At 40.9% G+C, this 50764-nt stretch carries 49 protein-coding genes; 18 read left to right on the top strand and 31 right to left on the bottom strand.

Annotated features, from left to right (window positions below; translation table 11 throughout):
- Nucleotides 1–115: 115 nt before the first annotated feature.
- The 8 genes from CVS81_RS09130 to mltG form a co-directional block, all read right to left on the bottom strand.
- Complete coding sequence (locus CVS81_RS09130; RefSeq protein ID WP_107965767.1) at nucleotides 116–538, bottom strand: heat-shock protein; 423 nt, start codon at nucleotides 536–538, stop codon at nucleotides 116–118.
- A gap of 39 nt (nucleotides 539–577) precedes the next feature.
- Nucleotides 578–1129, bottom strand: coding sequence for a 2-oxoacid:acceptor oxidoreductase family protein (locus CVS81_RS09125; protein WP_021091297.1), 552 nt, complete (start codon nucleotides 1127–1129; stop codon nucleotides 578–580).
- Entirely contained in the window at nucleotides 1126–1971 is an 846-nt protein-coding gene (locus tag CVS81_RS09120; RefSeq protein WP_107965766.1) for a 2-oxoglutarate ferredoxin oxidoreductase subunit beta, read from the bottom strand. The genes CVS81_RS09125 and CVS81_RS09120 overlap by 4 nt, the downstream gene beginning before the upstream one ends.
- On the bottom strand, nucleotides 1961–3091 hold the full coding sequence (locus CVS81_RS09115; RefSeq protein WP_107965765.1) for a 2-oxoglutarate synthase subunit alpha: 1131 nt from the start codon (nucleotides 3089–3091) through the stop codon (nucleotides 1961–1963). Before CVS81_RS09115 ends, CVS81_RS09120 begins: the two co-directional genes overlap by 11 nt.
- Complete coding sequence (locus CVS81_RS09110) at nucleotides 3088–3399, bottom strand: 4Fe-4S dicluster domain-containing protein (protein ID WP_107965764.1); 312 nt, start codon at nucleotides 3397–3399, stop codon at nucleotides 3088–3090. Before CVS81_RS09110 ends, CVS81_RS09115 begins: the two co-directional genes overlap by 4 nt.
- An 8-nt stretch (nucleotides 3400–3407) precedes the next feature.
- Entirely contained in the window at nucleotides 3408–4301 is an 894-nt protein-coding gene (locus tag CVS81_RS09105) for a lactate/malate family dehydrogenase (protein ID WP_107965763.1), read from the bottom strand.
- A gap of 3 nt (nucleotides 4302–4304) precedes the next feature.
- Nucleotides 4305–6479 (bottom strand): NADP-dependent isocitrate dehydrogenase, encoded by a 2175-nt coding sequence (locus CVS81_RS09100; protein ID WP_107965762.1) that lies wholly within the window; start codon nucleotides 6477–6479, stop codon nucleotides 4305–4307.
- A 63-nt stretch (nucleotides 6480–6542) separates the two neighbouring features.
- A complete protein-coding gene (mltG, locus tag CVS81_RS09095) occupies nucleotides 6543–7487 on the bottom strand; it encodes an endolytic transglycosylase MltG (protein WP_103602545.1) in 945 nt (314 codons plus the stop codon).
- 73 nt (nucleotides 7488–7560) lie between these two features.
- Between mltG and CVS81_RS09090 the strand changes: the two genes are divergently transcribed.
- Nucleotides 7561–10026, top strand: coding sequence for an AsmA-like C-terminal domain-containing protein (locus CVS81_RS09090; protein WP_107965772.1), 2466 nt, complete (start codon nucleotides 7561–7563; stop codon nucleotides 10024–10026).
- A gap of 211 nt (nucleotides 10027–10237) precedes the next feature.
- Here CVS81_RS09090 and CVS81_RS10065 read toward each other — a convergent pair whose 3' ends face one another.
- The 16 genes from CVS81_RS10065 to flgH form a co-directional block, all read right to left on the bottom strand.
- The gene (locus tag CVS81_RS10065) at nucleotides 10238–10501 is read right to left on the bottom strand and encodes a hypothetical protein (RefSeq protein ID WP_234399553.1); all 264 of its coding nucleotides are present in this window, start codon (nucleotides 10499–10501) and stop codon (nucleotides 10238–10240) included.
- A gap of 195 nt (nucleotides 10502–10696) precedes the next feature.
- Nucleotides 10697–11038, bottom strand: a complete 342-nt coding sequence (gene hypA / locus CVS81_RS09080) for a hydrogenase maturation nickel metallochaperone HypA (protein WP_021085088.1) — start codon at nucleotides 11036–11038, stop codon at nucleotides 10697–10699.
- Nucleotides 11038–12030, bottom strand: a complete 993-nt coding sequence (hypE, locus tag CVS81_RS09075; protein WP_103595992.1) for a hydrogenase expression/formation protein HypE — start codon at nucleotides 12028–12030, stop codon at nucleotides 11038–11040. The genes hypA and hypE overlap by 1 nt, the downstream gene beginning before the upstream one ends.
- Nucleotides 12031–12038: 8 nt before the next feature.
- Entirely contained in the window at nucleotides 12039–13127 is a 1089-nt protein-coding gene (hypD, locus tag CVS81_RS09070; protein WP_107965761.1) for a hydrogenase formation protein HypD, read from the bottom strand.
- Nucleotides 13127–13366, bottom strand: a complete 240-nt coding sequence (locus tag CVS81_RS09065) for a HypC/HybG/HupF family hydrogenase formation chaperone (protein ID WP_009293878.1) — start codon at nucleotides 13364–13366, stop codon at nucleotides 13127–13129. Before CVS81_RS09065 ends, hypD begins: the two co-directional genes overlap by 1 nt.
- Nucleotides 13366–14178, bottom strand: a complete 813-nt coding sequence (gene hypB / locus CVS81_RS09060; protein ID WP_021093192.1) for a hydrogenase nickel incorporation protein HypB — start codon at nucleotides 14176–14178, stop codon at nucleotides 13366–13368. The genes CVS81_RS09065 and hypB overlap by 1 nt, the downstream gene beginning before the upstream one ends.
- 124 nt (nucleotides 14179–14302) lie before the next feature.
- Entirely contained in the window at nucleotides 14303–14926 is a 624-nt protein-coding gene (locus CVS81_RS09055) for a GDYXXLXY domain-containing protein (protein ID WP_107965760.1), read from the bottom strand.
- On the bottom strand, nucleotides 14923–16188 hold the full coding sequence (locus tag CVS81_RS09050; protein WP_107965759.1) for a DUF2157 domain-containing protein: 1266 nt from the start codon (nucleotides 16186–16188) through the stop codon (nucleotides 14923–14925). The genes CVS81_RS09055 and CVS81_RS09050 overlap by 4 nt, the downstream gene beginning before the upstream one ends.
- Nucleotides 16189–16548: 360 nt before the next feature.
- Entirely contained in the window at nucleotides 16549–16962 is a 414-nt protein-coding gene (gene nikR, locus CVS81_RS09045; protein ID WP_012001817.1) for a nickel-responsive transcriptional regulator NikR, read from the bottom strand.
- 45 nt (nucleotides 16963–17007) lie between these two features.
- Nucleotides 17008–19233 carry a carbamoyltransferase HypF gene (gene hypF, locus CVS81_RS09040; RefSeq protein WP_107965758.1) on the bottom strand — a complete coding sequence of 742 codons (2226 nt, stop codon included), beginning with the start codon at nucleotides 19231–19233 and terminating at the stop codon, nucleotides 17008–17010.
- The gene (locus CVS81_RS09035) at nucleotides 19217–20689 is read right to left on the bottom strand and encodes a hypothetical protein (protein WP_107965757.1); all 1473 of its coding nucleotides are present in this window, start codon (nucleotides 20687–20689) and stop codon (nucleotides 19217–19219) included. Before CVS81_RS09035 ends, hypF begins: the two co-directional genes overlap by 17 nt.
- Nucleotides 20686–21228: a HyaD/HybD family hydrogenase maturation endopeptidase gene (locus CVS81_RS09030; RefSeq protein ID WP_107965756.1), complete on the bottom strand. Its 543-nt coding sequence runs from the start codon at nucleotides 21226–21228 to the stop codon at nucleotides 20686–20688. The genes CVS81_RS09035 and CVS81_RS09030 overlap by 4 nt, the downstream gene beginning before the upstream one ends.
- Nucleotides 21228–21908: a Ni/Fe-hydrogenase, b-type cytochrome subunit gene (gene cybH, locus CVS81_RS09025; RefSeq protein ID WP_021089089.1), complete on the bottom strand. Its 681-nt coding sequence runs from the start codon at nucleotides 21906–21908 to the stop codon at nucleotides 21228–21230. The genes CVS81_RS09030 and cybH overlap by 1 nt, the downstream gene beginning before the upstream one ends.
- 9 nt (nucleotides 21909–21917) lie before the next feature.
- Entirely contained in the window at nucleotides 21918–23636 is a 1719-nt protein-coding gene (locus CVS81_RS09020) for a nickel-dependent hydrogenase large subunit (RefSeq protein ID WP_103634172.1), read from the bottom strand.
- 9 nt (nucleotides 23637–23645) lie between these two features.
- Nucleotides 23646–24791, bottom strand: coding sequence for a hydrogenase small subunit (locus CVS81_RS09015; RefSeq protein WP_107965755.1), 1146 nt, complete (start codon nucleotides 24789–24791; stop codon nucleotides 23646–23648).
- A 345-nt stretch (nucleotides 24792–25136) separates the two neighbouring features.
- Complete coding sequence (gene flgH / locus CVS81_RS09010) at nucleotides 25137–25844, bottom strand: flagellar basal body L-ring protein FlgH (protein ID WP_002940928.1); 708 nt, start codon at nucleotides 25842–25844, stop codon at nucleotides 25137–25139.
- Between the two features lie 66 nt (nucleotides 25845–25910).
- On the opposite strand from flgH, the gene pta reads away from it, so the two are divergent.
- The 4 genes from pta to CVS81_RS09800 all read left to right on the top strand — a co-directional run bounded on the left by pta (nucleotide 25911) and on the right by CVS81_RS09800 (nucleotide 30116).
- A complete protein-coding gene (pta, locus tag CVS81_RS09005; protein WP_107965754.1) occupies nucleotides 25911–27278 on the top strand; it encodes a phosphate acetyltransferase in 1368 nt (455 codons plus the stop codon).
- 1 nt (nucleotide 27279) lies between these two features.
- On the top strand, nucleotides 27280–28473 hold the full coding sequence (locus tag CVS81_RS09000) for an acetate kinase (protein WP_107965753.1): 1194 nt from the start codon (nucleotides 27280–27282) through the stop codon (nucleotides 28471–28473).
- Between the two features lie 2 nt (nucleotides 28474–28475).
- Nucleotides 28476–29540: a tyrosine-type recombinase/integrase gene (locus CVS81_RS08995; protein ID WP_107965752.1), complete on the top strand. Its 1065-nt coding sequence runs from the start codon at nucleotides 28476–28478 to the stop codon at nucleotides 29538–29540.
- 345 nt (nucleotides 29541–29885) lie between these two features.
- Entirely contained in the window at nucleotides 29886–30116 is a 231-nt protein-coding gene (locus tag CVS81_RS09800; RefSeq protein ID WP_159070979.1) for a hypothetical protein, read from the top strand.
- Between the two features lie 176 nt (nucleotides 30117–30292).
- Here the strand turns inward: CVS81_RS09800 and CVS81_RS08985 are convergent, their stop codons facing one another.
- From CVS81_RS08985 to CVS81_RS08955, 7 genes are all read right to left on the bottom strand, one after another.
- The gene (locus CVS81_RS08985; RefSeq protein WP_107965750.1) at nucleotides 30293–30745 is read right to left on the bottom strand and encodes a hypothetical protein; all 453 of its coding nucleotides are present in this window, start codon (nucleotides 30743–30745) and stop codon (nucleotides 30293–30295) included.
- Nucleotides 30742–32166, bottom strand: coding sequence for a Mur ligase family protein (locus tag CVS81_RS08980; protein ID WP_107965749.1), 1425 nt, complete (start codon nucleotides 32164–32166; stop codon nucleotides 30742–30744). Before CVS81_RS08980 ends, CVS81_RS08985 begins: the two co-directional genes overlap by 4 nt.
- Nucleotides 32163–32948, bottom strand: coding sequence for an alpha/beta fold hydrolase (locus CVS81_RS08975; RefSeq protein ID WP_107965771.1), 786 nt, complete (start codon nucleotides 32946–32948; stop codon nucleotides 32163–32165). The genes CVS81_RS08980 and CVS81_RS08975 overlap by 4 nt, the downstream gene beginning before the upstream one ends.
- Nucleotides 32938–33168, bottom strand: coding sequence for a type II toxin-antitoxin system Phd/YefM family antitoxin (locus CVS81_RS08970; RefSeq protein WP_002942153.1), 231 nt, complete (start codon nucleotides 33166–33168; stop codon nucleotides 32938–32940). Before CVS81_RS08970 ends, CVS81_RS08975 begins: the two co-directional genes overlap by 11 nt.
- Before the next feature lie 64 nt (nucleotides 33169–33232).
- Entirely contained in the window at nucleotides 33233–34273 is a 1041-nt protein-coding gene (locus CVS81_RS08965; protein ID WP_107965748.1) for a D-alanine--D-alanine ligase, read from the bottom strand.
- 11 nt (nucleotides 34274–34284) lie between these two features.
- Nucleotides 34285–34839 carry a Holliday junction branch migration protein RuvA gene (ruvA, locus tag CVS81_RS08960; RefSeq protein WP_103612063.1) on the bottom strand — a complete coding sequence of 185 codons (555 nt, stop codon included), beginning with the start codon at nucleotides 34837–34839 and terminating at the stop codon, nucleotides 34285–34287.
- A complete protein-coding gene (locus CVS81_RS08955) occupies nucleotides 34839–36770 on the bottom strand; it encodes a flagellar assembly protein A (protein ID WP_107945135.1) in 1932 nt (643 codons plus the stop codon). The genes ruvA and CVS81_RS08955 overlap by 1 nt, the downstream gene beginning before the upstream one ends.
- Nucleotides 36771–36891: 121 nt before the next feature.
- Here CVS81_RS08955 and murJ point away from each other — a divergent pair, with 121 nt between their 5' ends.
- The 13 genes from murJ to CVS81_RS08890 all read left to right on the top strand — a co-directional run bounded on the left by murJ (nucleotide 36892) and on the right by CVS81_RS08890 (nucleotide 50602).
- Entirely contained in the window at nucleotides 36892–38292 is a 1401-nt protein-coding gene (gene murJ, locus CVS81_RS08950; protein WP_107965747.1) for a murein biosynthesis integral membrane protein MurJ, read from the top strand.
- On the top strand, nucleotides 38279–39673 hold the full coding sequence (cysS, locus tag CVS81_RS08945) for a cysteine--tRNA ligase (protein WP_107965746.1): 1395 nt from the start codon (nucleotides 38279–38281) through the stop codon (nucleotides 39671–39673). Before murJ ends, cysS begins: the two co-directional genes overlap by 14 nt.
- Complete coding sequence (locus tag CVS81_RS08940; RefSeq protein ID WP_107965745.1) at nucleotides 39666–41390, top strand: ABC transporter ATP-binding protein; 1725 nt, start codon at nucleotides 39666–39668, stop codon at nucleotides 41388–41390. Before cysS ends, CVS81_RS08940 begins: the two co-directional genes overlap by 8 nt.
- 53 nt (nucleotides 41391–41443) lie before the next feature.
- Nucleotides 41444–42517 carry a quinone-dependent dihydroorotate dehydrogenase gene (locus CVS81_RS08935; protein ID WP_103565681.1) on the top strand — a complete coding sequence of 358 codons (1074 nt, stop codon included), beginning with the start codon at nucleotides 41444–41446 and terminating at the stop codon, nucleotides 42515–42517.
- Nucleotides 42518–42528: 11 nt separating this feature from the next.
- Entirely contained in the window at nucleotides 42529–43770 is a 1242-nt protein-coding gene (locus tag CVS81_RS08930) for a M16 family metallopeptidase (RefSeq protein WP_107965744.1), read from the top strand.
- 26 nt (nucleotides 43771–43796) lie between these two features.
- Nucleotides 43797–44666: a 4-hydroxy-tetrahydrodipicolinate synthase gene (dapA, locus tag CVS81_RS08925; protein WP_196779711.1), complete on the top strand. Its 870-nt coding sequence runs from the start codon at nucleotides 43797–43799 to the stop codon at nucleotides 44664–44666.
- The gene (locus CVS81_RS08920) at nucleotides 44666–45454 is read left to right on the top strand and encodes an enoyl-ACP reductase (RefSeq protein ID WP_107965743.1); all 789 of its coding nucleotides are present in this window, start codon (nucleotides 44666–44668) and stop codon (nucleotides 45452–45454) included. The genes dapA and CVS81_RS08920 overlap by 1 nt, the downstream gene beginning before the upstream one ends.
- A 31-nt stretch (nucleotides 45455–45485) precedes the next feature.
- Nucleotides 45486–46031, top strand: a complete 546-nt coding sequence (pgsA, locus tag CVS81_RS08915) for a CDP-diacylglycerol--glycerol-3-phosphate 3-phosphatidyltransferase (RefSeq protein ID WP_107965770.1) — start codon at nucleotides 45486–45488, stop codon at nucleotides 46029–46031.
- 2 nt (nucleotides 46032–46033) lie between these two features.
- On the top strand, nucleotides 46034–46930 hold the full coding sequence (locus tag CVS81_RS08910; RefSeq protein WP_107965742.1) for a hypothetical protein: 897 nt from the start codon (nucleotides 46034–46036) through the stop codon (nucleotides 46928–46930).
- A gap of 75 nt (nucleotides 46931–47005) precedes the next feature.
- Nucleotides 47006–48115 (top strand): RIP metalloprotease RseP, encoded by a 1110-nt coding sequence (gene rseP / locus CVS81_RS08905; protein ID WP_107965741.1) that lies wholly within the window; start codon nucleotides 47006–47008, stop codon nucleotides 48113–48115.
- The gene (locus CVS81_RS08900) at nucleotides 48115–48750 is read left to right on the top strand and encodes a YggS family pyridoxal phosphate-dependent enzyme (RefSeq protein ID WP_107965769.1); all 636 of its coding nucleotides are present in this window, start codon (nucleotides 48115–48117) and stop codon (nucleotides 48748–48750) included. Before rseP ends, CVS81_RS08900 begins: the two co-directional genes overlap by 1 nt.
- A gap of 110 nt (nucleotides 48751–48860) precedes the next feature.
- Complete coding sequence (locus CVS81_RS08895; RefSeq protein WP_087583297.1) at nucleotides 48861–49403, top strand: tetratricopeptide repeat protein; 543 nt, start codon at nucleotides 48861–48863, stop codon at nucleotides 49401–49403.
- 98 nt (nucleotides 49404–49501) lie between these two features.
- Nucleotides 49502–50602, top strand: a complete 1101-nt coding sequence (locus CVS81_RS08890; RefSeq protein ID WP_234399551.1) for a Cj0814 family flagellar-dependent secreted protein — start codon at nucleotides 49502–49504, stop codon at nucleotides 50600–50602.
- Nucleotides 50603–50764 lie beyond the last annotated feature (162 nt).

Below are 50764 nucleotides of genomic sequence, written 5' to 3'. Positions count from 1 at the left end.
ACGTATTTTTGAGGATATTACTTAAATATAAATAAATAATTAAAACTAATAAATTTAAATGGGTTAAAAATCGTATGATTATCAAAAATTATATAAATTTGTAAATTTTTAATAGTTAGAAAATAAAATAATAGATAGCTCCATAATGTCTAACCAAGACAATGAAGCTTAAATTTATATCAAATATCTCAATGTCATCAAGTGATGGATACCAGATATCGCTAAAAAATTTAAAAAGATCATCAAAGCGCAAAATATCAATGTTCTCAAATTTATTAAAATTTATGCAAATTTCATTTGGTGTGGTTATGCCAAGCTCGTTAAAAGCGGTCTTGAGATCAAAATTTTCTTCGTCCGCATTAAAGCCATCAAGCTTGCTAAATTTATCTATCTTAAAAAACTCATCTATATCATCTAGGCTAAATTTATGAAGTAAACTCTCTCTTATCTTTAAGCACTCATCAAGCGACAAGCTCCTAACGATCGGCATCTCAAAGCCATATTCTTTGCGGAAATTTTCTAGTTTTATCTGATCCATTTTGGGAGGTTTTGGCTAAATTTAAATTTAGCCAAAAATTTATTTCAAAAGCTCTTTTGCGTATTTTAGGCCTAGCTCGTAAGCTTTTGCGTTTGCTTCTTTGACCTTAGCTGGCACGCTTGCTAGCATCTCTTCACGCACTAAATTTTCGTCCATACATTTACTCATCGCCACAGCCACACCAAGAGCCACGACGCTTTGAGTAATGACATTACCGACCTCGTCTTTTGCGATAGAAATGATAGGAATTTCATAAATTTTCCAGCGCTTTTTGTCTTCATCACTTACTTTTACCAAATTTGGCTCAACAACGATCGCTCCGCCCTCTTTCACGCCGCTTTTAAAGGCGTTGTAGCTTATCTGCGCGGTAGCAAGCATAAAGTCTATCTCGCCCTCGTTTGCGTAAGGATATAAAATTTCTTTCTCATCAAGTATGATATCGACCTTCGTTGGACCGCCACGCACCTGAGATGTGTAGGTAGATGCCTTGACGCCGTATCCGCCTGCTTTTATCTTAGCAGCTGAGAGGATCTCGCCAGCTAGTATGACGCCCTGTCCGCCAACGCCGACAAATCTTAGTTGTGACTTCATGCTAGCTCCTCAAAATTTATCGCTTCATTGCTCATTGCAGCCCTTCTTACCTTGTTGTAAGCCTTGGTGTATTCGATCTTTTCTTCATCTTTGTGCAGCACGCCAAGTGGGAAAATGCCCTTTTTCTCCTCGTCACTTAGCATGTCAAATTTGACCTTGCTCGTCGTGCGGCCCTTTATCCACTCTAAATTTTTCACCGCCTCGCCCATTTTGTTTTTGCGACCTAAATTTATGTGGCAGTTTGAAAATACATCAAAAAAGCTGTATCCATCGTGGCTAAAGCCCTCTACAAAGAGCTTTGTAAGCTTCTCCGGCTCGATGACGCTTCCACGCGCAACAAAGCTAGCACCTGCGGCAGTTGCGAGCTTACAGGCATCAAAGCTAGGATCGATGTTGCCGTATTGCGCTGTGACCGTCCACATGCCCTTTGGCGTGGTTGGGCTGGTTTGCGAGTTGGTTAGCGCGTAGATGAAGTTGTTGATTAAGATGTGATTTAGCCCGATATTTCGGCGGCATCCGTGTATCGTGTGGTTGCCTCCGATCGCTAGTCCGTCGCCGTCGCCAGTTACCACGATGACGTGCTTGTCTGGGTTTGCCATCTTTACGCCAGTCGCGTAAGCTACGGCTCTGCCGTGAGTTGTGTGTATGGTGTTGCAGTCAAGATATCCGCTAAAACGGCCAGAGCAGCCTATGCCTGAGACCACGCAAACATCGTTCATATCCCAGCCCATGGTATCGATAGCGCGGATGAGCGCCTTTAGTATGACGCCGTCGCCACAGCCCCAGCACCAAAGAGTAGGCATTTTATCTGTTCGTAAATATTTATCGTAATTAAAAGCCATAAATTTCTCCTATCTTCGCCTCGATCTCGCTTGGGCTTATTGGTCTGCCGTTTGCTTTTAGCAGTTTTGCAAAGTCATCTCTTAAGATGATCTTTGAAATTTCACCACTATACTGGCCTAAATTTAGCTCGCAGACTAAAATTTTCTTAAATTTATCTGATATCTCTTTTAGCTTTTTAGCTGGAGCTGGAAAAAGTGTGAGTGGCTTAAATAGCCCTACTTTTAGCCCTTTTTCACGTAAATTTAATATCGCTTGTTTGGCTGAGAGAGCCACGCTACCAAAGGCGATGATGCAAATTTCAGCGTCATTTAGCATAAACTCTTCAAATTTCTCGCACTCATCAGTGTGTAAATTTATCTTATTAAACAGCCTATTCATCGAGTATTCAACGATCTTGCCATCTTCTGTTGGAAAGCCAGTTGCGCCGTGATGAAGCCCAGTTATATGGTAGTGATAGCCTTTAAAGAAAGGATTTAGCGTGGCTGACGCGTCTGGTGCCGCCTCGTATGGTTTATACTCTTTTGGCTCGCCACTAAATTCTTTTCTTTTATAAATTTCTAGCTCGCTAATCTCAGGCAAACTAACTCTTGCTTGCATGTGGCCTATCGTCTCATCAAGTAGCAGCATAACTGGCGTCATAAACCTAGCTGCAAGATTAAAGGCGCGCACGGTTTGCGTATAGCACTCCTCTAGGCTACTAGGCGCTAACACTATCATATTTACATCGCCATGAGTTGGGTTTTTAGCCTGCAAGATATCGCCTTGTGCGACGCGGGTAGGCAGACCAGTTGAAGGGCCACCGCGCATGACATTTACGATGACAAGCGGTATCTCAGCGATAAAGCCAAGGCCTATTTGCTCAGCCTTTAGTGAAATTCCAGGACCAGAACTTGCAGTCATCGCTTTAGCACCGCTCGCACTTGCACCAAGAGCTACTGAAATTCCAGCTATCTCATCTTCCATCTGTATAAATGTGCCGCCATGTTTTGGCAAAAGCACGCTTAACTCGTGGGCGATCTCGCTGCTTGGAGTGATAGGATATCCGCCAAAGAAGTTACAGCCACACTCGACCGCAGCCCTTGCTACTAGGGCATTTCCAGTTGATACTACCTCTCTCATGCGCTCTCTCCAAGTTTTGCAAATTTATTTGCCTTTACGGCTGCAGCTCGCTCTTTGCTTTCAGACGTTAGCTTTGCAAATTTAAAGCCTTTATCAGCCACATAAATGGCAAAATCAGGACAGTGAAGCTCACAGTCACGACATCCTATGCATGAGTCAGCATAGACCACCTCTATCATCTTGCCAAGCACCGCCTTTGGTTCAAGCCTCATACCTAGCACGCCTGCTGGGCAGTAGCTCACGCAGACATCACAGGCCTTACACCTGCTCTCATCGACCCAAACTGGGACATTTTCTTTTACGATCATATATCTTCCTACTCTAAGTTTTCTTTTAAAAATTTGATATTTTTTCTAATTTCAGCTTCACTTTTGTTTAGTTGCTCTTGCTCGTCTTCGTCTAAATTTAGCTCTAAAATTTCTTTTAAGCCATCACGTCCGAGCCTTACTAACCTGCCGCAACTTAGCTCATCGTCTATTAGCACGCTAGCGCTTATTATCTCATCGCTCTTACCAACGATCATCTCGCACATCTTCACAGCTGCGGCCGCTGGTGCGTAGTAAGCTGAAGTGCCAAGAAGCTTAACTATCTTTGCGCCACCTGTGCTTGTCTCTTTTTTAAGGGTTTCTAGCTCGGTATCGCTTAAATTTAGGTTGATATTTTCTTGAGCGACGATCATCTCGTCATTGTGAGCGCCGACGATCTTTGCTCTTAGCTTGCTAGCGTCTTTGTCTTTTAAAAGCGCTAGCTCATATCTGCACCTTGCGCTATCTAGCTCGCCAGCCATGCCGATCACTTTGTTTTTGCTAAAACCGCTAAATTTATGAGCCGTCCAGACCATCACATCAAGCGGATTTGTGACGACTATTATCACTGCGTTTTTGGCAAATTCAGCTATCTTTTGCGCTGTTTGCTTTACGACAACGGCGTTTTTAAGTAGCAGATCTTCTCTAGTTTGACCCTCTTTTCTTGGGCTTCCAGCTGTGACTATGACGATGTCACTGCCTTCAATGAGCACAAAATCATCGCCACCACAAACGCTTGTTTTTGCGTTAAAGACGCAGCTTGACTGCGCTAGATCGATCGCTTTTGCGCGCGCCACGTCGCCAAATATATCTACAAGCGCGATCTCATCGCAAAGCTCTCTCATACAAAGCGCATATGCTATGCTAGCACCGACGTTTCCAGCCCCAACTACACTTATTTTCATCTCTTATCCTATTATTTGATTTAAAATTTCACTTGGTCTCATGACCTCATTAGCTCTTGCTTCATCTAGCAGGTAGTATCCGCCAAATTCCACGCTTGAACCATCTTTTTCTCTGATCTGCTTTAGAATTTCGCTCTCGTTTTTTTCTAGCTCGTCTGCTAAATTTTTAAAAATTTTGCTTAAAATTCCACCGCTTTTTGCCATTTCTCTCGCCCAAAATAGCGCTAGATAAAAGTGCGACTCTCTGGTATCAAGAGTGGCATTTGGCGTTTTATTTTCGTCTAAATAGCTAGCAACAGCCCTATTTAGCGCGTCACTTAGCTCTTTTGCCTCTTTTTTTTGCCTAAAAAACGCTAGATGTTCAAGCGAAGCACTAAGCGCTAAAAACTCGCCCAGGCTGTCCCAAAGCAGGTGATTTCTCTCTTTTAGCTCTTTTACAAGCGTCGGAGCCGTCCCGCCAGCACCAGTCTCAAACATCGCTCCACCAGTAAGTAGTGGCACTACTGAGAGCATTTTTGAGCTGCCGCCTAGCTCAAATATCGGGAAAAGATCAGTTAGGTAGTCTCTTAAAACATTGCCAGTGACGCCTATGACGTTTTTGCCAGCTCTTATTGCTTCAAGCGATCTTTTAGTTGCTTGCTCGTAGTTTAAAATTTCAAATTTCACGCCAGCACTAGCAAATTTATCTCTAAATTTGTCAAATTTAGCTATCAAATTTCTATCGTGAGCACGGCTGCTATCTAGCCAAAATATAAGCTCATCTTTTGAAATTTCGCCTCTTTTTAAAGCAAGCTCAAACCACGCATTTATCGCATCTTCTTTTGCCTGCGTCATTCTAAAGATATCGCCCTTTTTGACGCTAAATTTAAAGACACTCTCGCCAGCTTCATCAAAAACAACAAATTCTCCGTCCTCTTTTGCGATAAAGGTCTTATCGTGACTGCCGTACTCCTCGGCCTTTTTAGCCATTAGCCCCACGTTTGCCACGCTGCCAATATTGCTCACATCAAGCGCGCCATGCTCCTTAAAGTCTGCCACGCAGGCCTCATAAACCCTAGCATAAGTCCTATCTGGGATCATACAAAGTGAGAAATTTAGCTCGCCGTCCTTATCTTTTACCTTGCCAGAGTTTCTAATGAGCGCAGGCACGGAGGCGTCGATGATGACGTCATTTGGCACGTCAAAGTTGCTAGCACTTTCATTTAGTGCCCAAATTTTTGCTTTTTTGCTCAAAATTTCATCAAATTTAGCCAAAATTTCATCTTTATTTTTAAGAGTTGAAATTTTAGAAAACATATCTTTTAAGCCATTTTTTGCCTCAACGCCGTGAGCCTTAAACTCTTCACCAAATAGCTCAAAAACCTCTTTAAAGTAGCTCTTTATCGCGTGTGCAAAGATGACTGGGTCGCTAACCTTCATCATCGTACATTTTAGATGCAAGCTAAGGGTCAAATTTTCTTTTAGCGCGCTCTCAAAACAGCTTTCATAAAATTTATCCAGCTCATCTGCGCTTAAATATGTAGCATCAACTATCTCGCCACTTTGGACGGCAAGCTCTTTTAAAAGCTCTTTTTTGCCATCTAAACTTATAAAATTTATATAAAATTTCTCATCTTTTTCTGCGATGATTGAGCGCTCATTTTCGTAAAAATCGCCCTTTTGCATGTAGCAAATTTTAGTTTTATTTGCCTTGTCCCAGTCGCCGTTGCTATGTGGGTGCTTTTTGGCAAATTCTTTAACCGGAGGCAAAACTCTTCTGTCTGAGTTTCCTTGTCTTAACACTGGATTAACAGCGCTACCAAGCACTTTTGCATATTTTTTAGCGACCTCTTCGTCGTAGTCTGTGATGATCTCGTCTGGATAAAATGGCACGTTTATGCCCTTGCTTCTAAGCTCATGGGTAGCCGCTTTTAGCTGAACGAGCGTGGCTGAGATGTTTGGCAGTTTTATGATATTTGCCTCTTTGTGCGCGGTTAGCTCACCCAAAAGCTCTAGCTCATCGGCCTTGTTTAGTCCAAGCTCTTTGCTAAAAAGAGATAAAATTCGCCCTGCTAGGCTTATGTCAGCCCTAGTTATACTAATGCCAGCGCGGGATAAAAAGCTCTTAACGATAGGAAAGAGAGAGTAGCTTGCAAATAGCGGTGCTTCGTCAGTTTTAGTCCAGATAATGTCACTCATTTTAGCCCTTTTGATTTTTTGAAATTTATCACGTTTTTTATTAAAGCTAGTTGTATTTTAGCCCTATTTTGCGATATTTTGATTGTGCTCGCTTAAGGTTTTTGAAAAAATGTGTTTTTTCGCCTTTTTATCAAGCACAAAGTATAAATAATCGCTCTTTGCAGGGTTTATCGCCGCTTTTATCGCACTTATAGAGACGCAGCAGACTGGACTTGGCGGTATGCCGTCGTTTAGATAGGTGTTAAACTCGCTCATGTCGCTTCTTATGCGCTCAGCCGTGATCACATCGTGCGAGTAGATGCCATAATTTAGCGTGCCATCCATCTGCAGTCTCATGCCCTTATCTAGGCGGTTATAGATGACTGAGGCGACAAGTGGCATCTCAGCGTCGTTTGCGGCCTCTTTTTGGATGATAGAGGCGATGGTTAAAATTTTAAACCACTTTTTCTCGTTGTATTCGCCAAAAATTTTTCTGCTGATCTCGCTTTGCGCCTTTTTGGATGAATTTACGAGGTAATATGCTAGATGCCTCTCGCTGATGCCAACTGGAATTTTATAAGTATTTGGCATCAAAAAGCCATCACTTACTGGCGCAAGGGCGTTATACTCGCTATTTAGCTTAGCTCCGTCAAGTCCAAGCTGGGCTGCTATCTGGTTTAAAAAAACGATAGTAGTTTCGCCAGGGATGAGAGTGATCTCGGTCATCGCTGCCTTTGCCTTGGCTAATTTTTTTAAAAAATCAATCCTTGAAATTTTATCTTTGCCTATCTCGATCCAGCCAGACTGAGGCGAGCCGATGAAGCGCATGGCATACTTGTCGATCGCGCTTAAGTTAAAGTTGCGATTAGCTAAATAAGATATAATCTCGCCTACACTCCCTTTTGGCACAAAGACGACTTTGCTCGTGTTTATGGGGCGTGCCAAATAGACAAATATGCTTAGGACAACTATGAGTACGATATCAAAGAAAATATCTAGGTATGGCTTTTTTATAAAATTTTTTATCATTTTAATTCTTTCGATTGTTTTGCTTTTAAAATACGGCATAAAAATTAACGATTTCGAGTTTTACGGCGTAAAATTGGAGCAATTATATATAAAGTTAGATAAAAAAATAATTGTAAGGGCAAAGCAGATCAAGCTACCTAAATTTAAACAAAACACAGAGCAAAAAGCTAGCGACAAGCAACTTTTAAACCTTAGTCAAGGTGTTGATTATCTTGAGACCTTTTTTCAAGAAATTTCGCTTGAGAGCGTGCAAATCGGCGATGATTTTAAGATCAAAATTTTATTTTTAGATGATATATTTTTCGTTGATAGCCCTTATCTAAACATCGATATCAAATTTCAAAACGAGCAGCAAGATGGCGTCGATCGCTTTATAGTAAAAAATTTGAGCCTTAAAGATTTTAACGTAAGCATCAGCGGCGAAGGCAGTGCAAATTTTGACAAGGATGACTATAAATTTGATGGAAATTTCACCTCGCACGAGCTAAATGGCAAGCTTAGCTTTGCCTTAAAAGATACGCTTTTAACCTACAAAGCCTACGACGTAAACGCTGGTAGTATCAAGGACTTCATAGACGAGCTTGATAGGCGCATAGAGCTAAACAGCGAGGTAAAAAGCTGGATATATGGCTACATCGTGGCAAACGACTATCATCTAAATGAGATAAACGGAAAGGTCGATATTGCCAAAAATGACTTTTATCTAAACGAGCTAAATGCGACTGCCTATGCTAAAAATTTACTTGTTAAATTTGAAAAAGGCTTGCCAGCAGTAAATGTCGCTGAGGCAAATATCACGCTTAATAACTCAAAGCTTAAATTTGACCTTACAGCGCCTGTTTATAAGGGCAAAAAGCTTGATGGCTCAAACGTCGCGATAAACAACATTTTTGATGAAAAGAGCGCAAATTTGGAGCTTTTTATAAAGACAAATTCCATTTATGATGAGGCTATAAATGATATATTAAGAGCCTATAAGATCATCGTGCCAGTTAGGCAGCTAAGCGGCAAAATGGACGCTAGCTTAAAAATTTTGATAAAGCTTGATGAAAAGAGCTTAGAAAATTTTGATGAAAAAAGCGTCATCGCAAATGGCGATTTTAAGATAAGTGACGCGGTTTTAGATATCGCTGGGAGTAAATTTAACGCTAAAAGTGCCCTTGTAAAGCTTGTAAATACTTCTGTGCTAAACATCGATGCAAGCGGCTTTGGGCTTGATTTTTTCAGAGCAAATGCAAAAGCAGATATAAATTTACAAAAAAGCACCGGCGAGATAAAAGGCGTCATAGAAAGTTTTGATCTAAAAGAAAAAAATGATGAAATTTTAGCCTTTAAAAATGAGCCATTTACTGCACTTCTTGACTTTAGTAAGCCAAGTGAGACCACGCTTAGCATTGAGCCTTTTAGGCTAAATTTAAGCTTTGGTGATGAGAGCATGATAGCTACGAAAAATAGCAACTTCATCATGCAAAACTCCCCAGTTTTAAAGCAAAATGGCGTGCTTGGCTTTGAAGATGTGAGCATAAAGAGCAAGGACTTTACTAATCTTGAAATTTTGGCAAAAGGGCTTAAATTTGACATGCCGTTTTTGGATAAAAATGGCTCAAAATATGATAGTGACGACTTTTTGATCACGGTCTCAAAGGCTGGCGTAAAAGTGCAAAGTGCGAGCAAAAAACTCTCTTTAAATATCGCCGAAAAAGGCATAGAAGCCAAGAGCAACGACCTAAATTTGCTTGTGCTTGATGACAACAGCACAAAAGAGCAAAGCACGCCACTTGAGCTCTTTGCAAAAAATGGCGACATCATCTTGCAAGATCTAAACAAAACCTTGCCATTTACTAGCTTTAGTGCCGAGAAAAATGGTAAAAGCACCTCGCTAAATGGACTAGCAAAACAAGGCAGAGTTGGATATTTTAGCGATGAGAAAAGCATAAATTTAGACGCAACTGATATAAGTGGCGAGTTTATAAATGGTCTTTTAGGCACCAAGAGCTTTGAGGGCGGTAAATTTCGCCTAAAAATGCTTGGAGAAAACTCTAAAAATTTCAAGGCTGAGGTGAGATTTTTTGGCACGTATCTAAAAGACTACATCTTTTATCAAAGACTCTTAAGCTTTTTAAACTCGGTGCCGTCGCTTCTTAGCTTTAAAACACCTGACTTTAACGACAAAGGTTTTACTGTTAAAAACGGCAAAATTTTACTAACTAGAAAGGGCGACTTGATCGAGTTTTTAGCCATTGAGATGATAGGCACGAGCGCAGATATCGGCGGACGCGGCACTATCGATCTAAAGAGTAAAAAGATAAACATCGACCTTGAGCTAAAGATACTAAAAGACGCAAGCGGCATCATCGACAAGATCCCGCTTATCAACCAAATCATCCTTGGCAAAGACCGCTCGCTCTCAACCGTCATCGCCATACGAGGCACGACTGAAAAGCCAGAGTACTCGACGCAGATCTTGCAAGACGCCCTGCTCTCGCCACTAAAGATAATCAGAAACGTCCTGCAAGCTCCGTTTTTGATATTTGAGTAAAGTGTTACGTAAAAATATTGTTTAGTCTGACTTTTACAAAATTTAGGGCGGAGTTTGTCCGCCAATTATTTAGATATCTTGCTGGTTTTTTGTCAAAAAAAACATTTCATTGACAAAACCATCCAACATTTGCGGTTCGATGCCTACTAAAGTTTTACCAACACAAGTTGAAATTCTCGGCGTTTGATCGTCATTTAGCTTATAAAGATTTTCAAAATGAAAATGCTCGGTTTCGAATTTTAACAGCAAGGTCATATAAAATCTTTACTTTTTGATAGTTTAAAAGTTTATTTTTGCGGTTAAATTTAGAATACTTTTTAAAATCAAGCTTATCAAGATTGACGATATCATTGTGGATTTTGGCTTCATCGATGATTTTCGCCCAAAATCCAAAAGTTTGCTTTGAGACAAAGAGATCATCTAGCTCAAAGTAGCCGCCAAAAGAGCTTAAAATATCTACCTTGTTATTATCCACTAAAGCCTTAAAAGCCAAATTTCTAGCGGCAATTTCTAAAATATCAAGCTTTGCAGCCAGCCTGCATTAACAAAAATTCTTTTTATGCTCTTGCTCGTTTTTATAGCTCTTTAGGCGTTTGATTGAGAAAAATTTAAAACTATCCATAAAAATCAATAAATTCATAAAATTTTATGCATTATAATACGTAAAATTTTACTTCATCTCAAGGCGCATAAGATACATATCCTCGCCGTCAGTAACCTTTAAATTTTGACTTTTACACTTTGGACAAGTAAAGTCATTTTCGCTAAGCTCCCCGCCAAATCCACAATCCAAACACTCTACGACAATGCCTTGTAAATTTATGACAAGCTCGGCGTTTTCGCAGATCGTGCCAGCCTTATAAACGTCAAATGCACTCTCCAGATAGTGTGGCTCCACTCCGCTTAAACGGCCAACTTTTATCTCGATCTTGCTTATCTCTTTGGCATTTTCTTTGGCGGCATTTTTCTCGCAAAGGCTGACTAAATTTTGAACGATACTAAGCTCGTGCATTAGCAGATCCTTGGTAGCAGCTCGCCCTTTGGCGGCTCGAGAAATCTTCTTGATTTATAGGCGTTTTCGATGATGACACGCTCGTTTTTGGCCTCCATTACCTCGCCTATTATCATCGCATTTTGATCAAATTCTCTTAAAATTTTAAGCGCATCCTCAGCCTGGCTCTCATCGACAGCCATCACAAAAGTGCCCTCATTTGCAAGCTCATAAGGCTCAAATCCAAATAGCTCACAAACGCCCATCACTTCGTCTGCGACCTTGATGTTTTCTTCAAAAACTAAGATGTCAAATTTGCTAAATTTAGCCCACTCGTTTAGCACCGCACTTAGTCCGCCCCTTGTCGCATCACGCATAGTTTGTGGTTTTATGCCAGCACTAAACAGCTTTAAGACAACCTCTTTTAGGCTCTTGCAGTCACTTTTTAGATCAAGCCCAAGCTCAAATTCCTCTCTTGCAGCAAGCACCACACCGCCGTGTCTGCCAACATCTCCAGAGATGAGAATTTTTGCTCCTGCTTTTAAATTTTTAAGCTCCACACCTTCGCAAACTATCTCGCCGATGCCTGCTGTGTTTATGAAAATTTTATCGCATTTGCCCTTTGGCACGACCTTCGTATCGCCACAAACTACGCTCACGCCGCTATCTTTACAAGTTTTTGCAAGCGAGCCAAGCACCTTTTCAAGCTCTTCTATACTTAGCCCCTCTTCAATGATGAGCGAGCAACTTAGGTATTTTGCGCTTGCTCCAACCATCGCAAGGTCGTTTATCGTGCCGCAAGCCGCGATCTTGCCGATGTCGCCACCGTTAAAAAAAATGGGAGTTACCACAAAGCTATCGGAGCTAAATGCGATCTTGCCGTTTAAATTTAGTATCGCTGAGTCGTTGCTCTGCCTTAAAATTTCGTTATCAAAAATTTTAAATATCGTCTCGTTTATAAGCGAGTTCATCTCCTCGCCGCCGCCGCCGTGGCTTAGCATTATCTTTTTCATTAAATTCCTTAACCAACTCTTGCGTATTTAAAATATGCCGCACAAGCGCCCTCACTTGAGACCATGCACGATCCTATCGGATTTTGCGGGTTGCAGACCTTGCCAAAGACCTTGCACTCTGTCGGCTTTGCTAGCCCTCTTAAAATTTGCCCGCAAATGCAAGCTTTGCTCTCTCCGGCGCTCTCTACGCTGCAGTCAAACTGCACTCTGGCATCAAGATAGGCAAACTCTTCTTTTAGCTTCATGCCGCTTTGCGCTATCTCTCCAAGGCCTCTCCAGACAAAGTCGCACGGCTCAAAATACTTAGCTATGAGCTCTTTTGCCTTGACGTTGCCCTCTTCTTTAACCGCTCTTGCATACTCGTTATAGACTTCATAAGTGCCTGCGTTTTGCTGACGGACTAAATTTAGCACACTTGCCATGATGTCAAGCGGCTCAAAACCGCTAATGGCTATCGGTCTTTTAAACTCGCTCGCTAGCTCTTTGTAAATTTTACTTCCAGTGATGACACTTACATGGCTTGGGCCTAAAAATGCGTCTATCCTCACGTTTTCATCGCTCATTATGGCTCTGACTGGAGCTGGGACGGTCACGTGATTTATGTGAAAGTATAAATTTTTAATGCCCTCTTGCACCACTTTTTCAACCAAATTTGCACTCATCGGAGTCGTCGTCTCAAAGCCAATGGCAAAAAATATGACCTTTTTGTCTGGATTTTGCTTAGCGATATTTAGCGCATCAAGTGGCGTGTAAAGCGCCCTTATGTCGTGCCCCTCGCCGCGAAGCTTTTGCAGGCTTGTCTTTGAGCCAGGCACTCTTAGCATGTCAGCTAGCGTGCAAAAGATCACATTATCCATGCTGGCTAGCTTACAAGCCTCATCTATGCGGCTTTTTGGCATCACGCAGACTGGACAGCCTGGGCCGTGGACGAAATTTATATGCTCTCCAACTAAGCTTGGCAGTGCAAATTTCATAATGCTATGCGTGTGACCGCCGCAAATTTCCATGATATTTAGCGGTTTTACGCTCTCTTTTTGTATGAGTTTTGAAAGGGCTAGGATTAAATTTTTATCGCGAAAGTCATTGATAAGATCCATCAAATTTTCCCCGCGTCCATATCCTCGGCGATCTTTTGATAGACCTCCAAGCTCTCAAGCGCAAACTGCGTATCGATCTTTTGCATAGCGTATCCAACGTGGATTAGCACGTATTCGCCAACTTTTACCTCTTCAGAGATGAGATCTAGGCTTACCTTTCTAGTAACGCCCAGAGTCTCAACTGTGGCGACGTTGTTTTCGTCTATTTCTATTACTTTTGAAGGGATCGAAAGACACATTATCTTAGCTCTTTTTTAAATTCCAAATAACTTATCCATTTATCGATGCCCTCGCCTGTTTTGCTATCTACGACAAAGATATCAACCTTTGGATTTAGCTTTCTAGCGTCGTTTTTCACTCGCTCGATATCAAAGTCAAAGTGCGGCGCAAGCGAAGCTTTAGTGATCAAAAGCACGTCAGCAGCCCTAAACATCACTGGATATTTGCTCACCTTGTCATCGCCCTCTGGCACTGAAAGAAGTACAGCGTTAAAGTGCGAGCCAACGTCGTAGCTTGCAGGGCAGACTAAATTTCCAACATTTTCTATAAAGACTAGATCAAGCTCATTTAGTGGCAGATGATGAAGCCCCTCATGCACCATAAAAGCGTCTAAATGGCAGGTCTGACCTGTGCTTATCTGATGAGCTTTTGCGCCAGCTTTTACTATGCGGTCAGCGTCTTGGTTAGTCTCAAGATCACCTTCAACTACGCCTATTTTAAATTTACCAGCCTTTATCGTAGCCTCCAAAAGTGTAGTCTTGCCAGCGCCTGGGCTACTCATCAAATTTACACAAAGTATCTTTTTCTCATCAAGATGCGCTCTGTTGTGAGCTGCCTCTTTGTCGTTTTCAGAAAGAATTTTCTCTATCACGTCTATGGTTTTGCTCTCGTTTAGCACAGGGTGCGCGTGAGCCTCGTGGCTATGCTCGTGTGCGTCATGAGCGTGATCTGTATGCCCGTCGTGAGTGTGTGGGTGTGAGTGAGTAGTACCATCAGCGTGAGTGTGAGTATGGGCGTGATTTCCCATTGAACAACCGCAGTCTTTACACATTTTCTTATCCTTTTTTATTAATTTTCAGAGATTTTAACGCTTAAATTTAAAAATAAAATTAAAATTTAAGGGCATTTTATACAAATGAGATAAATTAACCCGTTTTTTAATCATCCCTTTAAATTTACCTTTGATCTTGCAAGCGAACTGGCTCTTCAAAGCTCTCGTTATCATCTGTGTAGCCATTTTCATCAAAATTTTCATCACTGCTTCTTTTTTTGCCATTTGGCGTGATGATGATATCTTTTAGCCTTGCTCTGCCATCATCCATCACCATCAAAACAGCAACAGCATCCACATCTTGATCCATCATCTCTCGCTCGGTTTGCTTTGCCTTTTTAGTTGGCATATAAAACTCTTCGATGCCATATTTTACAAATGAATATCCATCAAATTTGCCAGCTAAGAAAAGAGCGCCTTTTGGCTTAGTAAAGCTAAATTTATCAAAAGCGTAAGTGGCATTAGCATCTTGCTTTAAAATGGCGTAAATTTCATCATTTTTTGAGAAATTTCTATCATATATATCTATCTCAACGCCAGTTTTTTCATCAAATTTATACTGCTGCAAATTTGAAAAATCATAGCTCAAGCTCACGTAGTTTCCGCGAAAGAGATCCCTTGGATCGTAGAGATTTACCCTCACTTTTATCTCTTTTCCAAGATAAAGTGGCATGAGCGCGTATGCAAGCATCGCAATTATTAGTAAAATTTGAAAGATTATGGCTAGTATTAGTGATCTTATCTTCATTTTGTACGTCCTTTTTTAGCGGCAACTGCGAGTACGACGAAGGCAAAGACGATAAATAGCGCCGTAGCCCCCAAATAATCGCCTATTAGCTCAAAGTATCTAACCACCGCAACTAAGAATATCATGCATAGTCCAAGCGTTAGCTCGCCATTTTTGATAAGCACGGCAGCGACGATGATGTTTGCTAGCGAGAAGAAGATATTTGCATATCCCACACCCAGACTAAAGACAAATGGCAACGCAAAAAGTATTAAGCCAAGAAGCAGGCCGCTTTTGTTTTTCTCTTTGAAAAATAGTGCAATGCTAGCGATGCTAAATACGGCAAAAACCTTGCCAAAACTGCTATAAAAAAATGCTTTTGCAAACCAAAATTTATCTTCTTCCAGCTCGTAGATATCGCCATTTGCATAAGCTATCAAGCAAACGATCAAGATAATGATGCCAAGATACTTGCCAAAGCCTTTTACAAGGTGCGCTAGCCTATCTCTAAAGCCAGCTAACGTGCTAAAGAGCGCGACAAGTAAAAGCGCGTATGAGAGCGATAAAGTAGCAGCCATCGGCGCTCTAAACATAAGATCATCATAGCCATAAAATTCATCAAACCCACTGATCTTAGCGCAAAGCGAAACGATGTAGAAAAATATATCCGCTAAAAGCACAATCGCAAGAAATGCCGAGTCACTTTTATAAAGCATGTAGGCGCCAAGGGCTATAAAGACGATAAATTCATAAGCAAACTCGCCACCCATGCCCTTTAAAACAAACCAGATCGTCGCAAAAACAAGGCTTTGAGCCACTAGCAAAGCCTTTTTACTAGCAAAAGAGAGCGCCATCGCTCCAACGCTCCAGAGCAAAACTCCACCGCTTGGCTCGTCGCTAATATTATAAATTTGAGCGATAAGCGCTATGGCTGCTCCGTAGCAGAAATTTCCCAAAAAGAGCGTAGCCGTGCCAAGCTTATCTTTGCCCTTTTTGAGATAATAAACTCCGCCAAAATTTAAAAGAGCAAGCACTCCAAAGATGATGACAAGGCGCCCCATCCTTGGTATCTCCTCCCAGTAGGCTCCAACTAGGGTAAAAAATGCCAGCGCGAAAAAGAGATAGGCAACCAACTTTAAAATAAAGCTAGTCTTCTCGCTATGAGCGTTTAGATCTATATCATATAAATTTGCTATCTTTAAAGCGGTGGCCTTATCGACCACATCCTCTTTTTGCCAGCGATCTAGCTCTTTGGCTAGAAAATTTCTATTGTAAAAATTCATCTTTCATTCTCTTTAAATGACATTTTTTTGTGGCTAATGATAGCATACAAGTGCCAAAAATGCTAGAACAAAAATAAAGCAAAAAAAGGGGAGAAATTTAAAGCCAAAAAACTTGGGCGGGCTTTTGCAAATTTAGCTTTAGCCAAAGCCCAAGTAAAAACAAACGGTCATCAAACTTTCGCCACAAAAAAGATATCAGGCAAGCAAGAAATAGCAAAACCCAATAACAATTTGCAAAAATGGATCACAAAAACTGCTAAAAACTACCAAAAAGACAAAAATAAGACAAGCTATGCAGCCAAGTAAGCGCTGCTAGCTATTTACAAAAAACATAAATTAAGAGCCAAAAAAGCTTTTAGCTTAAAATTTAGGCACAGCGGCCTTTGTAAGTTTAGAAAACTTAACACCCTTTAAGCCAGCAATCCTGTCAGCAAAGCGCTCTATCTTGCTAGCCTCACCTCTTATCGAGATCGTTTCTAAGCAGTTGTGGTGATCGACATGAACGTGATTTGTGCAGATGATCTTCACATCAGAGTCATGCTCGATATCCATTTTTTTATTCACCAAATCGTTGTGATGATGCACATAAATGAGCGTCAAAACCCCAATCAACTCCTCGTCAGCGTCCTTCCAGCTATCGTTTACGATCTTTTCACGGATCAAATCCCTTGTAAATTCACTCCTAGAAGCGTAGCCTTGTTCGCTAACTTTTCTATCTAGTTCGTCTAGCAATTGACTAGGCAAAGAAACACTAAAACGTATAACACTATCCATTTTTTGCTCCTTTCTCGTTTGATTACCGTTTATAATCATTATACATCACTTATTAGAAAATGTGGATAAATAATAATAAATTTGCCCTAAATTTACGTTAGAATCGTTACTGCAGAATTTTTTATTGATATAAAATTTCAAATTTGCTTTAGTAAATTTTTTGTAAATAAGTTCAAGCAAAGTCTTATTTTGAAAAACTCCACCACTTAGTAAAATCTCTTTTTTCTCATTTTTAGAAATTTCAAAAATAATATCAGTCATGCCATTTATAAATGCCGTTGCCGCCACTCTTGGCTCATCTTTTAAAGCACTTTTAAAGGCATCTTTAAAGCCGATAACTCCGTCGTTTAGGCTAAATTTGTAACATGCATCTAAATTTTTATCATAAAGTGCCTCAAGCCTCATGCCACTCTCGCCCTCAAAACTTGAGTGAGAAATGCCACATATTATCGCACCAAACGCGTCAAATATCCTACCAACCGAGCTAGTTTTTACTAAATTTAGCCCCCTTTGCTCCATAATCTTGAAATTTCTAAGCACCTTTTCATCAAAATTTACTAAAAATTTACGCCCCTCGTCCTCAAGCTCATACTTTAAAATAATAGAAAAAGCGATGAGGTAGATATTTTTTATGCTATTTTCGCCGCCAAATAAGCTAAATTCATCAAAGTGACAAACCCTTTTGTGGCTTTTTTTATCCAGCCTAAAAACCTCGCCACCCCAAATTTTGCCATCCTCTCCGTACCCTGTGCCGTCAAAACAAAAGCCAAGATACTCTTTGTCTGGCAAATCATTTTCAAAGATCACACTTAGCAAATGTGCGTAGTGATGCTGCAGATAAACTAGCTCAAAGCCCTGATCCTTCGCCCATTTTGTATTTAAAAAATTTGGATGCAGATCGGCTATGACCTTGTCTATTTTTAGATCATAAGTCCTTTCAAAAAGGGTGAAAATGTCCTTAAACCTATCAAAAGTCGCCACGTTTTTTAGATCGCCAATATATGGGCTAACCATCAAAAGTCCGTCTTTGTAGATGCAAAATGAGCTTTTTAGCTCCGCTCCAAGGGCTAAAAATGTCCCTTTTTGCTTAAAATTTGTATGGATGAAATTTGGATTTAGCCCGCGGCTCGTCCTTGTAAAAATCACTTCATCTCCAACGCAAAATGCGATACTATCGTCACTTGGCGAGTAAATTTCTCGGTCGTGATCAAGGTAAAAGTCTATGACATCACCTAGTTTTTCTCTTAGCTCGCTCTCATCTTTTATCACAACTTCGCCTGAGATGTTTGCGCTAGTTGCGATGATGTCGTGCTCTAAATAATCAAATAGCAAAAGATGTATGCCGCTAAATGCGAGCATGACACCAAGCTTATTTAAATTTGGTGCGACACTTTTTGCGATATTTGAGCCGTTTTTTGCCTCCAGTAGGACGATTGGCTTTAAATTTGAGCTAAGAAGCTTTGCCTCCGCTTCTGAAATTTGCGCTATTTTTCTGGCGTTTTGCAAATTTTTACTCATCAGCGCAAATGGCTTGCTTGGGCGGTGTTTTCTAGCTCTTAGCTCGCAAACTGCGGCTTCATTTGTCGCGTCGCAAACTAGATGAAAGCCACCAAGCCCTTTAATGGCTAAAATTTTACCCTCGTTTATGAGCCTAGCCGCCTCTTTGGCTGCTTCGTTTTTACTGGCAAGCACTTTGCCAAATTTATCTTTTAGATAGAGTTTTGGCCCGCAGTTTGGGCAAGAGATCGGCTCTGCGTGGTAGCGGCGGTTAAGCGGGTCTTTATACTCGCTCTCACAAAACTCGCACATCTTAAACTCGCTCATCGTCGTATTTACCCTGTCATAAGGCAATGCTTTGATGATGGAAAATCTCGGTCCGCAGTTGGTGCAGTTTATAAATGGGTATTTGTAGCGTGGATTTGTAGGGTCATGAAACTCGCGCAAGCAGTCATCGCAAAGTGCGTAATCAGGCAAGATAGGCGCTTGTTTGGTAGCGCTTTTTGAAGCGATGATCTCAAGCTTTTCATAAATTTTATCTATCTTAAATTTCTTTAGCTCATCGATCCTAGCAAGGGCTGGTAGCTTCTCATAAAGCTCTTTTTCAAAAGCCAAAAAGCTAGCCTCTTCGCCGCTAAAATTTAGCTTCACGCCCTCATCATCGTTGTAAATTTCGCCAACTAGCTTAAATTTGTCCGCCAAAGTATAGACAAAAGGTCTAAAGCCAACGCCTTGAACTAAGCCTTTGATCTCATATCTAAAGCTTGATCTCAACGCCAAATCCGGGGTCAAAATTTGTTTTTATATTTGGGTTTAGGTGCTTTTTTATCAAGTTGCTAACTACCTTATTATAAAATAAATCCCCGCTTAAAGTAACATTTTTGATGTTAAATTTATCTCGTTTTTCATAGCTAAAATCGCTCAAAAAATGCGCCAAAGACTCGGTGCAACCAAAGCTGATGTTCTTCTCCCCAGCGCCAGCAAGGATAAATGAAATGATACTTTTTACAAACTTAACCCCGTCTAAACCAAAGTCATCTTTCATTTTATAATCGATCCTAACGCCCTTTTGACCACTAAAATCGCTTGCCATAAGAAGCAAATTCTCCCCTGCTTTTTTAAACTCATCACTTAAGCCAAGCAAGCATCCAGCTATGCAAAATAGCGAGAAAAAGCTAGCATCTGAGCTAAATTTACCACTTGGCAAGACGTGCTCTTTACTAAAGTTTTCAAGTAGTCTTTCGCCGCTCTCATCAGCTCTTATGAGCTCATAAATTTCTTCAAAGCTGCTAAATTTTGGCAAAAATAGAAGCTGCGTTTTGCTTGATTTTGAAAGCAGGCAAATTTCATCATCGCCAAATTTGCTAAATTTTAGCCCCAAAGCCACTTCGCCAAAACTCTCAAGCTCAAATTCCTCATATTTTGTATAAAAAAATGGGCTTAAAAGTGCGCTGTTTTCAAGTAAAGCAAGCCTTAAAAGAGTGCTTTTTTGCTTCTTTACAGAAACGCTTAAAAAGCTAAAGCCATCTTGATTTAGCTGCTCGCAAAGGGCGTAAAGAAAAAGGTCATTTGGCGCCATCACGTCAAAAAATAGCGGTGCGCTCTCGTGGTTTTGCCTATAGATGGCTGTCGTTTTTAGCGATAAAAGTGGCTTTTCAAAGCTAGCAAGCGCGATCTGTGCCCTATCATCGGCGATAAAAATTTTTGGTAGCTGCTTTAAATTTACAGGCATCAAGAAATTTGCATCAAATTTTACCCCAAGAGAAATTTCATATAAATTTTCATCTTGCTCTATGCAAGCATTTTTGCCGTTTTTTAATAAATTTAGGCAAGTTTTTAGCTTTTCAATAAAATTATCAAGTGTTATCTCGCCATCAAATTTACTCCAAGAGAGCACGCCACTTTCATTTAAAATAGCCTTGCCATTAGCCAAAAATGCCGCCGCTTGAGATGGGCTAAGCGTGCCAAATTTTATCTTTTTAATCTCATCTGTCACGTCAAGCTCATCTGCCACATCAACCTCGCTATGCTTTATAAAAAGGCTATAGGGCAAAATGGCGCTAGCTCTGTCTGCTAGGGCGCTAAGCTCATTGGCAAAGCCACTTACTTTTAGGCAAATTTGATCATTTTTGCAGCTTATGGAGTGCTTAAGCTCTTTAGCTAATGAGCATAAAAATGGCGCCAAAAAGGCTGGGTCTTTAAGGCAGTCAAATTTAAAAGCAAGTATCATTTTAAACCTTTTTTGGCGTAGTCATCGAGGGTGTCGTTTAGGGTGAAATTTGCCACCTTTTCGCACTTAAAATCAAGCTCTTTTAAGTGTTCAAGTAGCGTTTTTTCTAGGATGTTAGAAGCTTTTATCACTTCATCTGAGAGGCTAAAATTTGATGATTCTATGCGGCTAGGCACGATGCCTAAGATTTTGGTTGTCGGTCTATCACCTGCAAGCTCCATTAGATGAAGGGTTTGCAGCATCTCGATCTCGTGAGCCGAGCCGTCCCAGCTGATAAAATTTGGCATGTTTAGAAAGTCAAAAAAATAGACATCGCCCACGCTTGCGCCATTTGCGCTAATGCAATCAACGACGATAAGATAGTCAAATTCGCTTATTATGTGAGTTAGAGCGAGGGCTAAAGTGCCCCCGTCCATTAGAGTAAGCTCGTTTTTAGAACTTGTAAATTTATAGTTTTTTGCCATCAAATTTACAAAATGAACACCTATGCCCTCATCAGCAAACATAACGTTGCCAATGCCAAGAACTAGCACTCTCATCAGTGTTCTTTTACAAATTTATAGCCACTTACGATGGCGTCCATCGCTCCATTTTTACCTTTAACGGCGTTAAATATCGCCATATAAACGTGAATTGGCACAAATATCATGATGATCCACATGCAAATTCTATGTATCGTTCTAACATTTGCTAGTCCGCCCATAAGCTCTTCAAAGTATCTCGCTGGCTCGTAGATCGCTCCGCCAAGTCCATTGTGATAAACGTGAGCGTAAAGCACTAGGCCAGTTAGGCAGATGAGTGCCAAGATGACATAAAAGAAAAAGTATGAGGCAAACTGCAATGGGTTATAAACGCCCCTTAAATGCGGGTGTGGCCCCATAAAGATGTAGTACTTGATCTGCGCTATCCAAACTTTTGGACTTAAAAAGTCAAGCACGCTCATCCACTCTTTTTTGCTGTGTTTATCAAAGACAAATAGATAGAATTTAAAGATAAATACTGCTATTAGCACAAAGCCAGCGACCTGGTGCGCCAAACGCCACTTTGCTTGCATGAAATTTGTAGGCTCGCTCGTGATCTCTGGGCTCATAAAAACATAAGAGATATAGTAGCCACTAACCACCAAAAGCGTGATAGCTACAAATCTAATCCAGTGTGTCAGCCTAACGCCGATGGAGAATTCATATTCGCTGATCCTGTCAGGATTTTTATGTGACATCTTTTCTCCTTACAAATTTGGATTTATCTTATAAGTACTCAAATCATTTCCCTTCGTGTCCATAACATGCACGGCACACGCGATGCAAGGGTCGTAAGAGTGAATTTTTCGTATTATCTCAAGTGGTTTTGAAAGATCAGCGATCTTCATACCAACTAAGCACGCCTCGTAGCTGCCCATCTGACCTTTGGCATCTTTTGGAGAGGCGTTCCAAGTGCTTGGCACGACTGCTTGCCAGTTTGAGATGACGCCATCTTTTATGCGGCACCAGTGGCTTAGCGCGCCTCTTGGAGCGTTGCCTTTGAAGTGGCCTTTATACTCTTTACTATTATCTATGACATATTTTGCGCAGGTCTCTTGATCTGTCTTTAAATTTTCGATCAAGGCATTAAATGCGTCCATCGTGTGCTCTGCAACCACTTTTGCCTCAAGCATACGAGCAGCGGTTCTGCCTAGAGTTGAGAAAACCGCACTTAGTGGCAAGCCACTCTTTGCTAAAAACTCATCGACTACTTTTTTAACTCTCTCGTTGCCTTTAGCGTAGTTTATGACGATGCTTGCGATCGGTCCTACTTGCATAGGCATGCCGTCATATCTTGGCGCTTTGATCCAGCTATATTTGCCCTTTGTATCAAAAAGCTTGCTGTGAGCCAGCTTGCCCTCGCCATCTATGCTCTCACCATCGACAAGACCAGTGTAGTTTGCCTCTGTCTCGCCGTCATAAGGGTGAAGTGCTTTGTCATTTTTATACCAAGCTCTTGTCGCCTCTTCTGTGATCTTGTCTTCGTCTATGTCATAGACCTTGCTTAGATCGCCATTTAAGATGATACCGCCTTTAAATAGATGGTCATTTTTGCCGATCAAAAACTCATCGTAACAGAATAAATTTGATACGCCAACATCGTTTAGAACGCTTGGCTCGTTTGCATAAGCCTTAGCAGCCATCAAAATATCTGGGTAGTAAGCTCTATCGACAAATTCTTTGATCTCAGCAAATTTACTCATATATTCGCCCATTCTAGCTGGATCCATAAGGTCCATCACGCAGGTCACGCCGCCAACTGTTAGGCTTTGTGGGTGTGGATTTTTCGCGCCAAAGATAGCCATCATTTGAGCTGCTGTTCTTTGGATCCTAAGGCACTCAAGATAGTGAGAGAGGACGATTAAATTTTGCTCCGGAGTAAATTTATATGTGCTATGTCCCCAGTATGCGTTGGCAAATGGTCCAAGGTTGCCCTTTTTAACAAAGGCTTCAACCCTCTCCTTTACCTCTTTTAGCTTATCTGCGCCTGTTGCAAATGGCGTGCTTGTGTATTTAAACGCCTCTTCACTAGCTTTATGCACATCAGCACTTAGTGCAGAGACGACGTCCGCCCAGTCCATGCCGTGAAGCTGATAAAAGTGCACGATGTGATCGTGAAGATATAAAGCTGCATTCATAAGCGTTCTAGTTAGCTCTGCATTTAGCGGAGGCTTGATACCAAGGGCATTTTCAACTGCGACTATGCCAGCTCGGTAGTGTGAGTATGTGCAAACGCCGCAAATTCTTTGCATAAAAAAGCCAGCATCTCTTGGGTCTCTGTTTTTTACTATCTGCTCTAAGCCCCTCCAAAGAGTTGAGCCAGAGTAAGCCTCTTTTACAACGTTGTTTTCATCGACTACGACTTCTATTCTTAAGTGCCCTTCGATACGTGTTATAGGGTCTATTACTATTCTTTTTTCACTCATTTTTTCGCCTTATTCTTTATCTTTACTCATACAAGCTAGTGCAGCGTGAGCCGCTATACCAATACCAGCTAGAGCTAAAATTCCAATGCCTATTTTATCGCTTACATTATCAGCGCCAAGTCCCAAAACAGTGTCAAACAGCCTATCAGCCATAGGCTCTTCAAAAGGCCCCATCGTATCCCAGAAGTCTGGCTCTGAGCAGCCTATACAGCCGTGACCTGCCTGAACTGGCCATGATGTGTGCTGGTTAAATCTCTCGCGTGAGCAGTTATTAAATGTATATGGGCCTTTACAGCCTACTTTGTATAAGCAGTAGCCATTTTTTGCGCCCTCGTCGCCAAAGCTTTGGACAAACTCGCCTGCATCAAAGTGACCACGTCTTTCACAAAGATCGTGAATTCTTAAGCCATAAGCCCATTTTGGTCTGTTATAAACATCAAGTGCAGGCAAGGTGCCAAATAGCAAGTAGTGAAGCACGTTGCCAACGATGTTTTTCTCGCTTGGAGGACAGCCTGGCACGTTTATGACTGGCTTATCAGTCACCTTTGAAAGACCGACTGAATTTGTTGGATTTGGCTTAGCTGCTTGGATACCGCCAAAGCTAGAACAGGTGCCAATGGCAAAGATAGCAGCCGCGTTAGCAGAGGCATTTACGGCGTGAGTTTTGCCGCTTGTGCCGTGAGGTCCAACTGTTAAAAAGTGCTCAGTAGCTCCCGTTGGGACGCCACCCTCAACTAGCAAGATATATCTGCCTTTATATTTTTCTATCGCATGCTCTAAATTTTCTTCAGCTTGCCAGCCAGCAGCTGCCATGATAGTTTCGTGGTATTCAAGGCTTATGTAGTCAAATATAAGGCTATCTATGCTTGGAGCGTCAGTTCTTAGCAAGCCCTCGCTACAGCCAGTACATTCTGCCATGTGAAGCCATATCACAGGGAGCCTATCGCTTAGCTCAGCAGCACGAGCAACCATTGGTGTCATCGCGCTTGGCAATGCCATAAAAGCTGTCATCGCACCAGCCCACTTCATAAAATCACGCCTAGCAAAGCCCTTATCTTTTAAAAGCTGCGCAATACTAGTGTCATTTTTCATCTTAGGCAATGCACTAAGTTCGCTTAAGCGTCTATTTATCTTTTGACGCAAGTCATTATTCATATAAGCTCCTTCGTTTGAAATTTGTTTTATGTGTATAGTATCTTTGTTTTAAAAAGAGTAAAATTATTTTATATTATTAGTGATTATATTTAAATAAATTTTAATAATAAAATTTTAAATGGCTTTTATCAATATCTTTAAAATATGCTGCAAAATAATATTTAAAAAATATTTGTCTTATTTTTTAGAATTTTTATAACTTAAAGCCAATTTTTCTGAAAGTAAATATCAATTAAATTTTAATAATTTTTAAAAAATATAATTTAGTGTTTTTAAGAAGAGTGAAATTTAAGGTATAAAATTACAAAAGCCTAAACGGGTTAAATTTAGGCTTTTAAATTTGCATTAAAATGGCCAGATAGCCTCCATAAGCCTTGTGCCCCAAGGTTTTTTGGTTGATTTGTCTAGCTCGCCCTCGGTTTTATACAAAATTTTGGCGTCAGCTATGTATTTTGAGTCGATTTCGTTGTTTTGCGAGATGTCGTAAGGTCTGATGACGCCACTTACTTGCATGATCTGCTTTTCGCCGTTTATAAGTAGCTCGCGGCTGCCCTCGATGAAGTAGTTGCCATTATTTAGGATCTTGATGATCCTAGCTGAGATGGTCGCGGTAAATTTCTCGCTTCTGTTGCTCGTGCCACTACCTGTAAATTTATTGCCGCCACCTGCTTTAAAGCCGATGTCACCGTATTTGTTTAGATTATCAGCCACGGTTGAAAGCGGTGCAGCTCCAGCTGTGAAAACGCCACCACCAAGCGAAATGGTGCTATCCTTGTTGGTGCTTTTGCTACCGCTTGAAATTTGACTTGCGTTTTCTGAGATGACGATGGTTACGATGTCATTTACATTCATCGCCTTTCTATCTGAAAATAGCGGATTTTCGCCCTTGCCAAAGAGGCTGCCGGCGTTGCTTTGACCGCTGCCACTATCTTTTGAAGGGAGTTGCTCGACATAAACTGGAGGTTTCATATTGATGTGAGGATCTGCACTTGGGGTGCAACCTGTGTAAAAAATGCCCGCAAATGTGACGAGCCAAATCTTTTTATAGTTCATAAAATGCCTTAAAATAAGTATCTTTGTGCTAAGATTAAGCAATTTAAGTTCCCAAAAAGGTCACAAATGAAAAGTTGTTACATTTTTTCAGACAAAAATCTAGCATATTTGCAAGAAATTATAGCTACAAAATTCAAAAAAGTTGAGATCTTTAAGATAACTCCAGACGAAAATGACAAAAAAAATCTAATAAATTTAAATGAAAAGGAGTTTTTTTTAAAATTTATAGATAAATTTGAAGAGATAAAGGCCAAAAGTGACTTCGTCATAGTCGTTGGCTGTGAGGGCTTTAGCCTCTTTGGCAAGAGCGAGCTAAATTTAAAACTAGCTAGAAATTTAAACGCGCCTATTTTTGACGAAAATGCAAGCGAGCTAAGGGCGCTAAATTTAAACTCAAAGCTTCTAGTAACTAATAAATTTGATGAAATTTTAAGCTACGAGCACGAGATCATCACGCCATTTAAATTTCAAAGCTTGCTTCTAAAAAGAGCCAAAGCGGCAAACAAAACAGTCGTTTTGCCTGAAAGTGATGATGAGAGAATTTTAAAAGCAGCTCATATCGTGCTAGAAAAAGGTGCGGCAAATATCATCTTACTTGGACTTGAAAGCGAGATTTCAAAAAAGGCAGCCACTTTGGGGCTAAATTTAAGCAAAGCCAAAGTGCTAAACCCTGCGCAAAACGAGCTAACAGATGAATTTGCAAAGAAAATTTATGAGCTAAGAAAACATAAAGGCGTGGATGAAACCAAGGCAAACGCACTTGCGAAAGATAAAATTTACTTTGCCACGATGCTAATACATGAAGGCATAGCTGATGCTTTGGTAAGTGGCGCTACGATGAGCACGGCTGATACGATCCGCCCAGCCCTTCAGATCATAAAAACAAAGCCAAATGTAAGTGTGGTAAGCGGGGCATTTTTCATGGCGCTTGAAGAGGAAATTTTACTCTTTGCAGACTGCGCCGTCACGCCAAACCCAAGTGCAGACGAGCTAGCTAGCATCACGCTAAGTAGCGCTCAAACAGCAAGCGCCTTTGGTCTTAGCTCAAAAATCGCCATGCTAAGCTACTCAACAGCTGATAGTGGCAGCGGGGCTGATGTGGAGTTTGTAAAAGAGGCTGCCAAAAAAGCAAGCGAGCTTGATGCGAATTTAAAAATAGCTGCGCCAATTCAGTTTGACGCGGCGGTTGATCTAAGCGTGGCTAGCAAAAAGATGCCAAATTCCGATGTCGCTGGGCAGGCAAATGTCTTTATATTTCCAAATTTAAACTGCGGAAACATCTGCTACAAGGCAGTTCAGCGAAGCGCAAACGCCCTAGCAGTAGGCCCAATACTTCAAGGGCTAAAAAAGCCAGTAAATGATCTAAGCCGCGGCTGCCTCGTCGAAGACGTGGTAAATACCATCTTAATAAGCGCGATACAAGCAGGAGAGTGATATGAGAATTTTAGTTTTAAACTCAGGTAGCAGCTCGATAAAATTTCAACTTTTTGAAATGCAGACAAAAACAAGCCTAGCAAGCGGTCTAGTCGAGCAAATCGGCAGCTCTAGCTCAAGGGCGGTGCTAAAGGCAAATGGCGAAGTTTATGAGATAAAACGCTTTATAAAAGACCACCACGACGGACTTGAGGTGATGAACGAGCTCTTTACCACCTCGCATACACTGCACGATCTAAGCGAGCTTGACGGCATCGGACACAGGATAGTGCATGGCGGCGAGAGCTTTTTTAGTTCGATGATCGTTGATGAGAGCGTCATCAAAAAGATCGAGGAGATAAGCCCACTTGCCCCACTTCACAACCCAGGGCACCTTGCTGGCATCAAAAACGCGATGAAAGAGAGCAAAAATGTGCCTCACGTGGTCGTTTTTGACACTGTGTTTCATCAAAGCATGCCAGAGTACGCCTACCGCTACGCCCTACCATACGACGTTTGCAAGACCCATCACATCAGAAAATACGGCTTTCACGGCACTTCACACAGATATGTCTGCAAGCAAGCTGCCAAAATGCTTGGCATAGAGTTTGATAAATTTAACGCTATCTCGCTTCACTTAGGCAACGGCGCCTCAGCTTGTGCGGTGCAAAATGGCAAAAGCATCGACACTTCAATGGGTCTTAGCCCACTTGAAGGGCTCATAATGGGCACAAGAAGCGGCGATATGGACCCAGCCGTAGTCATCTATCTGCTAAATATCGGCGTTTTAAAGTGGAACGAGATCGATAACTTCTTAAACAAAAAAAGCGGACTTTTTGGAATTTGTGGCTCAAGCGACATGAGAGAGGTCGTAGCTAAGATGCAAGACGACGAGCGCGCAAAGCTTGCGTTTGAGATGTTTTGCTACCGAGTGAAAAAGTATATCGGCTCATACTACGCCATTTTAGGGCGTGTTGATGCTCTTATATTTACCGGCGGTATCGGCGAAAATGCGCCAAATACAAGGCAAAAAATTTGTGATGACCTAAAGCATCTTGGCATCCACATCAACCACGAGCTAAATTTCTCTGACAAGCGAGGCGAGAGGTGCATAGATGAAGACGGCGCTAAGATAAAAACGCTCATCATCCCAACCAACGAAGAGCTTGAGATCGCCATAGAGACAGCCAGAGTGATAAAAGAGAGAACGCTTTAAGCATGAAATTTCCACTTGACTGCAAAGATAGTTTTGAGAGCTCATTTATCTTTTGGCTCACAAGATATGTCAAATTTAAACTTAGCTCGCTTTCAAACAAGGAGCTAAGAGACCCAAAGGCGCTTGCAAGTGTAAATTTCGCCCTAAGCCGCGAGATAAAAAACATAGGGCAGCTTGATGGGCTGGTAAAAAGCGCAAGAAATGCAGGGCTAACTGGCATAAATACCTACTTTAACCCGCTTAAAAAGATATATGAGACGATGAAATTTTATGAGCTTAGCAGCCTAAAGCAGATCGATGAAGAGCTGCTAAGTGAAATTTTAGCTAGCACAACTGGCGGACTAAGTGATGCGAGCAAGAAAAACTACCGAATTTCAGTGATAAATTTCTTTGCCTTTTTAGACAAGCAAAACGAAGAGGACGGCAAGGCTCATGTTTTTGATATAAATTTAAAAAACTGGGGCGGCGTTAGTGGTAACAAAGGTCAAAAGCTGCCTGAGTTTATGGGCGAAGAGGAGGTCAAGAAATTTCTTGAAGCGATCGAGGAGAGCGACTTTAAGCAAAACTCAAACCGCAACAAGCTCATCATAAAAATCATCATCTTTACTGGCATTCGTGTGAGCGAGGCGCTAAATTTAAAGAGAAAAGATATCACCGAAGATGGCGATCTTTTTATCATTAGGATCCGTGGCAAAGGCAACAAATACCGCATCGTAATGATAAAGCGCCACCTAATCGAAGCTCATCTAAACGCAATCGCCATAAACTACATCAACAAAGAGGGCTACCTTTTTATAAATAAAAAAGGCACAAGGCTCACGCAGGCTTATGTTAGCCGTATCGTGGAGCAAATTTTATTTAAAGCAGGCATCAGAAAAGAGAAAAACGGCGCTCACATGCTGCGCCACACCTTTGCAACTATGCTTTATAAAAAGCAAAAAGACCTCGTGCTAGTGCAAGAAGCCCTTGGACATGCAAGCCTAAATACCTCGCGAATTTACACGCACTTTGATAGTGACAAGCTAAAACTCGCTGCAAAAGTGGCTGAGGATCTGGCAAATGAGTAAATTTAAATCAAATTTTATACATCAATAGCGAAAAAACTCAAATTTATCATTTTGTTATTGTAAGACAAGTTGTCAAAGGACTTTGCCACTCTGCTAAAATGACAGAGGAATTTGGCACACTTGACAACAAAAAGCTTGATGAGCTAGCACAAAAGATAGATAGGCGATCTTAAATTTACTTTGTCTTTTGGATTAGAGAGCTTCATCTTTGGTGCGCTTAGCGTAAAACTGGGCAAATTTAGCTTAAAGCCCAAGCAATCCAAAGGCAAACGCCTATACACTCTCAACTTTATAACGAGGCAAATTTGGCTTGGAGTGCTAAAACTAGCCCTTTTTCTAGCCCATATGATCCTTTTTATAGTCATAACCAGCGCGACACTTGACGCAGTTGCAAACGCCTCCACAAATGAAGATCTGCAAAATGCCTTTAAACTAATCGGAGTAAATACCTTTATAGCTGGTATCTTGGGCATTGTCATAACCATTTGGTGGTTTGTCGATCTTTTTATAACCAGCAGTGCCGTGAGAAAGCAAAATTTAGAAAAAATTTTAAAAGCCATAGACGAGCAATCCTAAATAATACTTTGTCCTGCGGTATAAATTTAACCCTGCTTATATAAAAAGTGCGTAGTTTTAACGCAAAATGTGGCTTGTCTTTATGCCTATTTTGTATTAGCCGCTTTCAAAAAAGGCTGCAAATTTAAATTTTAAATTTGATATGAAATTTAACCTGCTCGCAAAGTCAAATTTGACTATTTTTTTGCCTTTTGCTCTTCTAAATTTTCCATAGTCTTATTTGCCTCTTGCTCTTTAAACTCTTCAAAAAGCTCATCATACCTAGCCTTAGCATTTTCGTATACGCCAGATGGCAAGGTGATGTTTAGATCGTCTTTTAGGCTCATAACGTCATCACAAGCGTTTTGATAGCCAAGGTCGCAGCTTTTCATAAAATAGCTCACGCCAAGCTCGATATTTGAGTGCTTTTTTAGATCACTATCCATCTGCTCGTTTATCTCTTCATTTACAAACATATCGCCTAAAGCTTCGCACGAAAGCACATCTTTTTGCTCGCAACCATCGTAAAAAATTTCATACGCAGTTGCGTAGTCTCCGGCGCTTCTAGCCTCATTGCCCCTGTCATAGTCATCGATGTCAAAGCCCGAGGCTAAGCTTAAGATTAGAGCTAAAAAAACTATCTTTTTCATATAAAACTCGGTGCGTCGTTTGAAAATAGTATAAGATCGCCAGCATGCGTGTTTTGGGCTAAAATTTCTTGCATTTTGTTCTTGTCCTTTAGGATGATGATCTTTGGCTTTACGATGTGTTTTAGCAGAGTTTGGGCGTTTAGCGAGCTTGTGATGATGACGAGATCAAAAATTTCATTTATCACCTTGGCTAAATTTGCATTTTGCTCGGCATCGCTCTCAACGATGCCAGGTGTTAGCAGCACTTTTCTACCAGCGTAGGTGCTTACTAGCTCGTAGCTTGCGCTCATGCCTGAGAAATTTCCATTGAAGCTATCATCGATTATCAGCTTGCCACCAGCCTCGATCTTGCTTAGACGGTGCTCGACGTTTTTCATCTTAGATAGCGCACTGTCTATCGCTTCATCGCTCATTTTTAGGTATCTTGCCACCTTTATGCAAACGGCTAAATTTGTAGCGTTAAATTTGCCAAGTAGCGGCGAGGCGTAGTTTTTGCCATCAAGCGTAAATGAAATTCCATCTAAATTTGCGTTTATATCTTTTAGGTTCTCATCGTAAATTTCTAAATTTTGGCTTGGCTCTTTTTTTGTCGAGCTATGTAAAAATGCCCTTTGCAAGCGAGCGCTTTGAAGCGCCTCGAGCTTTGTCGCGCGGATGTTATCAAGCGTTTTAAAGTACTCAATGTGTTGCGCGCCGATCTCGCCAACGATTACGATTTGTGGATTTAGAAATTTAGTGATCTCTAGGATGTCGCCCTTTAGCCTAGCGCCTGCTTCTGCGATGTAAATTTGCGTTTGCTCGCTTAAATTTTCGTTTATATCTTTGATGATGCCAGCCATTGTATTTACGCTGCGAGGCGTTTTGTAGCAGACAAAGCTATCTTTTAAAATTTCAAAGAGAAAATTTTTGATGCTCGTTTTGCCGTAGCTTGCGGTGATTAAAATGATATTTAGCTCTTTGTTTGCGCCAAGTTTTTTAAGCGCCCTGTTTTTAAAGCCTTGAAATTTGATCTTTTCTAAAATTTCACTAAAAAATAGGCTCACGACCAAGACAAAAAGTGGCATAGGAGCCAAAAACGCCTTGTGGATGATGAAATTTAAAGCGTAGTTTAAGATGATAGCGCAAACAAGGATGGCAAAAAAGTGCTTGATCCTGCCAGTAAAGACTAGCTTTTTATCAAGTTTTTTATGCCACAGATAAAGAGCTGGCAAAAGCGCAAAGTAAAAATAGATAAAAAACCACTTGCCAGTCGTGTAAAATAGCACCAAAGGCACTATAAAGAAAAAGACGTGCCAAGCGGGCTTTGTGAAGTGAAAGAGCACGCGCTCAAGCCTATATGAAAACCACTGAAAGCAAGTGATCACATAAAAAGCAAGCGCAAAGATAAATAAAACTGTGCTTATGCTTAAAAATATACTCATCTTATCTCCTCGATCCCGCTCTCATCGTCATCTAGCACGACATTTTTTGCTTCATTTGGCTCAAAATTTATCCCTTTTTCTATCTCGTCACTTATAAATTTAGCGTGGAGCAAAAAGAAAAAGTGATCGCCACTAAGCGGGAAAAATGAGCTATTTTTGATAAGCCTATCTATGCTCTCGCCGCTTGTTACAGGCGTTGCCTTGTCATTTTCTCCCCAAAATATAAAAGCCCTGCCGCCAAAGTCAGCAAAATGCTTTGTAAAATCCTCATCAACGACGTTTTTTAGGGTTTCATACATCACTCTGCTCATGCCGCTCACATCTTTTGTAGCAAAGAGTTTGTAAAATTTACCAAAGCCAAATATCTTTAAAATTTTAAATATCGCTATCTTTGCTCGCACGATAAATGGCTTTTTGACGACTATGCCAGCTGAGCTTAAAAGCACTAGATATGGTGGTTTTAGAAGTGTTGCGACCTTGCCGCCAAAGCTATGTCCTGCGATGATGTCTGGTTTTATTTGTAGCTCGTCACAGAAATTTGCAACGATTTTTGCGTAGTCACTTGTTCTTAAAGGCTTAAAAATAGAGCTTTTACCAAAGCCTGGCATGTCGATATATACGTGGCAAAAGTCATTTAAATAGTGCCCAAAAGCCTTTTTCATTATCTCTTTGTTTGCGCCCCAGCCATGCAAGAAAAGCACTACTCTTTTGCATTTTGGATTTACTACTTCGTAGCTGATCTCGTACTCGTCTGAGCCGTATTTGACTGCCCTACTCGCCATCATTTTCTCTCTTTTTAGCAGCGTAAATGCTCTCAAGCACGCTTACAGCCTCGCAAAGGCGCTCATACTCCTCCATATTTAAAAGGACTGCTTCAAATTTATTGTTTTTAACGATGACAGCGCGCTTTAGCTCGCTAGCTCCCACACGTGAAAGGACTGAGCTAAAATTTCTAACCACCTCGGTTGCTGTATAAATTTCATCTTTTGTAAAAGTTACCATTGTCGCTCTTTATGTAAAATTTTACGTAAAATATCACAAACTACTTTATATATCGCTAAATAAACTAGAGCTTGCCGCTACCTTTTACCGAAGTGATAGAGTTTATAAATTTATAATCAATCTTTATCTCACGCTCTTTTGGGAGTGAGTTTGCAAGGGCGTTTAGCGTGCTCTCAAAGTCCTCAAATAGATAGTTTGCAAGGCTGCCTGGGTTTGGGTTGATCTCGTTTAGATAGACCTCGTCATCTATCACAAAAAAGTCGCATCTAATGATCGCTCCGTCAAATCCACAATCATAAATTTTAGAAAAGTTAAATTTAAGCTTTTGTTTTAGCTCTTCAGAAATTTCCGCCTCTTTTACCTTGTTTTCGTTTGAAAAACTAAGATACTTTTGCTCGTAGTCAAGAAATTCTTTCTTTTTTGGCTCTTCAACGATAGAAAATTTGATCTTTCCATTGATCTTGCAGCCAGCTAAGTTGTACTCTTTGACGCCTTTTATAAAGGGCTCTACTAAAACATCTTTGTCAAATTCAAACGCCACGTCTTTTGCGTAGGCAAGCTCACTATCGTCATGCACGACGCTCACGCCGATGCTGCTGCCTAGCCTTGCTGGCTTTAATATAATAGGATAGTGAAATTTTGGCTCGCTTTGACGAGTTAGCATCTCGTAATCAAGCGCCTTTACACCAGCCTTTTGCGCTAGAAATTTAGTAAGCTCTTTGTTGTAGCTAAGCGCGCTTGCTTCAAGCCTTGGACCTATGTATTTGACCCCGTAAAAGTCAAAAAGTGCTGCTATCTTGCCATCTTCGCCGTCCATGCCGTGGATCAAATTTATAATGACGTCGCATTCAACTTTGTTTGCGCCAAAAAGCGAGTGCGCGTAAAAGCCGCCCTTTGCTAAAGATAGCTTCTTTGAGTTTTTGTATTTGCCAGAGCTAAAGAAATTTGCCCTCATATCTTTCTCTTCGATCAGGTAAAAGTCCCTATTTGCATCGCAAAATATAAATTTTAGCTCCTGTTTTAGGACGTTTTTTAAAACTATCGCGCTTACTATGCTTATCTCATGCTCAAAACTCTTTGCCCCAAATATCACGCCTAAATTCATCTTTTTTATCCTTATCCTAGTTTTTTAAGTGCCTCTTTTATAAGATCGCTCGTGTTTTCACTCTTACAATCAGGCAAAATTTTCACTATCTTCTCACGCTTAAAACCAAGTGCCTCAAGTGCCAAAAGTGCCTCATTTTGGTAGCTTGGCACGCTCTCGTCGCTTATAAGCTTAGCATCACTTAGCTCGGCTATTATGCGCCTAGCTGTCTTTGGTCCGATGCCTGGCACGCTTTTAAAAGTGTCCGCGTCGCCGCTTATTATGGCATTTGTAAATGCTTGCGAGCTAAGGCTTGAGCAAACCGCCATCGCTGTGCTAGCTCCGATGCCATTTAGCTTGATAAGCATTTCAAACATCTTTTGCTCGTTTGCGTCTAAAAAGCCGTAGAGTAAATTTGCGTCCTCTCTTATGATCTGCGTTATGGCAAGCTCGGTTTTTTCGCCTTTACTAAGTTTTGCTGAGCAAAAAAGCGAGATGAAAATCCCATAACTTACGCCGCTATTTGTCTTAAGTATGGCAAATGCAGGCTCTTTTTTTGTAACGACGCCTTCGATTGCTTTTATCATCATTTAACCTTTTGTTCCATGAAATTTATATCCGCGTAGTCTTCAAGTTTGTTTGACTTTTTGATCTTGTATTCGACCTCGCCGCCGTTATCAAATTTATCTAGCGTGATGACATGGGCGGTCTCGTTTTGTTTTGAGATGTAGGTGACATTTTGCGGAGGATCAACGATGACAAACCTTATCTCATTTAGCTCGATCCAGTTTCCTCTGTTTATCACTTTGGCTGAGAATATGCCATTTTGCATGATCTCAAGCTCATCTTTTAGATCAGCCAAAAGCTCTTTTTTCTCTTTAAATATCCTAAGCAAGGTGTTATACTCATTAACGAGCCCTTGATACTCTTTTAGCTTTTTCATAAATGTAACTGGCGGTATCACCTTTGCTTTTGAGAGCTCCTCGATCTTAGCTTTTATCGTGTAGATCGAGTCTTTGTTCTCGTTGATAACATTTTTCTTGCTCTCTATATTTTTTAGAAGTGTAGCTAGCTCAGACTTGGTGCTCTCTATCTTGCTTAGCTGATCTTGCGTAGCCTCCGCACTCTCAGGCATCTTGCTAGCGTCAATTATAAATTTATTATCAGTGCCTCTTAGATATCTAACGTCAATTAGGTGTGAGGCTGTGATGGTGCAGTTTGAGCCAAGCGTGTCTATCTGGATATTTTGAGCCGTTATCGAGCCACCAACTACGCTATTTATCTTCACTCTTTTTGCTATAACGGTACCGCCTTCTAGCCTATCTATCTCAACGCTTTCAGCCTCAACCTTGCCGATGTGGATAGAAATTTTGGCGTGTTTGGCGTAAATTTTAGCCTTTTGGTGAGTTTGGCCGCCGATATTTACATCATTTGCCTTGACCATCGCGTTTGCGCCGACGTTTCCTTTTACCTCGATCTCATCAGCCTCTACGATGATACCAGTGCCGATAGCATCTTTGATCGTGTCAGTCTCACGAACTACTAAAGTGACGTTTGTGTCGGTGCCTGCTTGGATAGAGCCAGTCGTTTTAAAATTTGCTTCATTTATCTCTATGCGCTCTTCTATATCAAAAGAGCCGTTTTTCTCGACCACGTAGCCTGCTTTTTTAGCGATATATTTTATGCTCTCATCATTTTCTACGCGCTCGATATTTTCGCTTATGCTTATCTCTTTTTCGCTCTCTTCTTTTGGCTTTGCAACCTCTATGAGCTTGCCTCTTACATCGCGTCCATTTGCGCCCTCGTGTGACTTTTTCTCCTCCATTATCACTTCATCTTTTGCCACGCCAAAGACAAAGCCCCTATCAGCGTAATCAACCTTATCTTCTTCTTTTATATCATCAAGCTTATCTTTGTAGTAGTAGATGATCTTAGCATCGATCGCTTTTTTAGGGTTGATGCCTTGGGTTAAATTTAGCGTGTAGTCCTTGTCAAGCTCGCCTTTTACGTGGATTATCGAAGCGATTTGTTTTAGCTCCTCTTTTAGCTTGCCGATCCTTATGCCTATTAAAATTTGAGCCTTCATAAGCTGCTTTGCGATGTATTCATAAAGCTTATCTTCGTAGTGCTGCTCATATTCGCACTCTTTGCTTGCTCTAACCTTTGCGATGACCTTTGTTATGGTTGAATTTACGCCGATATCGATCTTTGGTAGCTTTGGCGTGGCATTTAGCCTAACGTCAAAAAACTCCACGTCGTAGACCTGCTCGATCTCTAGCGTCTCGTCAAGATAAAATGTGTTGTCATCAAAAAAGCTTAAATTTTCTTCAGGGACAAAAACTGGCTCGACGTTGTCTTTATTTTTGTAGTAAGTTAAGATATTTGAGAGTTTGTAATCTATAAATTCTACCGGCACGCTGTATTGTTTGCTTAGCTCTTTAAGCGATAGATAAGGTGTTGAAGTTTGAATTTGCGTTGGCGGTAAAAATCTCTCGTTTTCTTGCACGTTCTCGCTCAAATTTGATCCATTTCACATAAAATTTTGGCTCTTATTATCTCTAAAACTTTATTAAATTTGGGTTATGTAAGCTTTAAAGCATCTTTTGTTACTATTGCGTTTTAAATTTACTAGGTGGGCGATGTTTATAAAAGGCTTTTTTTCAAACTCAGTTGGCATCATGACTTCAAGGATTTTAGGGCTTATAAGAGATCTTTTAACGGCTTCTATCCTTGGTGCTGGCATATTTAGCGACCTCTTTTTTATAGCATTTAAGATACCAAATTTATTTCGCCGCATCTTTGGCGAGGGCGCCTTTACGCAGGCGTTTTTGCCAAATTTTGCAAATAGCAAGAAAAAAGCGATCTTTCAAGCTGAAATTTTCATCAAATTTCTACTTTTTATAGGCGTTTTGACGCTTCTTGTAAATTTATTTACGCCCTACTTTATAAAGATCATCGCAAGCGGTTTAAGCGAGCAAAATATCACAGACGCAATGCCACTCGTGCGTATAAATTTCTACTATCTAGCCCTTGTTTATATCGTCACTTTTATGGGTGCGCTGCTTCAGTATAAAGGGCACTTTGCGACGACTGCGTTTTCTACTGCGCTGCTAAATTTAGCCATGATCGCTTCACTACTTTTGGCTCGTGGCAAGAGCGAGAGTGTGGTTGCGCTTTATCTTAGCTTTGGCGTCGTTGCAGGCGGTATTTTGCAGGTTTTAGTGCATCTAATCGCTATGAAATTTAACGCCTTAAATAAAATTTTCTGGGGCGGTCTAAGCGGATATTTTAAAGGCAAAAGAGCGCAAAGCAAAGGCTTTTTTATAAATTTCTACCACGGCTTACTTGGCTCAAGTGCGATGCAGATAAGCGCATTTATGGACACTTGGCTAGCTAGCTTTTTGGTAAGTGGCTCGATAAGCTATCTTTTTTATGCTAATAGAATTTTTCAGCTCCCACTTGCCATCTTTGCGATCGCGCTCTCTCAGGCACTCTTTCCTAAGATCACTAGGCTTTTAAAGCAAAAAGACGAAGCCAACGCCCTAGTTTGGACGAAAAAGAGCTTTTACCTGCTTCTTTGCGCCTTGCTAACAGCCACGATCACAGGCGTCGTGCTAAGTGAGTTTATCATCTGGCTCTTGTTTGAGAGAGGAAATTTCGTAAGGGCAAACACCATTGAATGCGCCAAGGTGCTAAGTGCCTATTTGGTGGGGCTTACGCCATTTGGACTGGCTAAAATTTTCTCACTTTGGCTTTATGCAAATATGAAGCAAAAAGAGGCGGCCAAAATTTCTATCATCTGCCTTGTGATAAATTTGATCCTAGCAGTCATTTTGATGCAGAAATTTGGAGCAGCTGGCCTTGCATTTGCAAGCTCACTTGGGGGATTTTTACAGCTTATTTTATATATAAGAGCCTTTGGAGCTAAGCGATTTTTAGCTATAATCGAGCCTAAATTTATAGCCGCCATCGCTGTTTTAGCGATTTTGCTCTATTTTGGTTTAACATTTTTAAAGGATATATTTAATGCGAATTTTTGATACTTCTAAAAGAGAAAAGGTTGAGTTTAGCCCTATTAAAGATGGCGAGGCAAGCATCTATCTGTGTGGTCCAACGGTCTATGACGACGCGCATTTGGGACATGCAAAGTCAGCCGTTAGCTTTGATCTTTTAAGAAGGGTCTTAAAAGCGCTTGGCTACAAGGTCAAATTTGCAAGAAACTACACCGATATCGATGATAAAATTTTAAATAAAATGGCGCAAACTGGTCAAAGCCTAGAGGAGATCACAAACAAATATATAGCGCACTACGAGAGCGACATGGGCGCTTTAAACGTGCTTGATCCAGACTTTAAACCAAAGGCTACGCAGTGCTTGGAGGCGATCATTAGCTACATCAAGGTGCTTATGGATAGAGGTGTGGCGTATAAGACGAGCGATGGAATTTACTTTGATACAAGCAAGGATAGTGGCTATTTTAGCATTAGCGGCAAGGATAATAACACCGATCTAATCGCTAGAGTGGCTAGTTTTGGCGAGAAAAGAGACGAGAAAGACTTCGTGCTTTGGAAATTTGACGAGAAATGGTACGAGAGCCCATTTGGCAAGGGTCGCCCTGGCTGGCACACCGAGTGCGTGGCGATGATAAGGGAGTTTTTAGGCGATAAAGAGAACGAGGAATTTGAGATCGACATCCACGCTGGCGGCATCGACCTACTCTTTCCGCACCACGAAAACGAGGCAAGCCAGTGCAGATGTGCTTATCATAAAAATTTAAGCAAATACTGGATGCACAATGGCTTTATAAAAGTAAATAACGAAAAGATGAGCAAGAGCCTAAACAACAGCTTTTTCGTAAAGGACGCCCTAAAAAACGTTCATGGCGAAGTGCTTAGATATTACTTGCTTACGAGCCATTATAGGGCTCATTTTAACTATTCAGATGAAGATCTAGTAGCTTCAAAAAAGAGACTTGACAAAATTTACCGCCTCAAAAAAAGAGTTGATGGCGTGCAAGCAGGCGTGGCAAATGAGAGCTTTAAAAATGAGCTACTTGAGGCGCTAAGCGATGATCTAAACGCTTCAAAGGCGCTTGCAAGCGTTGATGAGTTTGTAAAAACGGCAAATGAAAGACTTGATAACAACCCAAAAGATAAAGCTTATAAAGCCGAAGTGGTGGCAAATTTAGAGCTCATAGGCGAAATTTTAGGCATTGCTATCACAAACTATGTGGAGTATTTTCAGTTTGGCGTAAGTGACGAGCAAAAAGAGCATATCCAAAAACTTCTTGATGAGCGCGCGGTAGCTAAAAAAGAGAGAAATTTCGCAAGGGCTGATGAGATAAGAGATGAGCTAGCAAAAATAAATATCTCTATCATGGATACGCCAAATGGCGCAGTTTGGGAGAGAAATAATGAATAATTTTGGCTTAAAAGATGTGCTAAAACGCTTTGGTCCATATTTTAAAGACTATATCCCACACTTTATTTTTGCCATTATCGGCATGGGGCTTGCCAGTGGTGGAACGGCGGTAAGTGCCTATCTAGTGGAGCCTGTGCTAAATAAAATTTTCGTTGAGAAAAACGAAAAACTACTTTATTTACTGCCTTGCGCCATCATCGCGATCTACGTGATAAAAAACATCGGAACCTTCATGCAGGCCTATTTTACGGCATATATCGGACAAGATACGATTAGAAGATTTCGCGAAAAGATGGTTGCAAACCTTTTAAATTTAGATATGGACTTTTTCAATGAATTTAGAACCGGCGAGCTAATCAGCAGAACAACAAACGACATCGACCGCATAAGATCGATAGTATCAAGCATGATCCCTGAACTTACGAGGGAATTTATAACCATCATCGGACTTCTTTGTGTCGTTGTCTATCAAAGTCCAAAGCTGGCATTTTTCGCCCTTGTCGTCATGCCAGTGGCGATCTATCCGATCTCACGCCTTGCTAAAAGGATGAAGAAAATTTCAAAGCAGTCGCAAGAAAAAACATCAGACATCACCTCTGCGCTTAGTGAAATTTTTACAAATATCGAGATAATCAAAGCAAATAACGCCCAAGAATACGAGCATTCACGCTTTGTTGATGAAAATAATAAATTTTTTAGGCTAAATTTAAAAAGCGTTAAGATCGAGCAGCTAGTAAGCCCGCTAATGGAGACCATAGGCTCAATAGGCGTGGCAGCGGTCATCATCATAGGCGGTAAAGACGTCATCGACGGACATATAAATATGGGGGCATTCTTCTCGTTTCTAACAGCGCTTTTCATGCTCTACACCCCGCTAAAACGCATCGTAAATATCTATAATAAGATGCAAGACGCCATCGCAGCAAGCGAGAGGACCTTTTTCTTGATGGATAAGGTAAGCCAGATAAAAGATGGCCAAAAAGAGCTAAACGAAGAGATAAATTTGATCAAATTTAACGACGTCCGCCTAAGCTACGGCGACAAAGAGGTCTTAAAAGGGATAAATTTAGAGGCAAATAAGTCAGAATTTATAGCCCTTGTTGGCTCAAGTGGCGGCGGAAAAAGCTCGCTTATGAATTTACTTATGAGATTTTACGACGTAAATGGCGGAGAAATTTTGATAAACGGCATAAATTTAAAAGATATCAAAATTCACTCACTTCGCCAAAATATCGGACTTGTAACACAGCGCGTCTATATCTTTAACGACACAGTTGCTAAAAACGTAGCTTACGGCAGAGAATTTAACGAAGATGCCGTGATAAACGCACTAAAACTAGCCAATGCCTATGAGTTTGTAAGCAAGCTTGATGATGGCATAAACACTATCTTAAATGAATTTGGCACCAACCTCTCAGGCGGTCAAAGACAGCGCATCGCCATAGCTAGAGCGCTTTATCAAAACCCACAAATCCTCATCTTTGACGAGGCTACTTCAGCGCTTGATAACGAGAGCGAAAAAGAGATCACAAAAGCGATAAATAATCTAAGAAGCAAAAAGATCATCTTTGTCATCGCTCACCGCTTAAGCACGGTTGAAAATGCCGATAAGATCGCAGTTTTAAGCGATGGCAAGATCATTGATAGTGGAAGCGACGAGGAGCTTAGCAAGAGAAATGAAATTTATGCAAGGCTTAAGGGCAAAGCCTTAGTTTAAGGCGATTTTTGCTAAGATTTGCGTAAATTTTTAGGCATTTTAAAGAGGTTAAAATGAGCTTAAACTACAATACTTTAAAATCTATATTTTTCAAATTTGATCCTGAAACCGCCCACAAGATCGCTGAAGTAGCGATGGTTGGGGCAAATAAAATCTTCCCTGGCTCGTTAAGCTTTTTAGCAAACAAATGCGTGGTTGATGACAATGCGCTAAAACAAAATTTATTCTCAAGCACCTATCACAACCCAGTTGGCATAGCTGGTGGCTTTGACAAAAACGCCACAATGTTTGAAGCGCTAACGGCTCTTGGATTTGGACATTTAGAATTTGGCACATTTACACCAAAACCACAACCTGGCAACGCAAAACCAAGGCTTTTTAGGCTCATAGACGAAGAGAGCATCCAAAATGCGATGGGCTTTAACAACGAAGGATGCGAGGCTATCAAAAACAGAGTAAAAAAGATATATCCTTTTACCATACCGATCTGGGCAAACATCGGTAAAAACAAGGTTACACCAAACGAAGATGCGATAAAAGACTATGAAATTTTAGTAAGAGAATTTAGTGAAATTTGCGACACATTTGTCATAAACGTCTCATCGCCAAACACGCCAAATTTAAGAGCACTGCAAGATGAGAGCTTCATAAAAGAGCTTTTTAGCGTCATTTTGCCACTAACTAAAAAGCCGATCATCTTTAAAATAGCTCCTGACATGAGCCACGAAGATGCGATCAAGCTTTGTAGCTGTGCGGTAGAAAATGGCGCTAGTGGCGTGCTCGTTTCAAATACAAGCGTTGATTACTCGCTCTCTCACTCGTCAAATTTAAAGGATTTTGGCGGACTAAGCGGCAAGGTGATCGCCAAAAAGTCAAAAGATATCTTTAAAGCCGTGGCTGATGAGCTTTATGGCAAAACGACGCTTATCGCGTGTGGCGGCATAGATAGCGGTGCGGAGGCTTATGAGCGCATAAAAATGGGAGCAAATTTGGTCCAAATTTTTACAAGCTTTATTTTTAAAGGGCCGATGATCGCAAGAGATATAAATTTAGAAATTTTAGAGCTTTTAAAAAGAGATGGCTTTGCCTCTATCAGCGAAGCAGTCGGCGCAAATGTTAAAAAATAGAAGGCAAGAGATTGATAAAATTTAATAAATTTAAACTAGAAAATGGACTTGAAATTTATCACGTGCCAGTAAATCCTGGCTCAAAGGTGATAAGCGTCGATGTCTTTTATAAAGTTGGCTCCAGAAACGAAGTGATGGGCAAAAGCGGCATCGCTCACATGCTAGAGCATCTAAATTTCAAATCAACCAAAAATTTACGAGCTGGGGAGTTTGATGAGATCGTAAAGGGTTTTGGCGGCGTAAATAACGCAAGTACGGGCTTTGACTACACTCACTACTTTATAAAAGCCTCAAATGAAAATTTAGACAAAACGCTTGGGCTTTTTGCCGAGCTTATGAAAAATTTAAGCCTAAAAGATAAAGAATTTCAGCCAGAGCGCGAGGTGGTGCACGAAGAGCGCAGGTGGCGAACAGACAACAACCCTATGGGATATCTCTACTTTAGGCTCTACAACCACGCATTTATCTACCACTCATACCACTGGACGCCAATAGGCTTCATAAAAGATATCGAAAACTGGAAGATCGCTGATATAAAAGAATTTCACGCCACATACTATCAGCCAAAAAACGCCATTTTGATGATAAGTGGCGACATCGGCAAAGACGAAGCATTTAAACTAGCTAAGAAAAACTTTAGCGGCATAAAAAATAAAAGAGCTATACCAAAACTACACTGCAAAGAGCCTGAGCAAGACGGCGCAAAAAGAGCTATCATCTACAAAGATAGCCAAACGCAAATGCTAGCGATCGCTTATAAAATTCCAGACTTTAGGCATGCCGATCAAGTGGGGCTAAATGCGATAAGTGAATACCTAGCCACTGGCAAAAGCTCCATTTTACAACAACGCCTAGTCGATGAGCTCATGCTTGTAAATCAAATTTATGCTTATAATATGAGCTGCGTTGATGAAAATTTATTTATATTTTTAGCAGTTTGCAATCCAGACGTCGAGGCTAGCGCGGTTGAGACTGAAATTTTAAAGATCATAGATGATCTAAAGAGAAAGCCAATCGACAAAGAGGACGTTTTAAGAGTTAAAAATTTGATAAAAACTGATTTTATCTACTCATTTGAGAGCGCGAGCAAGGTGGCAAATTTATACGGCTCATACCTTGCTAGAGGCGATATAAAGCCACTTTACGAGCTTGAAAAAAATATAGATAAGATAGATGCCAAGCTTTTAAAAGAGATAGCAAATAGATATTTCAATGAAAAAACTAGCACGACAATAATCTTAAAAAAGGAATAGACGTGAAAAATTCGCTTCAAGGTGCGATGACAGCACTAGTTACGCCATTTAAAAACCAAAAAATAGACGAAGTCAGTTTTGAAAAACTGATAAAAAGACAGATAAAAAACGGCATAGACGTCGTTGTGCCAGTGGGAACAACTGGTGAGAGCGCAACTCTAACGCATGATGAGCATAGAATTTGCATCGAGATCGCAGTAGATGCATGTAAAGGCACAAATGTCAAGGTGCTAGCTGGTGCTGGCAGCAACGCCACTCACGAGGCCATCGATATCGCTAAATTTGCTCAAGCTCACGGCGCTCACGGCATCCTATCAGTCGCTCCTTACTACAACAAACCAACGCAAGAAGGGCTTTACGAGCACTACAAGGCTATCGCAAATAGCATAGAAATTCCAGTGCTTCTTTACAACGTCCCAGGCAGAGTTGGCGTAGATATCTTGCCGGCGACCGTTTTTAGACTTTTTAAAGATTGTAAAAATATTTTTGGCATCAAAGAGGCAACAGGCAGCATCGATAGATGCGTCGATCTGCTAGCTCACGAGCCTGATTTAGTAGTCATTAGCGGCGAAGATGCGATAAACTACCCTATCCTATCATACGGCGGAAAGGGCGTCATCTCGGTCACTGCAAACCTCTTGCCAGATCAAATTTCACAGCTTACTCACCTTGCGATGAATGAAGAATACAAAAAAGCAAAACTGATAAATGACAACCTCTATACGATAAACAAAACGCTCTTTTGCGAAAGCAACCCGATACCGATCAAAGCGGCTATGTATCTAGCTGGGCTGATTGACACTTTGGAGTACCGTTTGCCACTTTGCAAACCGAGCAAAGAAAATTTCAAAAAGATCGAAGAAGTTATTAAAAATTACGAAATAAAGGGATTTTAATGAAGGACACACTAAACGAATTTAAAGGTAAAATGCTAGTCATCAGTGGCGGCACTAGAGGCATCGGCAGAGCCATAGTCGAAGAATTTGCAAAAGCTGGCGTAAATATAGCATTTACCTATAACTCAAACGAGGAGCTTGCCAAAGAGCAGGCAAAAGAGCTTGAGGCTACCTACAAGATAAAAGCTAGAGCCTACGCGCTAAACATCCTTGAGCCAGAAACATATAAAGAGCTATTTTTAAAGATAGATGAGGACTTTGACAGGGTTGATTTTTTCATCTCAAACGCTATCATCTCAGGCCGCGCAGTGGCTGGTGGATACACTAAATTTATGAAGCTAAAACCAAGAGGTATAAATAATATCTTCACAGCAACCGTAAATGCCTTTGTCGTGGGCGCACAAGAGGCTGCAAAACGCATGGAAAAAGTGGGTGGCGGCAGTATCATCAGCCTAAGCTCAACTGGAAATTTAGTCTATATCGAAAACTATGCAGGACACGGCACAGCAAAAGCAGCCGTTGAAGCGATGGCAAGATACGCCGCTACCGAGCTTGGTGAGAAAAACATCCGCGTAAATGTCGTAAGCGGCGGCCCTATCGAGACAGACGCACTAAGAGCCTTTACAAACTACGAAGAGGTGCGTGATATGACGGCAAAGCTTAGCCCGCTAAACCGCATGGGACAGCCTGCTGATCTAGCTGGAGCATGTCTATTTTTATGCTCATCTAAGGCTAGCTGGGTGACTGGACATACATTTATAATAGATGGTGGCACGACTTTTAAATGAGAGTGAAATTTCTAGGCATAAAGGCATATTTGTGAGCTTAAATTTACCAAATTCACTGGCATTTTTTAGGATACTGCTAGCTCCGCTTATGTTTTTTATGCTCGTAAATGCGCCAGGAATTTTTACGCAAATTCATATAAGCTGGATAAACTACTTCGCAGCCCTTATCTTTGTGATCGCCTCGGTGACTGACTTTTTTGACGGCTACATCGCTAGAAGCTGGGATCAAAAGACCAAACTTGGAGCGATCCTTGACCCACTAGCTGATAAGATGCTGATCTTAGCTGCATTTTTAGGCCTTATGATGCTTGGTAGAGCGAGTGCTTGGGCTGTTTATCTTATCTTGGTAAGAGAGTTTTTTATAACTGGCTTTCGTGTCGTGATGGCAAGTGACGGCGTAGAGGTTGCAGCTTCGATGGCTGGCAAGGTTAAGACCGTTTCGCAGATGTTTGCGGTTGGATTTTTACTGATGAGCTGGCCTGGTGGCAAGCTTTTGCTCTGGATAGCTGTTGCACTCACGCTTTATTCTGGGTTTGAGTACATCTTTGCCTACGTAAAAGCGATGAAAAAGAGTTAAATTTGAGCTGTGACCTGCAAGAGATTATTTTAAAGGGCACTGCAAATTTAGAGCCAACCCTACAAAAACAAGCGAAAAAACTAAATCAAAAGATCATCAACACAAATTTCTATCACGATGCTAAAAATTTAGAAAAGATCGGCGGTGTGATCAGTCCCGAGCTAAATGAATTTTTATTAAACTGCGCTTTAGAATACGTCAAGACGCACTCAGATAAATTTGATACGTTTGATAACGATGTAGAGACTTTGCGTGGCATTTGGAGTGCGATGAGCTTTTCAAAAAGCCCTAACATTTTAGACTATCTAAGCACGCAGGCCACTCGCTCGGTATCGCACCGCTCGTTTGCGCATAGATACATCTTTGAAATTTTACGCTTGCAAGAAAGGGCTGGCCGTTCGCATCCACTACTTGCAAAGCTTTATGACTATTATGATGGTTTGCAAGTAAAACTGCCTATATATGAGCTTTTGCGCCGCATAGGCGTAAGCCCTGCTGATCCTTATGATTTTGACATCTCGCTAAATGCTGTAAATTTTGGCTACTGGTTTAGCAATCAAGGCTTAAGTGACGAGGAGTTAGCCAGTAAATTTCACTTAGAAATTCGCCTTTTTGCGCCATTTGTGTATGACCACACATTTGAAATAGAGCTTAGAAACGACGCTGTGCCAAGGGCTAGAATAAATTTTAACGACGAGGGCATGAGCTTTTTGCAAGAGCTGCCACATGATATTTTGCCCCACCCTGATATTTTAAATTTAAAGCCATTTATTGACCAAGTAAAGTCACGTTTTGATCTGAAATTTGACCTAGACGATAAAGATAAAAGTTATTTTAGTCTCAGTAAAGGGCTAAATAGAGCCAAAACACTCTCTTGGTTAAGAGAAATTTTCGCCTAGATGGCAAGGCAAATTTGAGAGTAAATTTATAAATTTTGGCTAAAATCTCATCAATTTTTCAAAAAAAGGTAAGTTTTGAAAGGCATTCTCTTCACGCTAGCCCTGCTTTGCCTTGGGCTTTATGCGTATTCGTTTTATTTTTTAGTGACCGTTTTAGCCATTAGTTTTCTCATATTTTTTCACGAGCTTGGTCACTTTTTAGTAGCAAGATCGCTTGGCGTCAAAGTAAATACCTTTAGCATCGGCTTTGGCGAGAAAATTTACACCAAAAACGTTGGCGGCACCGACTACTGCCTAAGCGCGATCCCACTTGGCGGATACGTGCAGCTAAAAGGGCAAGACGACACCGATCCAAAGGCCAAAAACTACGACGCTGACAGCTACAACGTGCTAAGTCCGATAAAGCGCATTTACATCCTCTTTGCAGGGCCATTTTTTAACTTTATCTTGGCATTTTTCATATACATTTTGCTTGGATTTATCGGTGTTGAGAGGCTTGCGCCAAGTGTCGGCCACATAGCTGAAGGCTCGGCAGCTGCAAGCGCTGGCATAGCAATAGACGATAAAATTTTAGCGATAAATGGTGTCAAGATAAACGAGTGGGACGAGATCAGCAAAAATGTAAAGCTTGAACCTAGCGCCATTTTGATAGACCGCAACGGCTCGCAAATGACTATAAATTTAACACCAAAGATAGGCGAAACGATAAATTTATTTAATGAAAAAGTGCAGCGCCCACTGATCGGCATCCAGCCAAATGGCGAAGTGGTGAAAATTTATCACACAGGTTTAGAGAGCCTAAAATTTGCCTTTGGCGAGACGATCGAGGCTTCAAAGCTCATCTTTAAAAGCTTTGAAAAGCTAGTCGTTGGAGCTGTGCCACTAAAAGAGGTCGGAGGCATCGTGCAGATCGCCGATGTCACTTCAAAGGCCGCTAAGATCAGCCTTAGCGTGCTTCTAACCATCGTGGCGCTCATCTCTGTAAATTTGGGCGTACTAAACCTCTTTCCCATCCCTGCGCTTGATGGCGGGCACATTTTATTTAACATTTATGAACTAATTTTTAGACGCGAGATAAATGAGCGAGTGCTTGTTACGCTTACCTACTGTGGCTGGGCGCTGCTGCTTGGCATCATGGTGCTCGCGACCTTTAATGACATTATGAGATTAAGCGGAGGTTTATGATGATAGTTTTAAAAGATCTACTTGAAAAGATAGAAAGTTTAAGCAAAGATGTGACGCTCATCGCCGTTAGCAAAAATGTGACATGCACTGAAGTAAGGGAGCTTTACGCACAGGGGCAAAGAAATTTTGGTGAAAATAGAGTCCAGGAGCTAGCCAAAAAAGAGCTAGAGCTGCAAGATTTCACTGACATCAAATGGCACATGATCGGCCGCCTGCAAAACAATAAAATCAATCAAATGATAAGCCTAAAACCAGTGCTTTGGCAAAGCTGCGATAGCTTCGAAAGAGCCCTAGAGGTCGATAAAAGGCTCAGCTACAAGCTAGACACCCTACTTCAGATAAACTCGGCCGATGAAGATACAAAACAAGGTGTGAGCGTCGCAAATGCGGCTGAAATTTATGAGCGCATCCAAAGCGAGTGCAAAAATATAAATTTAAAAGGTGTGATGAGTATCGGAGCGCATGTAGATGAGCCAAAAGAGGTGCAAAAGAGCTTTGAGCTAACATATAAAATTTACGAGAGCCTAAAGCCAAAAGGCGCAACTATCTGCTCGATGGGCATGAGTAGCGACTTCGAGCTAGCGATAAAATGTGGCTCAAATATGATCCGCCTTGGGACGATGCTATATCTATAAATTTGTCCCTCTTGGGGCAAATTTACCTTTCTACTCCTTTTTAAATTTTAATCTAAGTTATATAATTTTATAATGCGATTAAATAAATTTTTAACGATAAAGGAGTAAATGTGTTTAAAAATTTTATTCTAACCGCTGTTGCGATCTTGTTTATCTCGGGTTGCGGTAGAGCTGAAAAGATAGCTAGGATCGAGCAAAAATGCGCAAATAATGAAGTTGCATATTGTTTGAAATTGGGCAAAATTTACAGCAGACGAGATGTAAATAAGGGCACAATGTACTATCAAAAAGCTTGTGATCTAGGCGATAAAAGGGGTTGCTATAGACTTGCAGTTTTACTAAACTCAAAATCAATCAACTCAAAAAAAGACAATGAAACGATCGTAAAATCACTAACTAAATCATGCGATCTTGGCACGCCAAAAGCTTGCTTTGAGCTTGGCGAATACTACGAAGATGACCCAAAAATGCAAGGCAAAGCAAATGAACTGTTTGCAAAATCATGCGAGCAAAGATTTGGTCTTGCTTGCTATAAACTAGCCGACTTTTACGGCGAGAAAAACGATGCGGCATCTCAAAAAAGCTACCTAGAGCTAGCGTGCAAATACCGCTATAAAGTAGCTTGCGAAGAAATAGCCGAAGATAAAAAATAAATAACATTTTTTATGGGGAGGACATATCTCCCCCGCACTCTTTTAATATCAAATTTTGCTGGAACACCTTTTGCTTTAAACTAGCTAGGAGGCAAACCATGAATGATATTAGCATCTTAGGCACAAATGTAAATTCATACACTAAGCAACAGCACAAACAAGACAGGTCTGCAAATTTTAGTGATATTTTGAAGCAAAATGCCAAAGAAAAGATTAGCAAGCCAAGCCAAGAGCCAGCTAAATTTACTTATACCACTTCTTCACAAAATAGCCTCAGCTCATTAAATTTTAATAATCTCCAAGCTTATGGCTACACAGTAGATAAAGCTGGCTTTATGGGGGCTGATTTTAATAAAACAGCAGGCTTGCCACAAGACTTTAAAATCCATAAAAGCACGCTTGATGAGCTTAGTAGATTTGCCGAGCGAAACCATGTGCTAAACCGCATCAAGAGCAAGGACGAGCAGATAAAGATCTTTGATAACATCGATATGGCCGACACCATAAAGCACTACTACAGACTATTTGATCAAATGACCTCTGCTTTAGGCGATGATAAAAAGAGCTACACCCTTGCAGATATAGGCAAACTGCCAAAAGGTTACAGCACAAAAGGCACTCGCTATGATGCCAAAGGACACTTGCTAAAAGATCTATCAAACTCTACTATCTCAAACATCTACTCTAGCACTGATGAGCTAAATAGCGCTAAATCTCTTAGCAAAGAGCTTTCAAGTGCAGGCGTTAGGCTCATAGTAAAAGAGGTTGATTTCACGATGAGCGAAGCAGGCGATGAGTTTAGTTTTAACCCTGATATGTCGGTATATCAAGCAGATGAAGGCTACAGCAAAGAGGCTCTTTTTATGGGATTTTTGCACAGCTCTAGACCGCTACCAAGTGATAGTGCAAAGACCAAGCTAAGTAGTGCTGCCTTAAATGATATCTCAAGCACTGGAGAGCATAAAGAGTATTTTGTGGATTTTGAAAAAGTGGGTAAAGATAGTGAGAGCATAAAAGCGCTCATCAAAGAAAGACTTAAAGAGCTAACCCTTTTAATGTATGCAAGATCAAAGAACACTAGCGCAGAAAGTGTCACTTCAAAAGAATATGAGAAATTTAAACCAACTAGAGAGGATATAAATTCTCTAGCAAATTCTTGGAGTGAGAGGATAAGCTCTGTCAGCAAGACTTTTGTGTAGAAAAAAGTTATATATAAACTAAATTGTTTAAAAGACGATTTACCAACTAAGAAAATTTCACTCAAATAAATTTTAAAAAATCGTTGAGTAGTTTAAAACTTACTAAGGATAGTAAAATGCAAATTTCTAGCTCACCATATCCTTATCTGTCTAGAGAGCATA

Source organism: Campylobacter concisus, assembly GCF_003049065.1.
Taxonomy (GTDB): Bacteria; Campylobacterota; Campylobacteria; order Campylobacterales; family Campylobacteraceae; genus Campylobacter_A; species Campylobacter_A concisus_BE.
This window is presented reverse-complemented; position numbering and strand designations above follow the sequence as displayed.

Excerpts from the sequence above, each read along its gene's own strand:
- CVS81_RS09130 (WP_107965767.1), bottom strand. The coding sequence starts at position 538 with ATGGATCAGATAAAACTAGAAAATTTCCGCAAAGAATATGGCTTTGAG.
- CVS81_RS09125 (WP_021091297.1), bottom strand. The coding sequence starts at position 1,129 with ATGAAGTCACAACTAAGATTTGTCGGCGTTGGCGGACAGGGCGTCATA.
- CVS81_RS09120 (WP_107965766.1), bottom strand. The coding sequence starts at position 1,971 with ATGGCTTTTAATTACGATAAATATTTACGAACAGATAAAATGCCTACT.
- CVS81_RS09115 (WP_107965765.1), bottom strand. The coding sequence starts at position 3,091 with ATGAGAGAGGTAGTATCAACTGGAAATGCCCTAGTAGCAAGGGCTGCG.
- CVS81_RS09110 (WP_107965764.1), bottom strand. The coding sequence starts at position 3,399 with ATGATCGTAAAAGAAAATGTCCCAGTTTGGGTCGATGAGAGCAGGTGT.
- CVS81_RS09105 (WP_107965763.1), bottom strand. The coding sequence starts at position 4,301 with ATGAAAATAAGTGTAGTTGGGGCTGGAAACGTCGGTGCTAGCATAGCA.
- CVS81_RS09100 (WP_107965762.1), bottom strand. The coding sequence starts at position 6,479 with ATGAGTGACATTATCTGGACTAAAACTGACGAAGCACCGCTATTTGCA.
- mltG (WP_103602545.1), bottom strand. The coding sequence starts at position 7,487 with ATGATAAAAAATTTTATAAAAAAGCCATACCTAGATATTTTCTTTGAT.
- hypA (WP_021085088.1), bottom strand. The coding sequence starts at position 11,038 with ATGCACGAGCTTAGTATCGTTCAAAATTTAGTCAGCCTTTGCGAGAAA.
- hypE (WP_103595992.1), bottom strand. The coding sequence starts at position 12,030 with ATGAAAAAGATAATGCTAAGCCACGGCGGCGGCGGCGAGGAGATGAAC.
- hypD (WP_107965761.1), bottom strand. The coding sequence starts at position 13,127 with ATGGATCTTATCAATGACTTTCGCGATAAAAATTTAATCCTAGCCCTT.
- CVS81_RS09065 (WP_009293878.1), bottom strand. The coding sequence starts at position 13,366 with ATGTGTCTTTCGATCCCTTCAAAAGTAATAGAAATAGACGAAAACAAC.
- hypB (WP_021093192.1), bottom strand. The coding sequence starts at position 14,178 with ATGTGTAAAGACTGCGGTTGTTCAATGGGAAATCACGCCCATACTCAC.
- CVS81_RS09055 (WP_107965760.1), bottom strand. The coding sequence starts at position 14,926 with ATGAAGATAAGATCACTAATACTAGCCATAATCTTTCAAATTTTACTA.
- CVS81_RS09050 (WP_107965759.1), bottom strand. The coding sequence starts at position 16,188 with ATGAATTTTTACAATAGAAATTTTCTAGCCAAAGAGCTAGATCGCTGG.
- nikR (WP_012001817.1), bottom strand. The coding sequence starts at position 16,962 with ATGGATAGTGTTATACGTTTTAGTGTTTCTTTGCCTAGTCAATTGCTA.
- CVS81_RS09035 (WP_107965757.1), bottom strand. The coding sequence starts at position 20,689 with ATGATACTTGCTTTTAAATTTGACTGCCTTAAAGACCCAGCCTTTTTG.
- CVS81_RS09030 (WP_107965756.1), bottom strand. The coding sequence starts at position 21,228 with ATGAGAGTGCTAGTTCTTGGCATTGGCAACGTTATGTTTGCTGATGAG.
- cybH (WP_021089089.1), bottom strand. The coding sequence starts at position 21,908 with ATGTCACATAAAAATCCTGACAGGATCAGCGAATATGAATTCTCCATC.
- CVS81_RS09020 (WP_103634172.1), bottom strand. The coding sequence starts at position 23,636 with ATGAGTGAAAAAAGAATAGTAATAGACCCTATAACACGTATCGAAGGG.
- CVS81_RS09015 (WP_107965755.1), bottom strand. The coding sequence starts at position 24,791 with ATGAATAATGACTTGCGTCAAAAGATAAATAGACGCTTAAGCGAACTT.
- flgH (WP_002940928.1), bottom strand. The coding sequence starts at position 25,844 with ATGAACTATAAAAAGATTTGGCTCGTCACATTTGCGGGCATTTTTTAC.
- pta (WP_107965754.1), top strand. The coding sequence starts at position 25,911 with ATGAAAAGTTGTTACATTTTTTCAGACAAAAATCTAGCATATTTGCAA.
- CVS81_RS09000 (WP_107965753.1), top strand. The coding sequence starts at position 27,280 with ATGAGAATTTTAGTTTTAAACTCAGGTAGCAGCTCGATAAAATTTCAA.
- CVS81_RS08995 (WP_107965752.1), top strand. The coding sequence starts at position 28,476 with ATGAAATTTCCACTTGACTGCAAAGATAGTTTTGAGAGCTCATTTATC.
- CVS81_RS09800 (WP_159070979.1), top strand. The coding sequence starts at position 29,886 with ATGATCCTTTTTATAGTCATAACCAGCGCGACACTTGACGCAGTTGCA.
- CVS81_RS08985 (WP_107965750.1), bottom strand. The coding sequence starts at position 30,745 with ATGAAAAAGATAGTTTTTTTAGCTCTAATCTTAAGCTTAGCCTCGGGC.
- CVS81_RS08980 (WP_107965749.1), bottom strand. The coding sequence starts at position 32,166 with ATGAGTATATTTTTAAGCATAAGCACAGTTTTATTTATCTTTGCGCTT.
- CVS81_RS08975 (WP_107965771.1), bottom strand. The coding sequence starts at position 32,948 with ATGGCGAGTAGGGCAGTCAAATACGGCTCAGACGAGTACGAGATCAGC.
- CVS81_RS08970 (WP_002942153.1), bottom strand. The coding sequence starts at position 33,168 with ATGGTAACTTTTACAAAAGATGAAATTTATACAGCAACCGAGGTGGTT.
- CVS81_RS08965 (WP_107965748.1), bottom strand. The coding sequence starts at position 34,273 with ATGAATTTAGGCGTGATATTTGGGGCAAAGAGTTTTGAGCATGAGATA.
- ruvA (WP_103612063.1), bottom strand. The coding sequence starts at position 34,839 with ATGATAAAAGCAATCGAAGGCGTCGTTACAAAAAAAGAGCCTGCATTT.
- murJ (WP_107965747.1), top strand. The coding sequence starts at position 36,892 with ATGTTTATAAAAGGCTTTTTTTCAAACTCAGTTGGCATCATGACTTCA.
- cysS (WP_107965746.1), top strand. The coding sequence starts at position 38,279 with ATGCGAATTTTTGATACTTCTAAAAGAGAAAAGGTTGAGTTTAGCCCT.
- CVS81_RS08940 (WP_107965745.1), top strand. The coding sequence starts at position 39,666 with ATGAATAATTTTGGCTTAAAAGATGTGCTAAAACGCTTTGGTCCATAT.
- CVS81_RS08935 (WP_103565681.1), top strand. The coding sequence starts at position 41,444 with ATGAGCTTAAACTACAATACTTTAAAATCTATATTTTTCAAATTTGAT.
- dapA (WP_196779711.1), top strand. The coding sequence starts at position 43,797 with ATGACAGCACTAGTTACGCCATTTAAAAACCAAAAAATAGACGAAGTC.
- CVS81_RS08920 (WP_107965743.1), top strand. The coding sequence starts at position 44,666 with ATGAAGGACACACTAAACGAATTTAAAGGTAAAATGCTAGTCATCAGT.
- CVS81_RS08900 (WP_107965769.1), top strand. The coding sequence starts at position 48,115 with ATGATAGTTTTAAAAGATCTACTTGAAAAGATAGAAAGTTTAAGCAAA.
- CVS81_RS08890 (WP_234399551.1), top strand. The coding sequence starts at position 49,502 with ATGAATGATATTAGCATCTTAGGCACAAATGTAAATTCATACACTAAG.